At 68.4% G+C, this 49,169-nt stretch carries 50 protein-coding genes and 1 pseudogene (1 of these 51 only partly in view); 15 read left to right on the top strand and 36 right to left on the bottom strand.

From position 1 onward, the window contains the following. Positions 1-429 precede the first annotated feature (429 nt). From DFR69_RS32675 to DFR69_RS32665, 3 genes are read right to left on the bottom strand one after another with little or no spacing between them, the layout of a single operon-like run. Complete coding sequence (locus tag DFR69_RS32675) at positions 430-1,014, bottom strand: copper resistance CopC family protein (RefSeq protein ID WP_110041549.1); 585 nt, start codon at positions 1,012-1,014, stop codon at positions 430-432. After that, a complete protein-coding gene (locus tag DFR69_RS32670) occupies positions 1,007-1,381 on the bottom strand; it encodes an ArsR/SmtB family transcription factor (protein WP_110041548.1) in 375 nt (124 codons plus the stop codon). The genes DFR69_RS32675 and DFR69_RS32670 overlap by 8 nt, the downstream gene beginning before the upstream one ends. A 6-nt stretch (positions 1,382-1,387) precedes the next feature. Then, a complete protein-coding gene (locus tag DFR69_RS32665; RefSeq protein ID WP_425271612.1) occupies positions 1,388-2,596 on the bottom strand; it encodes an MFS transporter in 1,209 nt (402 codons plus the stop codon). Positions 2,597-3,131: 535 nt separating this feature from the next. On the opposite strand from DFR69_RS32665, the gene DFR69_RS32660 reads away from it, so the two are divergent. Continuing rightward, positions 3,132-3,398, top strand: a complete 267-nt coding sequence (locus tag DFR69_RS32660) for a hypothetical protein (RefSeq protein WP_110041546.1) — start codon at positions 3,132-3,134, stop codon at positions 3,396-3,398. Positions 3,399-4,174: 776 nt separating this feature from the next. Here the strand turns inward: DFR69_RS32660 and DFR69_RS34730 are convergent. The 11 genes from DFR69_RS34730 to DFR69_RS32610 form a co-directional block, all read right to left on the bottom strand. After that, entirely contained in the window at positions 4,175-4,327 is a 153-nt protein-coding gene (locus DFR69_RS34730; RefSeq protein WP_167456487.1) for a hypothetical protein, read from the bottom strand. Positions 4,328-4,331: 4 nt separating this feature from the next. Then, on the bottom strand, positions 4,332-5,786 hold the full coding sequence (locus tag DFR69_RS32655) for an NAD-dependent succinate-semialdehyde dehydrogenase (protein ID WP_110041545.1): 1,455 nt from the start codon (positions 5,784-5,786) through the stop codon (positions 4,332-4,334). Next, entirely contained in the window at positions 5,783-7,126 is a 1,344-nt protein-coding gene (gene gabT, locus DFR69_RS32650) for a 4-aminobutyrate--2-oxoglutarate transaminase (protein ID WP_110041544.1), read from the bottom strand. The genes DFR69_RS32655 and gabT overlap by 4 nt, the downstream gene beginning before the upstream one ends. A gap of 109 nt (positions 7,127-7,235) precedes the next feature. Beyond that, the gene (locus DFR69_RS32645) at positions 7,236-8,666 is read right to left on the bottom strand and encodes an aminobutyraldehyde dehydrogenase (RefSeq protein WP_110041543.1); all 1,431 of its coding nucleotides are present in this window, start codon (positions 8,664-8,666) and stop codon (positions 7,236-7,238) included. Between the two features lie 9 nt (positions 8,667-8,675). After that, positions 8,676-10,097: a flavin monoamine oxidase family protein gene (locus DFR69_RS32640; protein ID WP_110041542.1), complete on the bottom strand. Its 1,422-nt coding sequence runs from the start codon at positions 10,095-10,097 to the stop codon at positions 8,676-8,678. A gap of 29 nt (positions 10,098-10,126) precedes the next feature. Beyond that, positions 10,127-11,461, bottom strand: coding sequence for an NAD(P)/FAD-dependent oxidoreductase (locus DFR69_RS32635; RefSeq protein WP_110041541.1), 1,335 nt, complete (start codon positions 11,459-11,461; stop codon positions 10,127-10,129). Next, positions 11,458-12,429, bottom strand: coding sequence for an alpha/beta fold hydrolase (locus DFR69_RS32630; protein ID WP_110041540.1), 972 nt, complete (start codon positions 12,427-12,429; stop codon positions 11,458-11,460). Before DFR69_RS32630 ends, DFR69_RS32635 begins: the two co-directional genes overlap by 4 nt. Continuing rightward, a complete protein-coding gene (locus tag DFR69_RS32625; protein WP_110041539.1) occupies positions 12,422-13,981 on the bottom strand; it encodes a flavin-containing monooxygenase in 1,560 nt (519 codons plus the stop codon). The genes DFR69_RS32630 and DFR69_RS32625 overlap by 8 nt, the downstream gene beginning before the upstream one ends. 154 nt (positions 13,982-14,135) lie before the next feature. Next, positions 14,136-15,362 (bottom strand): PucR family transcriptional regulator, encoded by a 1,227-nt coding sequence (locus tag DFR69_RS32620; protein WP_244198577.1) that lies wholly within the window; start codon positions 15,360-15,362, stop codon positions 14,136-14,138. A 148-nt stretch (positions 15,363-15,510) separates the two neighbouring features. Next, the gene (locus DFR69_RS32615) at positions 15,511-16,668 is read right to left on the bottom strand and encodes a zinc-binding dehydrogenase (RefSeq protein ID WP_110041538.1); all 1,158 of its coding nucleotides are present in this window, start codon (positions 16,666-16,668) and stop codon (positions 15,511-15,513) included. Between the two features lie 25 nt (positions 16,669-16,693). Further along, positions 16,694-19,081, bottom strand: a complete 2,388-nt coding sequence (locus DFR69_RS32610) for an MMPL family transporter (protein WP_110041537.1) — start codon at positions 19,079-19,081, stop codon at positions 16,694-16,696. Positions 19,082-19,224: 143 nt separating this feature from the next. On the opposite strand from DFR69_RS32610, the gene DFR69_RS32605 reads away from it, so the two are divergent. Then, positions 19,225-19,833: a TetR/AcrR family transcriptional regulator gene (locus tag DFR69_RS32605; protein ID WP_167456486.1), complete on the top strand. Its 609-nt coding sequence runs from the start codon at positions 19,225-19,227 to the stop codon at positions 19,831-19,833. 228 nt (positions 19,834-20,061) lie between these two features. Continuing rightward, positions 20,062-20,766 (top strand): transporter, encoded by a 705-nt coding sequence (locus DFR69_RS32600; protein ID WP_110041535.1) that lies wholly within the window; start codon positions 20,062-20,064, stop codon positions 20,764-20,766. A 45-nt stretch (positions 20,767-20,811) separates the two neighbouring features. Here the strand turns inward: DFR69_RS32600 and DFR69_RS32595 are convergent, their stop codons facing one another. From DFR69_RS32595 to DFR69_RS32565, 7 genes are all read right to left on the bottom strand, one after another. After that, positions 20,812-21,318, bottom strand: coding sequence for a hypothetical protein (locus DFR69_RS32595; RefSeq protein WP_110041534.1), 507 nt, complete (start codon positions 21,316-21,318; stop codon positions 20,812-20,814). Then, positions 21,319-22,149 carry a type IV toxin-antitoxin system AbiEi family antitoxin gene (locus DFR69_RS32590; protein WP_186817357.1) on the bottom strand — a complete coding sequence of 277 codons (831 nt, stop codon included), beginning with the start codon at positions 22,147-22,149 and terminating at the stop codon, positions 21,319-21,321. Positions 22,150-22,365: 216 nt separating this feature from the next. After that, a complete protein-coding gene (locus DFR69_RS32585) occupies positions 22,366-22,710 on the bottom strand; it encodes a hypothetical protein (RefSeq protein WP_110041560.1) in 345 nt (114 codons plus the stop codon). A 32-nt stretch (positions 22,711-22,742) separates the two neighbouring features. Next, positions 22,743-25,052, bottom strand: coding sequence for a serine/threonine-protein kinase (locus DFR69_RS32580; RefSeq protein ID WP_110041559.1), 2,310 nt, complete (start codon positions 25,050-25,052; stop codon positions 22,743-22,745). A 214-nt stretch (positions 25,053-25,266) separates the two neighbouring features. Next, positions 25,267-25,911, bottom strand: a complete 645-nt coding sequence (locus DFR69_RS32575) for a hypothetical protein (protein ID WP_110041558.1) — start codon at positions 25,909-25,911, stop codon at positions 25,267-25,269. Positions 25,912-26,004: 93 nt separating this feature from the next. After that, a complete protein-coding gene (locus DFR69_RS32570) occupies positions 26,005-28,161 on the bottom strand; it encodes an elongation factor G-like protein EF-G2 (RefSeq protein ID WP_110041532.1) in 2,157 nt (718 codons plus the stop codon). Between the two features lie 96 nt (positions 28,162-28,257). Beyond that, positions 28,258-28,863, bottom strand: a complete 606-nt coding sequence (locus tag DFR69_RS32565; RefSeq protein ID WP_146229484.1) for a hypothetical protein — start codon at positions 28,861-28,863, stop codon at positions 28,258-28,260. A 339-nt stretch (positions 28,864-29,202) separates the two neighbouring features. Here DFR69_RS32565 and DFR69_RS32560 point away from each other — a divergent pair, with 339 nt between their 5' ends. The 6 genes and pseudogenes from DFR69_RS32560 to DFR69_RS35820 form a co-directional block, all read left to right on the top strand. Then, entirely contained in the window at positions 29,203-29,832 is a 630-nt protein-coding gene (locus DFR69_RS32560) for a DUF8020 domain-containing protein (RefSeq protein WP_110041530.1), read from the top strand. Between the two features lie 75 nt (positions 29,833-29,907). Beyond that, positions 29,908-30,669 carry a glutamine amidotransferase gene (locus DFR69_RS32555; protein ID WP_110041529.1) on the top strand — a complete coding sequence of 254 codons (762 nt, stop codon included), beginning with the start codon at positions 29,908-29,910 and terminating at the stop codon, positions 30,667-30,669. A 57-nt stretch (positions 30,670-30,726) separates the two neighbouring features. Next, positions 30,727-31,089, top strand: a complete 363-nt coding sequence (locus tag DFR69_RS32550; protein ID WP_110041528.1) for an ArsR/SmtB family transcription factor — start codon at positions 30,727-30,729, stop codon at positions 31,087-31,089. Continuing rightward, positions 31,086-32,165, top strand: a complete 1,080-nt coding sequence (arsB, locus tag DFR69_RS32545) for an ACR3 family arsenite efflux transporter (protein ID WP_110041527.1) — start codon at positions 31,086-31,088, stop codon at positions 32,163-32,165. The genes DFR69_RS32550 and arsB overlap by 4 nt, the downstream gene beginning before the upstream one ends. After that, on the top strand, positions 32,162-32,572 hold the full coding sequence (locus DFR69_RS32540; RefSeq protein ID WP_110041526.1) for an arsenate reductase ArsC: 411 nt from the start codon (positions 32,162-32,164) through the stop codon (positions 32,570-32,572). The genes arsB and DFR69_RS32540 overlap by 4 nt, the downstream gene beginning before the upstream one ends. Positions 32,573-32,640: 68 nt before the next feature. Beyond that, a pseudogene (locus DFR69_RS35820) lies at positions 32,641-32,733 on the top strand (transcriptional regulator); the annotation flags it as partial. Here the strand turns inward: DFR69_RS35820 and DFR69_RS34725 are convergent. Beyond that, a complete protein-coding gene (locus DFR69_RS34725; RefSeq protein ID WP_167456483.1) occupies positions 32,734-32,910 on the bottom strand; it encodes a hypothetical protein in 177 nt (58 codons plus the stop codon). 24 nt (positions 32,911-32,934) lie between these two features. Here DFR69_RS34725 and DFR69_RS32535 point away from each other — a divergent pair, with 24 nt between their 5' ends. Beyond that, positions 32,935-33,321 (top strand): low affinity iron permease family protein, encoded by a 387-nt coding sequence (locus DFR69_RS32535; protein ID WP_244198576.1) that lies wholly within the window; start codon positions 32,935-32,937, stop codon positions 33,319-33,321. Positions 33,322-33,325: 4 nt separating this feature from the next. On the opposite strand, the gene DFR69_RS32530 is transcribed toward DFR69_RS32535, so the two are convergent. From DFR69_RS32530 to DFR69_RS32515, 4 genes are all read right to left on the bottom strand, one after another. After that, on the bottom strand, positions 33,326-33,898 hold the full coding sequence (locus DFR69_RS32530) for a TetR/AcrR family transcriptional regulator (protein ID WP_110041525.1): 573 nt from the start codon (positions 33,896-33,898) through the stop codon (positions 33,326-33,328). 59 nt (positions 33,899-33,957) lie between these two features. After that, positions 33,958-34,488 (bottom strand): dihydrofolate reductase family protein, encoded by a 531-nt coding sequence (locus DFR69_RS32525; protein ID WP_110041524.1) that lies wholly within the window; start codon positions 34,486-34,488, stop codon positions 33,958-33,960. 112 nt (positions 34,489-34,600) lie between these two features. After that, positions 34,601-34,801: a hypothetical protein gene (locus tag DFR69_RS32520; protein WP_110041523.1), complete on the bottom strand. Its 201-nt coding sequence runs from the start codon at positions 34,799-34,801 to the stop codon at positions 34,601-34,603. Between the two features lie 175 nt (positions 34,802-34,976). Beyond that, positions 34,977-35,372: a hypothetical protein gene (locus DFR69_RS32515; protein ID WP_110041522.1), complete on the bottom strand. Its 396-nt coding sequence runs from the start codon at positions 35,370-35,372 to the stop codon at positions 34,977-34,979. 137 nt (positions 35,373-35,509) lie between these two features. Here DFR69_RS32515 and DFR69_RS32510 point away from each other — a divergent pair, with 137 nt between their 5' ends. Then, positions 35,510-35,947, top strand: coding sequence for an SRPBCC family protein (locus DFR69_RS32510; protein ID WP_110041521.1), 438 nt, complete (start codon positions 35,510-35,512; stop codon positions 35,945-35,947). Positions 35,948-35,955: 8 nt separating this feature from the next. Here the strand turns inward: DFR69_RS32510 and DFR69_RS32505 are convergent, their stop codons facing one another. The 6 genes from DFR69_RS32505 to DFR69_RS32480 all read right to left on the bottom strand — a co-directional run bounded on the left by DFR69_RS32505 (position 35,956) and on the right by DFR69_RS32480 (position 42,733). After that, the gene (locus DFR69_RS32505) at positions 35,956-36,270 is read right to left on the bottom strand and encodes a hypothetical protein (RefSeq protein ID WP_373867022.1); all 315 of its coding nucleotides are present in this window, start codon (positions 36,268-36,270) and stop codon (positions 35,956-35,958) included. Positions 36,271-36,362: 92 nt separating this feature from the next. Then, the gene (locus tag DFR69_RS32500; protein ID WP_110041520.1) at positions 36,363-37,850 is read right to left on the bottom strand and encodes an FAD-dependent oxidoreductase; all 1,488 of its coding nucleotides are present in this window, start codon (positions 37,848-37,850) and stop codon (positions 36,363-36,365) included. Positions 37,851-37,932: 82 nt separating this feature from the next. Further along, a complete protein-coding gene (katG, locus tag DFR69_RS32495; protein WP_110041519.1) occupies positions 37,933-40,164 on the bottom strand; it encodes a catalase/peroxidase HPI in 2,232 nt (743 codons plus the stop codon). Beyond that, entirely contained in the window at positions 40,161-40,610 is a 450-nt protein-coding gene (locus DFR69_RS32490; protein WP_110041518.1) for a Fur family transcriptional regulator, read from the bottom strand. Before DFR69_RS32490 ends, katG begins: the two co-directional genes overlap by 4 nt. 39 nt (positions 40,611-40,649) lie before the next feature. Beyond that, positions 40,650-42,002 (bottom strand): flavin monoamine oxidase family protein, encoded by a 1,353-nt coding sequence (locus DFR69_RS32485; protein WP_110041517.1) that lies wholly within the window; start codon positions 42,000-42,002, stop codon positions 40,650-40,652. Between the two features lie 92 nt (positions 42,003-42,094). After that, entirely contained in the window at positions 42,095-42,733 is a 639-nt protein-coding gene (locus DFR69_RS32480; RefSeq protein WP_110041516.1) for a TetR/AcrR family transcriptional regulator, read from the bottom strand. Between the two features lie 116 nt (positions 42,734-42,849). On the opposite strand from DFR69_RS32480, the gene DFR69_RS32475 reads away from it, so the two are divergent. Together DFR69_RS32475 and DFR69_RS32470 are read left to right on the top strand one after the other, a co-directional pair. Next, complete coding sequence (locus DFR69_RS32475) at positions 42,850-44,205, top strand: flavin monoamine oxidase family protein (RefSeq protein ID WP_110041515.1); 1,356 nt, start codon at positions 42,850-42,852, stop codon at positions 44,203-44,205. Positions 44,206-44,229: 24 nt separating this feature from the next. Then, entirely contained in the window at positions 44,230-44,934 is a 705-nt protein-coding gene (locus tag DFR69_RS32470; protein ID WP_110041514.1) for a flavodoxin family protein, read from the top strand. Positions 44,935-44,972: 38 nt separating this feature from the next. Here DFR69_RS32470 and DFR69_RS32465 read toward each other — a convergent pair whose 3' ends face one another. Then, the gene (locus tag DFR69_RS32465; RefSeq protein ID WP_244198575.1) at positions 44,973-45,293 is read right to left on the bottom strand and encodes a hypothetical protein; all 321 of its coding nucleotides are present in this window, start codon (positions 45,291-45,293) and stop codon (positions 44,973-44,975) included. Between the two features lie 37 nt (positions 45,294-45,330). On the opposite strand from DFR69_RS32465, the gene DFR69_RS32460 reads away from it, so the two are divergent. Further along, the gene (locus DFR69_RS32460; protein ID WP_110041555.1) at positions 45,331-45,738 is read left to right on the top strand and encodes a DUF1761 domain-containing protein; all 408 of its coding nucleotides are present in this window, start codon (positions 45,331-45,333) and stop codon (positions 45,736-45,738) included. A 58-nt stretch (positions 45,739-45,796) separates the two neighbouring features. Here the strand turns inward: DFR69_RS32460 and DFR69_RS32455 are convergent, their stop codons facing one another. Beyond that, positions 45,797-46,189 carry a nuclear transport factor 2 family protein gene (locus tag DFR69_RS32455; RefSeq protein ID WP_110041513.1) on the bottom strand — a complete coding sequence of 131 codons (393 nt, stop codon included), beginning with the start codon at positions 46,187-46,189 and terminating at the stop codon, positions 45,797-45,799. Positions 46,190-46,242: 53 nt separating this feature from the next. Further along, a complete protein-coding gene (locus DFR69_RS32450) occupies positions 46,243-47,184 on the bottom strand; it encodes an SDR family oxidoreductase (RefSeq protein ID WP_110041512.1) in 942 nt (313 codons plus the stop codon). A gap of 148 nt (positions 47,185-47,332) precedes the next feature. Between DFR69_RS32450 and DFR69_RS32445 the strand changes: the two genes are divergently transcribed. Next, positions 47,333-48,172, top strand: a complete 840-nt coding sequence (locus DFR69_RS32445; RefSeq protein WP_110041511.1) for a helix-turn-helix transcriptional regulator — start codon at positions 47,333-47,335, stop codon at positions 48,170-48,172. Positions 48,173-48,176: 4 nt separating this feature from the next. On the opposite strand, the gene DFR69_RS32440 is transcribed toward DFR69_RS32445, so the two are convergent. Further along, positions 48,177-49,169, bottom strand: partial view of a Glu/Leu/Phe/Val dehydrogenase dimerization domain-containing protein gene (locus DFR69_RS32440; RefSeq protein WP_208644084.1) — the 3' portion only. It continues 237 nt past the right edge of the window; the window shows 993 of its 1,230 coding nt (coding positions 238-1,230); the start codon falls outside the window, past its right edge; its stop codon occupies positions 48,177-48,179.

Below are 49,169 nucleotides of genomic sequence, written 5' to 3'. Positions count from 1 at the left end.
GGCGGTCGTGTCCAGCAAGGCGTCCCGCACGGCTTGACGATGCGCGGTGATGGTGTCGTTCCAGAGCTTGGGCACGATCGCAGTATTCCACGGGCCATCGCACGCGCGGTCCGTACCAGATGCCACCACTGACGGTGCGCGCAAGCACCTCCGCGACCCGGTGGTGTCTACGTCCGTACGTCAACCCCACGACGAAATCACCGACGCGCTCACCGTCCGCCTCACCCCTGCAACAAACTCCTTCGGTGGCGCCACCGCTGCTGGCCGCCATCGTCACCGGAGTGCTGATCACCACCATTCGCACCTCGATCGAAGGGGGACTCTCGACCTCGGACGAATCGGTCGATCAGACGCTCCGCATCCTCGCTACTGCCGCGATCGATGCAGGACTATGTCCTGCGCAGCAGTTGCGCCGGGGGCTCGGGCAGCTCAGCTCTTGCGACGGGTGGCACCGAGCACGACCGCCAGTCCACCGGCCAGCAGGACCACGATAGCCACGGCCCAGATCCACATCGGGAAGCCGTTGGGCTCGTCGCCCTCGGCGGCGGCGGGTTGCGTCGTCGCCGGTTCAGGCGTGCCACTGTTCGACGGAGTGGTCGAGGCGGCTTTGGTCAGGTCGAAGGTGTAGCTGCCCTGGATCGGGTGCCCGTCCTCGGAGACGACACGGAACCCGACCGTGTAAACCCCTGCCGGGCCCAGGCCGGTCAGATCAGTCGACAGAATCTTGCCCTGAGTCTTCGGTTCGCTACGTTCGTAGTGCTGACCGTCGGGCCCGACCACGGTCAACGCGGCGAAGGTCGACTGGATGGCCTCGTTGAAGGTCAAATTCACCTGGGCAGGCGCGGTGTCGATGCGTGCGCCGTCGGCAGGGTCGCTGCTCGCCAGCGCGGCGTGTGCCGCGGCCGGGCCGGCTGTCAGCGCCAGCGCGGCGAGGATGGCTGTGAACGCCGCCGCGGTTCGCGCCAGGATCCTCACCGCCGCCGAGGTGGGCAGCGGGCGGCTCGACTCATGCATGGGGTTGTTCTCCTGTCACCATGTGATCGGCAAGATTGAGACCTTCGCGAACCAGCCTGGCAAGGTGGCCGTCTCGGATGCGGTAGACGATATGGCGGCCCTCACGGCGGGTCTCGACCATGCCGGTGAAGCGCAGCTTCGCCAGATGCTGACTCACGGCGGTCCGCGAGGCCGCCGTGGCCTCGGTCAGCGCGCTGACATCCGCTTCTCCGCAGGCCAGAATCCACAGAATGTGCAAGCGGGTGGGATCGGCGAGCATCCGGAATGCCGAGGTCGCGGCTTCCAGACGCGGCGGATCTGGTTCGACAGCATGGACGAGACTCGGCACGACCGGCTGGCTGGCGTTCGAACCGAGCTCACCGATCATGCTGGTTCACCGACTTTCGACTGTCTGGGCCTGCGGAACTGCGGGCAAGGTCTTGGGCCACACTCGCGCAGCCGTGATCCCGGCAAGTGTAGCCAGCACTGCCAGCGCCACCGCTGCGGCGAATTGCCCCACCACCGCACCGACCCAGCCCGCGACGGGGTAGGTCAGCAGAAAACACGCGTGCGACAGCGAGAACTGGGCGGTGAACACCGCCGGACGCGTGGAAGCATTGGATTGCGCCCGCAGCAGCCGCGCCGCCGGGGTGTTGATCATCGACGCTCCTGCCCCGAGCAGCAGCCACGCCACCGCGAGCAGAACCCACCCGAAGGCCGGGGCGGGCTCGATGGCGGCGAGGACTGCCGCCATGGCCAGGCCGATGGGCAGCACGGTGCAGCCGGTCAGCATCAACCGACGGTCGGGCATCACGGCGAGCAGCCGGGGCATCGAGATCGCCACGACCATCGATCCGGCACCGTAGAAGCCCAGCGCGACAGCGACCGCGGACGGCGGGCCCGCGAGCAGCTCGCGGACATAGACCACCGTGTTGACCACAACCAGCGCCGTAGCGGCCCCAACAGCGAGGTTCATCGCCAGCAGGCCGCGCAGCACCGGATCGGCCGCCATGATCCGCGCGCCACCGGTGATACGCCGGGTCAGCGGCACCGACCGATCGACCGGCACTCGCCGCGGCAGCTGCGTACCGACGACCATCGCCGCCGACACGACGAAACCCGCCGTCGTACCCACGAAGAGCAAGTTGTAGCTGATCACCGTCAGCAACGCGGCAGCCAGAACTGGGCTCAGCAGCGACTCGAGATCATAGGCCAGCCGCGACAGCGACAGCCCGCGCGTGTAGTCCTCCTCGTCCTCCAGCACAGACGGGATCACGGCCTGGAAGGCGGGAGTAAACGTCGCCGACGCAGCCTGCAGAACGAAGATCAGCAGATAGATCTGCCACACTTCGCTCACGAACGGCAGCGCCAGGGCGACAACCGCGCGCACCACATCCGCCGAGACCAGCAGCACTCGCCGCGGGACCCGATCTGTCACTGCTGAAATCACCGGTGCCACACCGACATAGGCGACCATTTTGATGGCCAGCGCCGTTCCCAGCACCGCACCCGCGTCGGCACCGGCGATGTCGAAGGCCAGCAGGCCCAGCGCGACAGTCAGCAGTCCGGTACCGACCAGTGCGACGACCTGCGCGGTGAACAACCGGCGGAAACCTCGATGCCGCAGCACCTCCAACACAGCCGACCTCCTGGCTCACCTCGTCCGACACCGTCGAGGTTAATGCAATATGTGCGCAGGTGCGAACTTGACAACGGGAGGCTTATGGGCTGCGTCGCCAGACCGGACAACCGGCCACCTTCCCCCCGGCCCCATCGAGCAAGACGTGCTCGTCCGGTGATCGTGGGTAGCCGACGACTCCCTTGCTCGTATCGGCGTGGTTTGAGGCATCGACGCGGCAGGCATCGACGCTTTCGCCGAACGTCCGATGGTGGTCATGACCGGATGGACCACGGCCACCGCTGCGGTGGCGAACCCTCTGGATGCGGCACTTCGCGCGGCTCCTGGAAGCGGTGTTGACCTTGGCGACCGCACGCCCAGAGGTTCCCCTGAGCGGGTCCCGACGCGTCCGCTGCCGAAAGCAATTCATGCCGCACTATCCATCAGCACGGCACACGACGACCATAGGACTGTCACGACGGCTGCCCTACGATGGATGCAGGTCAACTAGGAGATCCCCGTGTGGCGTTCGGATGGTGTCGGAGCCGAAGAATTGCGCTGGCGCTGGGCCTTGGCCGGACTGGTTCTCGGTTGCATCGCGGTGGCAGTGACCGCGTTCTCGGCGCAGTACCCGGTCTCCATCACCGCCGCGGTCGTACTGACAGGGCTGGCAGTATCGCACCTAGACGAGTATCGACCGGCTGGAGCGAGGCTGGTCTCTCTCGGATTCGGCGCGCTGGTCCCGACCGCCGCCGCTGCGGCGATGCATGGCGTCGGCTCGCTCTGATATCGAATCTGCTGGCCGCACGCTACGCCGTAGGCAGCATCACAGCCCTGATCCGGCTGTCGCGGCCGACCGAGTGTGCATCGACCGTGGAATGCTCACCCGCGCGGTGTTCGGGCATGCCCGCCGACCAGGAAACTTGTGCCACGAGTGCCATACTGCCCAGATCACGACCCGGCAATGGTTCGGCCGGTGATCTGATGACCACTCACTGATCACCACATCGCCTCTCACCCCAGCGCTGAATCCGCTTCGACTACCAAGCAGCCAGCATGAAGTCCCAGCCCACCCGCGTTCCATCTTCGATGTGCCCCACCGAGGGCGTGAACCTGCGACCAGCGATGCCAGGAGGCCGCGACAGGACACCGCAGTACCGACTCAGCAGCTCGTATAGGATTGGTGCGCACCAGCTTCGCGATATGTATTCGATCGCTCTCGATCACACATTTCCGAAGCTTTGATCCGAAATCTGTATGCGAGTCCCCCCTCGCGCACAGATTCACGGTAGATTTGCCGCATTTGCGTGCCGTGTGTTCGAGCGCACTCGAACACACGGAGGTGACCTGGGAAATGCGCACCCACCTGCAAGAACTCCTGGCAGATCTGCCAGGATCGACCATCCCTGACCCGGCCGGACTGTGCACGGGGAACGATTGGGGACGACGGTGATCCCCCGCTGATTTCCCCCGCAGGCGCCACTGGAACAGCTGATTCGCGGTACACCGCCAACTACGCCGGGACCAGACAAGATCCCGGACGACGACCTGCTGTACGGCGTGTCAACGGTCGGCGACGCGGGCAGGGTCCTGGACCGATACGTGATGACCGCCCTGGGCTGGCTGCCTGGGACACGCCTCGAAATACGCCCATTCGACGACCTGCTGCTCGTCGGCGAAGCCGACGACGGTCCGGTCCACGTCACCGCTGACCACGGCCCTATTGCAGGGCAACGTATTTGGTCTCGAGGTACTCGTCGATGCCTTCGCTGCCGGCTTCCCGGCCGAGACCGGATTGTTTGATTCCGCCGAAAGGGGCGGCAACATCGGAGACGAGCCCGCGATTCACTCCGACCATCCCCGCTTCGACGGCATCCGACACGCGCAACGCACGGTGCTGGTCACAGGTGTAAATGTAGGCGGCCAAACCGTATTCGGTGTCGTTGGCGGCAGCGATGCCCTGGTCCTCGCCGTCGAAGCCGGTGATCGCGGCGACCGGCCCGAATACCTCCTCGCGCAGAACACGCGCGTCGGCGCTGACGTCGGCCAGCACGGTCGGGGTGTAGAAGTAGCCGTCGCCGTCGACGCAGGCGCCGCCGGTGGTGACCACCGCCCCCTTGGTGACGGCATCGGTCACCAGGTCGTCGACCGCACGACGCTGCTTGTCGGTGACCAATGGACCGACCTGCACGCCGTCGAAGTGGCCAGGGCCGATGGTGAGCCCACGCATGCGTTCGGTGAGCCGGGCAGTGAATTCGTCGCGGACCGCGTTGTCGACGTGGAAGCGGTTCGCGGCGGTACACGCCTGCCCGGTGTTGCGCATCTTGGCGGCCATCGCCCCCTCGACCGCGGCATCGAGATCAGCATCGGCGAACACAACGAACGGCGCATTGCCGCCGAGTTCCATCGAGGTGCGCAGCACCGAGGTGGCCGCGCGGGCGAGCAGATGTTTGCCCACCGCGGTGGATCCGGTGAAGGTGAGCTTGCGCAGGCGCGAGTCGGCCAGGATCGGGTCGGTCAGTTGTGCTGATCGCGAGGTCGGCAGGATCGACAGGACACCGGCTGGCAGACCGGCCTCGGCGAGAATCCGGCCGAGCAGCAGCATGGTCAACGGCGTTTCGGAGGCGGGTTTGACCACCATCGTGCAGCCGGCAGCGAGCGCGGGGCCGATCTTGCGGGTGCCCATGGCCAGGGGGAAGTTCCACGGCGTGATCGCCAAGGTCGGACCGACAGGCTGTTTGGTCACCAGGATTCGCCCGTTCCCCGATGGGGACGGCGTGTAGCGGCCGTTGATCCGCACGGCTTCCTCTGCGAACCAGCGCAGGAATTCACCGCCGTAGCCGACCTCGGCGTAGCTGTCGGGTAGGGGCTTGCCCATTTCCAGGGTCATCAGCAGTGCGAAGTCGTGTCGGCGTGCTGTCACCAGTTCCCATGCTCGGTACAAGATTTCCGCGCGTCGGCGTGGCGGCGTCGCCGCCCACGACGGTTGGGCGGTGGTCGCGATGGTCAGGGCCTGCGCGCCATCGGCTGGGTCGGCGTCGGCTACCTCGACCAGGACCTTTCCGGTGGCCGGGTTGTGGACCGGGAACCTCGAACCGCCGGCCGCCGGCACTTGGTGGCCGCCGATCCACAGGTCGGTCGGCAGCGCGGCCAAGAGGGCGTCGATGTCGGTCATCGGCGGCCTGCCGCTGCGTGCAGGACATCGTCGAGCACGGTGATGGCCTCGTCGAGCAGGTCGTCGCTGATCACCAGGGGTGGCAGCAGCCGGATCACGTTGGAGTGGGTGCCGCAGGTCAGCAGAACCACGCCTCGGGCGAGGGCTTCGGCGGCGATCCATGTGGTGAGGTCGGGGTCTGGGTCGGTGGTGCCTGGGTGGACGATCTCGATGGCCAGCATCGCGCCACGGCCGCGGACGTCGCCGATCACGCCGGTCCGATCGGCCGATTCCTGCAGCCGTGGCTTGATCGCGTGCTCGATGGCCCTGGCCCGGGCCGGCAGGTCGAGATCGTGCATCGTGTGCAAGGTGGCCAGCGCGGCGGCGCAGGACACCGGGTTGCCGCCGTAGGTGCCGCCGAGACCACCTGGGTGTACGGCATCCAGGAGTTCGGCGCGCCCGGTGATCGCGGCCAGGGGCATACCGCCTGCGATGCCCTTGGCCATGACGATGATGTCGGGCTCGATCTGCTCGTGCTCGCTGGCGAACCAGGCGCCGGTGCGTGCGAATCCGGTCTGCACCTCATCGGCGATGAACACGACACCGTGCTGTGTGGCCCAGTCGGCCAGCGCGGGAAGAAAACCCGGGGCCGGTGTGATGAAGCCGCCTTCGCCTTGGATCGGTTCGATGATGATCGCGGCCAGCGATTCGGCGCCGATCTGCTTGTCGATCTGGTCGATGGCGCGGCGTGCGGCGAGCTCGCCGGTGAGCCGATCGCGGTAGGGGTAGGAGGTCGGCATCCGGTAGACCTCGGGCGCGAACGGCCCGAACCGGGCCTTGTAGGGCATCGACTTCGCGGTCAGTGCCATGGTCAGGTTGGTGCGCCCGTGATAGGCGTGGTCGAAGGCGACGACCGCGGTCTTGCCGGTGGCAAGGCGCGCCACCTTGACGGCATTTTCTACGGCTTCGGCGCCGGAGTTGAACAGGACCGTGCGCTTGTCGTGTGCGCCCGGGGTCAAGGCCGCGAGTTGTTCGGCGACCTCGATGTATCCCTCGTAGGGGGTGACCATGAAGCAGGTGTGGGTGAAGCGACGGGCTTGCTCGGCCACGGCGGCGGCTACCTCTGGGTTGGCGGCGCCGACGGTGGTCACCGCGATCCCTGAGCCGAGATCGATGAAGGAGTTGCCGTCGACGTCGACGATCACCCCGCCATCGGCGTCGGCGGCATACACCGGTACCGCGGACCCGACCCCGGCCGCGACGGCTTGGCCGCGCCGGTGTGCCAGTACGGCTGAACGCGGCCCAGGCAACGCCGTAACAATAGAGCGCTGTTGCGCGAGACGATAGGCGATATCGGTCATCAGAGAACTCCAGGTGAATGGATCGGAGGGCGCCGCGGCGCTGCGCGTCCTCGGCAGGGCACTGGTTCGCGCGGGACGGTGCTGCGACGAGCGGGGAGGTCGTCGGGTGTCAGTGGAGAGTGCTCATCACATGCTTGATCCGGGTGTATTCCTCGACGCTGTAAGCGGAGAGGTCTTTGCCATATCCGGAGTATTTGAATCCCCCGTGTGGCATTTCGGCGACCAGCGGAATGTGACAGTTCACCCATACCGCGCCGAAGTCCAGTGCCCGGGTGAGTCGTTCGACGGTGCCGTGGTCGCGGGTCCACACGCTCGATGCCAGGCCGTAGTGCACGTCGTTGGCGTAGTCGATGGCCTGGGACTCGTCGGTGAAGGCTTGCACGGTCAACACCGGCCCGAAGGTCTCCTGCTGCACGATCTCGTCGTGCTGACGGATACCGGTGATGATGGTGGGTTCGAGGAAGTAGCCCAGTTCTCCTACGCGTTTGCCACCGGTGACGATCCGGGCGTGCGACGGCAGCGCGTCGAGTTTGTCGGTGACCGTGGTGAAGTGGTCGAAGTTGTTCAACGGTCCGTAGTAGGCATTCGAGTCCTCGGGCAGTCCCGGCCGCAGGGTCTCCGTCTTTTTCACCAGCGTCTCGACGAGCTCATCGTGGACGGAGTGGTGGACCAGGACCCGAGCTGCGGCGGTGCAGTCCTGTCCGGCGTTGAAGAAGGCCGCCTCGGCGATGCCGGCGGCCGCTTTGTCGAGGTCGGCGTCGGCGAATACCAGTGCTGGTGCGTTGCCGCCGAGTTCGAGGTGTACGCGTTTGACCTGCTCTGCCGCCGCGGCCGCGACGGCGATCCCGGCCCGCACCGATCCGGTGATCGAAACCAGGCCGAGAGCGGGTTGCGATACCAGTGCCGCGCCGGTGCTGCTGTCACCGAGCACCACGTTGAACACCCCGTCCGGCAGGATGCCTTTGCTCAGTCGCGCCAAGACCAGGGTGCTCTCGGGCGTGGTGTCGCTGGGCTTGAGGACTACAGTGTTACCGGCGGCCAGGGCAGGTCCGATCTTCCAGATCGCCATCATGAACGGGTAGTTCCACGGCGTCACCTGCCCGACGACCCCGATCGGTTCCCGACGCACGTAGGAGGTGAATCCCTCCATGTACTCTCCGGCGGCCTTTCCCTCGAGCAATCTGGCCGCGCCGGCGAAGAAGCGCAGCTGGTCGGCGGCCACCGCCACCTCCTCGGTCGCAATGACCGCCCGCGGCTGACCGGTGTTGCGGCACTGCGTTTCAACGATGTCGTCGGTGTGGGCCTCGATCGCGTCGGCCAGTTTCAACAGCACCGTCTGCCGGAAGGCCGGGGTGGTCTTACCCCAGGTGACAAAGGCTCGTGACGCGGCGGCGACCGCCGCCTCGACATCCTCGCGAGTCGAGATCGGTGCTCGGCCCACCACGCGCTCGTCGACCGGATTGACAAGGTCCAGGGCCTCGGTGGACACCGAGGCGACGAACTGGCCATCGATGTAGTTGCGCAACAGCGCGATCGACATGATTCCCTCTCAGTGTTGTGCGGTGGTGACGGGGATGGCGGGCGAGGCCGGGGTGTTCTGCGACAGTGCGCGGCCGGCGTCTTCGGCTGCTCGCTGTCCCGCGCTCACCGCGCCGTCGATATAGCCCTGATTGACGGTGGCGGTCTCTGTACCGGCCCAGTGGATGCGCCCGACCGGTCGGCGGTCGGCGTCGGTGTACTGGGTGATCACGCCGGGGGGACGGGAACTGACGCACCCGCTGATCCACGGTTCGTGCGTCCAGTCCTTTTCCAGATAGGCCCGTGGATGGGCGGCCTCGGGACCGAAAAGAGTCTCGAGGTCCGCCAGGAACATCGCGCGGCGCACGTCGGGGTTGTCGAGGATCTCATCGCTCCAGTGCAGGCCGTATCCGGATCCGGCGGTGCCGAGGAAGGTCAGCAGGATTCCGACACTGCCGTCGGGCGGGGAGTTGTCGACGACGTAGTTGGCGACCCGAAGATCGGTGATCGCCTGCCCGTTGAACCCCTTGTCGCGCCAGAAGGGTCGATCGTAGACGGCGAACAGTTTGCTTTCGGTGCCGTTGCACCAGCGGCGCTGGAGCATAGCTCGGCGGGTGGGCAGGTCCGGCGCGAAGCGGATGCGGTTGGCGTCGGAGGGCGCCATGGCGACGATCACCTGGTCGGCTCGAACGTCGACACGGGCGGAGGACACCAGCACTCCGGTGTCGTCCTGGGTGATCCGCGAGACCGGCGAATCGAGAACGACCTTCTCGGACAACGCGTCGGCCATGCGCAGCGAGATCAGCTGGGTGCCGCCGACCACTCGGGATTCCTGAGCACCACCGGTGACATTGACCAGGTGATCGATCCCGCCACAGCCGGCGATACGGGCCAGCTGCACCAGCAGCGAAGTACTGTGCAGATCTTCCCCGTCGGTCACGGTGAAGCCCAGCTTGAACAGCAGCCGGACTTCCTTGGTGAAGGAGTTCGCATCGATCCACCGGCCGAAAGTGATGCTGTCCCAGTGGCGGGCCTCGGGCGCTTTCCACGGCGCGTCGAGCGGGACGGTTTTCGCCATTCGCTCCAAGCGCAGCTGAAGCTGGGCGTAGTCGGCCAGCACCATCGGCGCGAGCGGCGGAACCGTGCCCTCGTACAGCTTCTTCTTTCCCTTGCGCAGGTAGATCGACTTGCCGTCGACGAAGGTCTTGAAGGTGTCGAGGCCGAGTTCGTCCAGCAGCGCCAACACGTGGTCTTGGCCGGGTCCGACCCACTGCCCGCCGCCCTCGGTGATCACGCCGGGGGCGACATCGAGGTTGACGGTGCGACCGCCGACCCGGTCGCTCGCTTCCAGCACGACGACGGAATGTCCGGCTTGGTCGAGTCGGCGGGCTGCGGTGAGACCCGATACTCCGGCACCGATGACGACGACGTCGGCGTTCAGTTGCTCGCTCATGATGACTCCTTTGTCTCGGCGGATAACCGTCAGCGGTTGCGGCGGTCGAGGTAGTCGGCGAATCGATCGAGCCGCCACGCCGCGCGGACTGCCGTCGAGCTGGCCGCGGGCGAGGGAGCGAACCTGGGACGGGGGCGCCAGACGGCCTCGAGGTCGTCAGCGGCCTTGTCACCGCAGAGCCGGTCGGCGAGCATGCTTCCCAGGTAGGGCCCCTGTGCCAACCCGTGGCCGTTGCAAGCGACGGCGTAGTAGACGTTCCGGTCGGCTTCGCCGACGACCGGGAGCCACGATGTGGTTATCCCGATCCACCCGCCCCAGGCACGCTGCGGCGCCACATCGTGCAGCGTCGGGAAACGGATGCGGAATCCGCGTACCAGATCAGCGACCACAGTGGGGTTCGGGGTGCGGGCCCCGAGCGCGCCACGAGCGGTTTCGGCTTGGCGGATACCGAAGATGATCGTGTTGCGCGAGGTGAGCCGGAAGCTCTCCAGGCACAGGTGGTGGGTCGAGATACCGACCCGGCTCGTCCAGCCGGTCGCGCGCAGTCGTTCGGGGTCGATCGGTTCGGTCTCGACAAGGCTGACCCACAGCGGCGCGACCAAGTTCCGTGGCGTGATGGCCAGGTCCCTGGAGTGCGCGTTGTTCGCGATCACCACACGCTTGGCACGCACGGTTCCACTCGCGGTGGTCACCGTCACGCCGGTGCTCGTCGGCTGAATCGATCCGACCGGGCTGTGTTCGAAGACTCGGGCCGAGGAGCTCATCAGCGCGCTCCGCAGGCCGCGCGCGTACTTGCCGGGGTTGATGATTCCGCCACGGCGTTCGTAGATTCCGCCGAGAAACGCGGCCGGTAGCCCGAATTCGCGGCCGTCGACGAACTCGGCATCGGCTCCCGCGTTGGTGAGGATCCGCGCGTTCCAGCGGGACCGCTCGAGCTGTCCCCTGGTGACCGCGGCGATCACGTTGCCGGTTCGTTCGTAGTCGCAGTCGATTCCGAGCCCGTCGATCAGCCCGTCGGAGTAGGTGACCGATCGGTCGGCGAATCCGACGGCCCGGCGTAGGCGCCGGGGATGCATCGCGGCATGCATCTGGGCGTCACCGGCGAGGGTGTTGGTCAGGTATCCGGCATTGCGGGACGCCGCGCCCCAGCCGCAGAATTCCGATTCCAGCAGGGCGACGTCGACGCCGCGCTCGGCGAGGCGCAATGCGGTCCCCATGCCGAGGTACCCGCCGCCGACCACCACGACGTCGGCGGTGATCTCGCCCTCCACGGCCGGGGCGATGTCGGTCGGGCGTTCGATCCAGCCACTGAACGAGGAATACTCGATCCCGTCAGCGGCAAGAGTTTCGGTGGTCTCGGTCATCGGGTTCCTCCCGGTCGTCTTGTGGGTGTGCGGCCACGACCACGCTGTGTCGGCTGCTGGGTGGCGCGGTGCTTGTCGACATGCGCGGCGATGTGCTCGACGATCACGTCGGCCAGCGAGTCCGGAATGTGATGGCCCATTCCCGCGATGACGAGGTGGCGGGAACCGGGAATGGCAGCCGCGGTAGCCTCGCCCCCGGACGGGTCTACGAGGGGGTCTCGATCGCCGTTCACGACGAGCGTGGGCACCTGGATCGTGTTCAGCGCGGCGGTGCGGTCACCGGATGCCAGGATGGCTTGGAGCTGACGTTGCATCCCCGCGTGGCCGTCGCCGGCTGTTCTGTCCCATTGGGTGGCTGCGTGCTCGGCCTCGGCGATCTCGTCGATGGGATACCCAACACCCGCCAGGTTGGCGGTCAGACGCAGGTGTGCCTTGATCGCCTGGGGTTTCGTCCGCGGCGACTGAGTGGCAAGGATGACGGTCGTCCGCAGCGATGCCCGTCCGACCTCGGGGTTGCCCGTTGTCGAGTAGATCGAGGTCAATGACGCAGCGCGCGTGGGGAATTCCGCCGCGATCGTCTGCGCGATCATGCCGCCCATCGAACGCCCGACCAGATGAACGGGACCGACACCGAGGTGGTCGATCAGGTACGCACAGTCGGTGGCGCAGTCGGTGAGGGTGTAGGCATCCGAGCGCGGGCGTGCCGAGGCCAGGCGCAGGACCCCCGGGGCACGGGTGGAGACGAAAGTCGACCGACCGCTGTCCCGGTTGTCCATCCGGACGACGACGAAACCGCGCGAGACGAGCCCTGCCACGAAGTGCTCCGACCACATGGTCAGGTCTTCACCTAGGCCACCGATCAGCAGGATCGCGGGCCGGCCGGGCCTGCCGTCGACGCGATAGCAGACCCGGATACCGCTGGGCAGGCGGGTGAATTGGTCCTGGGCGGGCGCTGTCGGCTCAGACATGGCCCGCTTCCTTCGCTGCCCTGGCCAGCCGGCCGGGTGTGGCGGTGCCGCCGGCGAAGGGCCGGTCCGTGGTGGCGCTGAAGTGCAGGCTCTCGTCGAACAGCGCGCCCCGCAGCAGTTTGGCGTCTTCGGGATAGGACAGGCCCATCCGCCATGGCAGTTCGGTGCCCTGTCGCGGCACGGTGTGCTGCGAGCGCAGCACGTACCCGGCATCGATGTCGAGCACCGGCCTGGTTCGCATGCCGGGCTCGGCCACCGCGACCACGGTGTCATAGCCGAAGCTGTCCATGTGCGCGAGCAGGTCGCAGAAGTAGCGGCACATGAGGCCGATCTTCAGCGTCCACGACGAGGTCGTGTACCCGACCGCGATCGCCCAGTTGGGTATGCCGGAGAGCAGCATTCCGCGGTAGGCGACCGATTCGGCGAGGTCGACCGGTGTGCCGTCGACAGACAGGTCCATGCCCCCGAACAGCTGCATGTTCAGACCGGTCGCCGTAACGATGACGTCGGCGGGCAGCTCCCGACCGGATTCGAGCAGAATGCCGGTTCGGGTGAAGCGCACGACCTTGTCGGTGACGACCGAGGCGTCGCCGTTGCGGATCGACGCGAAGAAGTCGCCATCAGGTGCCATGCACAGCCGCTGGTCCCAGGGATCGTAGGGCGGATTGAAATGGGTGTCGACGTCGAAACCCTTCGGCAGCAGGCGCTTGTTGACGCGGCGGATCAGCGCACGCCCCGCCTTGGGGAACATGCGCAGGCCCTTCACGACCCCCCGATCGAGCCAGATGTTCTTGAACCGGGTCAGCGCGTATCCGCGCTTCTCCCCGAACAGCTTGGTCAGTGTCAGCGCCAGCGAGTCCACCCGGGGCAGCGACATCACGTACGTCGGGGTGCGCTGGAGCATGGTCACGTGCTCGGCCGCGCCAGGGCCTGCGGCCATCGCCGGAACGAGCGTGATCGCGGTGGCGCCGCTACCGATCACCACCACTTTCTTGCCCGCGTAGTCGTAGCCCTCCGGCCAGTGCTGGGGATGGAGAATGTCGCCGCCGAAGTCGTCACGGCCCTCGAAGTGCGGGGTGAAGCCTTCGTCGTAGCGGTAGTAGCCGGTCGCGGCGAAGACCCAGTTCGCCTTGATCTGCTGGTGGGTGACCGAGTCGCCGCCGTTGTCGATCCGGACCTGCAGTGTCCAGGCCGCGTCGGCGGTGGACCAGTCGGCCGAGGTCACTCGGTGCCGGAAGCGGATCAGCTTTTCGAGGTCGTTCTCCTGCACGGTTTCGCGCAGGTAGTCGCGGATGAGTGGGGCGTCCGCGATCGCGGCCCTGTCCTTCCACGGCTTGAATTCGTAGCCGAAGGTGTGCAGATCCGAATCGGATCGAATACCGGGGTAGCGGAACAGATCCCACGTGCCACCGATATTGTCGCGACTTTCCAGCACGACGACGCGCTTGTTCGGGAATGCTCTCGTGACGTAGCGGGCGGCGCCGATTCCCGAGATTCCGGCACCGATGATCACGATGTCGAACTCTTCGTTGACGATCGTCGACGTGTTCATCACATTCACCCCGTTTTCCGTTGGTTAGGCGTTAACCCACCTTCCCCTCGGAGCTATGTCACCAACTACAACGCCGTGCCCCCACCTGAGCCTTCGACAGGTGCACGGTGCACCAGTCGGTATGTGCAGGTCGGTCCACGCTGGATCCAACCGGTCAGCGATCGTCGCGCAGCTGCAGGTACATCAGTGCGGCAACCACACTGGTGGCATCATCGACCAGTGGTTTCGGCAACAGCCGGTCAACGCGGGACAGTCGGCGCTCGATGGTGTTGCGGTGGGTGAACAGGCGCTCGGCGGTGCTGGTGGCGTTGAAGCGTTCTTGCACGTAGGTCAGCGCTGTCTCGCGCAGCACGGTGTCGGCGGTCGCGAATTCGCCGAGGGTGTCGGTGACGAACTGTTCGGCTTGGGCCATGTCGGCGGACAGCGCCGCGACGAGCTGGATGTCTTCGTAGCGTACGACCCGGCGGGCCGAACCAAGCCGCGCCAGGACTCGCTGCGCGGTGGCCGCATCCAGGTGAGTGCGGCGAAAACCCTCGATATCACGTCCGGGCCGGCCCAACGCCACCCGTACACCGGACAATCCCGCCAGCTCCGGCTGCAACGTGGACGTCGGTGGGACCTGATCGGCCGGAATCCACAACCAGAGCGCATTTGTGCTCGCCACCAACGTCAAACGCCGTCCGGCGCCGCAGGCCCGCATCACATGCTCGGCCGCTGCCTCCAGCACCTCGGAGCGTTCGGTGGAATCCACCCAGACAATGGCTGCTAGATGGGTTCCGGTGAGGGCATAGCCAAGGCGCGCCTCGGCGCGCGCACGGCTGATCGGTGCGCCTTCGATCAGCAGCTGCGCAGTGGCGTGCCGTTCGGCGTTGGCGCTGCGGGCGAGGTCGGTGCGTTCGGCTTCGATGTATTCGGCCAGAGCGGTCATCGAGTCATCGACGAAGGTGTTGATCGAATACGCCGACACCTGCAAGGTCTCACGGAGCAGTTCGTGATCGCTGGTCGCGGCGAAACACTCGTCGGTCCACCGTCGCCACGAGATCCGCTGGCCGGCGCGCCACGATCCCAGGTCGTTGGTGTCCAGCCCTCGCCGCACGAGGTCACGGGCGAAGCTCAGGGTCTCGGGATCTTCACAGGGTGGAACGCGGCGACCGGGACTCTGGATGGTCGCGGTGAGCCAGTGGATGAGATACGCCTTGTTCATGCGCCGGTCCCCGGCGGCGAGTACCGGGTCCTCGACGACGAACGGGTATCGGGTTCTGAGCTGCGAGGCGGAGAAGACTTCGTCGACGAGTTCCTCGGTGGTGGGCAGGATTCGTTCGGCAACGCCGCGCATCAGCGCACACACCCGCTCGCTCGGCATGGGCCACAGTTCCTCCATGGGTGCACTGTTCACCATCGGTGGCTCGATTGCACCCGACTCTCCGAGAACCGCCACGACGGCCTCAGCTCCCCCGCTGTGGCGATCGCTCGATCCCAGAATTCACGCGAGCCGTGACGCGTCCAGCGGATGGTGCTGTTGTAGTCCCTCAGCTTTCGATGGTGTCCCGGCCGGGGAGCAGGAGTTGGCGCAGAGCGTGGCCGGCGGCCAGGTCTGCGAGGGCGTCGACGGCTTCCGACAACGGCCGACGGGCGGAGATCATCGAGGCCAGATCGAGGCGGCCTGCCATCATCTCGTCCACCAGTTCCGGGATGTCGCGGTGCGGGATGGACGACCCGTAGTTGCAGCCGAGGATGCGCTGGTCGGCTTCGGCGAGCGCGAGTGGATCGAAGGTCGCGGATTCGCCTTGCGCGGGAAGGCCGACGATCACCGCCGCGCCGCCGAGCCCGAGTGCGGCGATGGCCTGCTCGGTGGTGCGGATCTTGCCGATCGCGTCGAACACGTAGTCATACCCCTCGGGCACGGCCGAACGGAGCGCGGCGACCACGTCGGGCACCGCGGCGGCATCGACGGTCTCGGTAGCTCCTAGTGTGACGGCCAGTTCGAGTTTGTCGGTCACGACGTCGACCGCGACGATGCGGGTTGCTCCCGCGAGTCTCGCGCCCTGGATACACGCCAAACCGACTCCGCCGCACCCGATCACGGCGACGGTGGACTCCGGCCGGACCGCCGCGGTGTTGCGGACCGCACCGACACCGGTCGCGATGGCGCAGCCGATGATCGCGACGTCCTCGAGTGGGGCGTCGTCGCGAATCTTGATCGCGCCGGACGCCGGGACCACTACTTCCTCGGCGAACGACGACACTCCGAGATAGTGGTGGATGGGGCCGGTGGCGTCCGACAAGCGGGTCGTGCCGTCGTAGAGCACCCCGCCGGGTGCGACGACAGTGGCCACAAAGGCGCACTGCGCGGGTCGTCCGGCGTGGCAGGTGCGGCAGTGCCCGCAGCCGGGCACCCACGAGAGCACGACGTGGTCGCCGACCTCGAGGTCATCGACCCCATCACCGACCGCGGTCACGATCCCTGATCCTTCGTGCCCCAGGACAACCGGCTGCGGCACCTGCCATGCGCCAGAGGTGACGTGTAGGTCGGAGTGACAGACCCCGGCCGCGACGACCCGGACCTGCACTTCGCCGGGCCCCGGGGGCGTCAGATCGACGTCCCTGAGCGTGATCTTGCCGTCGTCGTCCAGGACGACGGCGCGGATGAGAGTCGGCTTAGAGTTGGTGGTGTCGTGAGCAGGCATGTGGTGGTTCCCGATTCGTTGAGTGTCAGCGGCCTGAGGTCGGATGTTGTGGTTCACCAGGGAGTTCCGTCTCCGACGCGGGTTGCCGGGGTACCCGCGGTTCGCGGCCGCTGGCGTAAAGCCACTCTGCCTGCCGCGGCGTGCGGCCACCACGGCGTGGTGCCCACGGAGGCACCTGAGACTGGTGCACGTTGCACACCTCGGTCGCCGGTTCCGGTTGTCCGATCGCGACCCGGTGTCGGCCTGGCTGCCGCAGAGCGGCCTCACTTCGGCTGGGATTCGGCGCAGCTGGTTCGGGCAGGGTTTCGCCTTCGATATCGACGTGGGGCATGAGGCGTTCGAGGGGAGCGGGTAGCCACCACGCGTGGCGGCCGAGCAGGGCCATGACTGCCGGGATGAGAGTCATGCGGACGACGAGTGCGTCGAACAGCACGCCGACGCCCATGGCGAAGCCGATCGGCCCGATCATCGTGTTGTGGCTGAACAGGAATCCGGCGAAGACCGCGATCATGATCACCGCCGCGGCGGTGATGACGCGGGCGCTGCCGGCGTATCCGATACGCACTGCCTCCAGCGCCGTGTTCTTGCCGCTGACGTAGGTCTCCCGCATTCGGGACATGAGGAATACCTGGTAGTCCATCGCCAGGCCGAACAGCACACCGATGAGCAGGACGGGCAGGAAGGCCAGGAGCGGGGCGGGCTGGTGCACGTTCAGCATCGAGCCGAGCCAGCCCCATTGATAGACCGCGGTTGTCGCGCCGAGCGCGACCGCCAGCGACAGCAGAAATCCCAACGCCGCGGTCAGCGGAACCAACACCGACCGGAACGCCAGCATCAGAAGAGCCAGCGCCAACCCGACCACCACGAGCAAGAAGGGCAGCAATGCATCGGAAAGCTTGCGGGCCACGTCGATACCGATCACGGTCTCACCTGTCAGGTGCAGAGCCGTTCCCTGCTCGGTGTGTAGGGCCCCTGCTGTTTCCCGGATAGCGCGCACCAGGTCAGCGGTGTGTTCGGAAGCGGGTGCGGTCGTGGGGACGACGACGAACTGTGCCGTGTCGCCGGTGCGGTTGATCTCCGGCGGCAGGACCATCGCGACCCCGGGCAACGCGGTGATCCGCTGCACGGCGGCCTCGGTTTGGGCGTGGATCCGACCCTTCTCTCCCTCGACGACGGCAACGAACGGCCCGTTCAGCCCAGGGGTATAGGCCGTGGCGAGCACATCGTAGGACGTGCGTGACACCGTTCCCGTGGGGTCTTGGCCCGCATTCGGTAACCCGAGCCGCAAGTCGGCAACCGGCAGCGCGAGCACAACCAGCGCGGCGATTCCGGCGACGAGGGTGGCGATCGGATGGGCGGTGACCATCCGGCCCCAACGGTTGGGCCGCTGCGCGCCCTCGATCGCGCGCAGGCCGCGCCCGCGGGGGATCAGCCGGTCACCGGCGAATCCGAGCAGCGCAGGCAGCAAGGTGATCGCCAGCGCCACCACGACGCTGACGCAGGCCGCCGCTGCCAGGCCCATTCCGGTCAGGAACGGAATTCCGGCGATCGACAATCCACACAGCGCGATGAGCACCGTCGCACCGGCGAAGACGACTGCGCTGCCAGCGGTACCGATCGACCGAGCTGCCGACTCGCGCACCGCCATGCCGTCGGCGAGCTGCTGACGGTGGCGGGAGACGATGAACAGCGTGTAGTCGATACCGACCGCAAGGCCCAGCATCAACGACAACGCCAGCGTCGCCGAAGAAGCGTCGAACAAGGTCGAGAACGCCACGACCCCACCGGTACCGACAGCGACACCGACCAGTCCGACCAGGATCGGCAGCCCCGCGGCCAGCAACGACCCGAATGTCACGAGCAACACGCCGATCGCGATGGCGACCCCGACCGCTTCGGCCGGACCGATGAACGAAGCCTCCGAATAGTACGGACCGCCGGTGAGCAAGGGCCGTAAACCCATCGCTTGAAACGTCGTATGCACCTTGTCGACTGCCGCCTTCGCTGCCGGATCCACCGGTCGGGAGAAGCTGACGTCGGTGAAGGTGACATCACCGCGCTCAGCGACCATCGCCGAGGCCGGGGTGACCGACTCGATACCCCGCACCCCGCTCAGCGTCGACAACTCGGCGTCGATCCGCTCCAACGGCAGTCCTTGCCCCGCGGGTGCCCGCACGACAAGGCGTGCCGCGGCCTCGCCGGGCGTAGTCGGCGCGCCCTTGCCGAAGTTGTCGATCAGTACTTGCTGGGCGCGATCGGATTCAGTACCCGGAATCTCGAACTTGTCGGAAACCTTGGCGCCGAGCGTCAGCCCGACGGTGGCAACGACGACAGCGACCAGCGACCAGGCCGCGACTACCCACCAACGGTTACGGAAACACCCATCGCCAAGGCGATAGAGAACACGAGCCATGCCTGCCCCTCGAGATTAGTTAACCTACATACGTCCGATTGCCTACATCTGTAGGATTTCCTACATATGTAGGATAGAAGGATGGGGTGGGGGTCGGTCAACGTGTCGCGCAGCACAGGGATCAGGGATGGGAAGGTGAACAGGTGAACCGAGAGCAGACAGCCCCGCGCAAACCCGCACCCGATGACGCGCGCGTCTTGCGCAGCCGCGGGTTGCTGCAAGACGCGATCCTGAAACTCGGTACCGAGGGCCCGGTGGACGGCATCTCGATCTCCGATATCACCCAACGCGCAGGGGTGAGCCGGAGCACCTTCTACGACCACTACACCGACAAGGAGACACTGCTCGCCGACGCGATCGAACGACAGGCGCTCGACGCCGGCGTCTCCCTGCGGGCCGGCGGCCTCGACGAAGGTCTACCCGACCAGCCACCGCCGTTCCTGGTCGACTACCTCCAGCACATCTACGACCACGCCCAGCTCTATCGCAATGTGCTCGGAGCGCACGGCTCAGCCGCAGTCCACGCTCGACTGGGCCAAAGCTTCGCCATCATCCTCGTCGAAGGGATCGGCCTCCTCGACGAGCACACAACGACTCCCGCCCCGACTCCCGCCCCGGTTCCCGCCGCGGTCGACGCCGCCGCACTCGCCGGGGCAATGCTCGCCGTCATCGCCTACTGGCTCGATCAACTGCCGCACACACCGACGCCTGATGTCGCGGGCTGGATCTGGGAGATCATCACACGCGAGTGAACCGCGGTAGCACCACGACGAGACGTTCCGGTCGACGTTTCAGCGCGGGAGTTCGCAGCTGCCGACCTGCAGTCGCCGCTCGTACGTCAATTCGATGCCGGGGATTCGTGGTGCAGTGTGTTGCACCCGTCGCGACATGTGGTTGCACGTCGGCGTAGCTGGAGTCCCTGCACGTCCGCCACCGTGGAAGCCGCACGAGATCACGGTCACACTCAAGGAGGCGCGGCGATGCGCGAGGCACTCTTCGCGGCGGCAGACATCTGGATGCTCGCCATCGGACTCATCTGCGGCGTGAAGTTCATTCGGGGACATCACAACTATTTGATCGGCCTCGAATGGATCATCATGGGCATATCGGGAATCAATTTCCTGATCTACGGGCTGACGATGGCCGGTCCCGACTCCCCGATGTTCCACATCGCCTTCTTCCTTGACGCGTTCTCGCGCTCGATCGGGTTCACGCTGATCCTGGTCCTCGGATTGCTCGTCGTCACCCACGGGTACAAGCCCACGGCTGTGGTCGAAGTGGGCGCCTTCGCCCTCGCCGCCATTCTCGGGTTCTTTCTCTCGGAGTACGCCCAGGAGATCGGCACGCCTGGAAAGGTGTTCTTCCTGATCACCGCGCTCGCGACCTCCGCCTTCCTGTGCTACTTCGCGTGGCGGCTCTGGCAGATCGATGAGCGCGCCCACGCCGCGGCGGTGGCCGCCGCTACCGCTTTGAACGTGGCCGTGGCGTCGATCTACGACTTCTGGCGGATCCCCGGCGACGACACGAACCACACCCTCTTCTACACCCTCGCGCTGTTCACCTGGGGGCTGGCGATGCTCGTCGTCTACCGGTCGTACACCGCGTTCGCTGCCCACAACGCGCGGGTCGGCACAGGCATCGATCCCGTCGTCGCGTCACCTGTCCGAGGAGCTGAAGTCGCATGAGCGCCAGTGCCTGGGCGGCAGTGAACCACCGAGACCTCGAGCGCATCAGGCCGCTCTGACACACCCGAAGGTCGGACACACCGATCGGAGTGACCAGGCATTTCCAGTTGCCCCTGTATTGCGTGTCCTGCCGGGGCATGGCCCGTTGTCGAAACCTCGCCCGTTCAGGACGGCAGTGGTGCCGGGAACACCCACGGGGACAAGGATGTCGACGGCGAGCGCGTTCGCCTTGCCGTCGTAGTCACGTTGGTAGTTGTTGCCGGTTCGGTCGGTGTAGGCGCGTCCGAGCAGTTGGTCGTGAAAGTGCTGGCTGGCTGCGATTTCGGCGCTGACCCCGGTGTCCGCGTCGGTGGTGCCGCGCAGGCGCGCTGCACTTGTCGGGTAGACGTGGATGAGCAGTTGCACCATGTGCGCGCCGATGATGCGCCATTCCGGATCCGGATGGTCGAGTTCGGCTCCGGCGGCCGCCAGGTCGGCCAGTGCCAGGTAGCTCAGATCATCGGCGTTGGTCGTCGCGGCAATGGCGACGACGATCGGTGACTTGTCGACCATCTACGTCACACGACGCCGGTCGATGGTGGCTCGGACATGTTGGGCGGCTTCGACGGCCGTGGGGTCGGTACTCGTCTGCAGCAGGTCCCACCAGATGATCGCCGGGTCTGCGATCAGGTGTGGGGTACGGGAAGGTGGTTGGCGGTCGGCAAAGTAGCGCGCTGCGGGCAACAGCGATCGGTCGTCGGGTACGACCACGGTCATGGTGGCATCGGCAGCATCGGTGAGTGAGAAACCGAATTCGGTGAAGTCCACGACGTCGCCGGTGTACAGCCGCACGGTCGAGGGTCGCATCCACGGAGAGTACTGGTCGGCGGCAAGGTCGCCGGAGAGAACCGACCACACGTCGAGCTGTGTGAGCAAGCGGCGGGCAGTGTCGTATTGGTCGGCGGGATCGTCGAGCCCGTACCAGTGCTGTTCGAGACCACGGGGACCTGGATAGTCGGCGTTCCAGTCGTCGAGCAGATCGCCGGTTCCGGTCCAGCCGTGGCGGGTCCGGGTGGTGTGGTTCAGCGTTTTCGTCGTCACGGAGACTGCTTGCTGGGTGGCACCGGTGGCACGGACGAGATCTTGTTGAGTCATCGGGCTTTCGCACGTCGACAACAGCCGCTGCACGGCGAGTCGTTGCCAGGGCACCCGGCGGCCGTATCGTGGCCGGTCGACACCGGGGCCCTCGTCGAGGAGCTCACGACCATTGATGACGACTTGCGGCGGCGCGGTTGTCACCAGATCGAAGGCGCCCTTCCGCGCCGCCTCGACAACGGAGCGGGTAGCGACGTCGGTGCGGTAGAGCATGAACGACTCGGTGCGCTCGAGCTGGCGCCTGGACACATCGGACATGGTCATTCTGGCGGGAACAAGCGTGACCTTGATGGGCCTGGGATGGCCGTCCGGCGTCGATCGGCCAGTCCCGCGTCCAGTGTGTCGCGGACTGCGGCCAGCTCAGCGAGTTTCGCGTCGACCTCGGCCGGCTTCTGTGCCGCGCGGACCTGTAGACCGGAATCGGCGCGTCGGCGTCGAGCGCCGAGCCGCGTGGCGGTCCGGGTGTCATCGCCGGGCTCTGATCGCGGCGTCGACTCGGGCGGCGAACGCGTCGAGTACCTCGATGTAGGCGGCGGGGACGCCGACCTCCATCAGCAGGCCGGTGTCGGTGGCCGGGAAGTCGAAAGTGAAGAAGGAGCAGCAGCTCGACTCCCGCGCGGCGAGATCCCGGGCGACGGCTTCGGCGCCGACGTCGAGGACCAGCTCCAGCCGCGTCGGATCGGTCCGGTTCGCCCGGTGTACCGACTCGGCGAAGAACCGGTCGAACTCGAGGACCCGGATCGGTTGTTCGATGGTGGGCAGCGTGCAGGCGTCCGGCACCCAGTGCCCCTGATCTGGTGGGGTTGCCATGAATCCACGGTAGGCCGAGAACGGGCCTTGCCTCACACGACCCGTCGGTTGCCCACATACATCCGCCCGGCGTAGGCCGCGACCGGGCTGTTGCCGAAATCGAGCGACCACACCGGCTGCGCGGTCGTCGTTCCTGTCGGGAGGACCGTGATCGCGCCCTGGCCACCGCGCGCGACGTGGACCAGCCTCGATCCATCGGTGGCCCAGGGGACCTGATTCTCGGGCAGTACCACGCCTTCCGCGGTGTAGGCGTCGAACGCGGCGTAGGCGACCCGGTATCTCGACGAGGGATCCTCGGAGCCGGTTTCTCGCACGACGGTCCAGCGAAGAACGATCTTGGTGCCGATCCCGGTGGCAGCCACCCCATGGCCGTAACTCGCCTCCTTCGGAACCTGTCTGGACCACAGCATCGCGCCGGTGGCGGGATCGAAGGCAGCGAGCATGTCCGCACGCATCATCACCGGCAGCGCCGCGGCGGTGTCGGGTTCGGCGTAGCGTTCGCCGTTGCCGTCCCGCGCCGGGTCATCGCCAGCGGCGGCGTAGGGCCGGCTGGCGACGATCCGCCAACCGGGTTCGGCGCCTGCCCTTTTCGTGCCGTCGACGGTGTAGAAATCCCCGTGGACGGCGAATCCGCCGGGGAACGCCGACCATGCCGGAGCCCACACCGTATGCGGATCAACAGCATCCGGAGTCAGCTGATACACCACCTTGCCGGTGACGATCGCGCGCAGTTCGAAGTGCGCCTTCGAGAACGGGTCGCCCGAGACGGGATTCCTCTGCAGCGACAGCACCTCGGAACCACGGACCAGACCAGCAGCCACCCCGTCCTCTCGCCAGATCACCGTGCCCGCGACGTCGGTCACGATGACCGAACCCGTCGCCGCGTCGTCCCGTTCCGGCAGGAAGGTCGCGAATACCTCACCCACCGTGACGATTTCGGCGGCCGCGGGCAACCTTCCGGAGATCACCCCGGCTCGGGTGTCGATGACGACCGTCGCGTACGAGTCCGGGTCCGCACGGCCGTTTTCCGCGGCATTGCCCGGATACTCCGTTCGGCACGCCGCGTACCGGCCCGATGCCGTGAACAAGCACTCGCCCGGGGTGAGGGGCCCCACCTCGACGCGGTGCCGGACCGTCCCGTTCTCCGCGTCGAGGACACTCACCGTCCCCGAGCCTGCATACAACACCACCTCGTCCGTACCGCCGACCGGCTGCCCCGAGGCCGACGGCTGACGCCAGCGCTCGCCGGACGGTTTCACACTCAGATCCGGGCTCTGCGCTGTCACCGACACTCTCGGCAGCGCCAGGGCGGCGTCGGTCGGGCCGACCTCGTCCGCACCCCGGAGACGCATGCCGACAATCGTCACGACCGCGACCAGGAACAGCACCGCCGCGCCGATACCCCACCCCATGGCGCGCGAGGGCATCCGCCTGCCCTGGACCGCCCGCGACGGATCCGGTGCGGCAGGCGGCGCGCTCGGCGCTCGCGCCACCCACGTCGACTGATCCCTGGAGGTGCGCAGGCGCAATGCCGCGTCCAGTTCCTCGGCGAACTGGGACGAGGACGGATACCGGTCCGCGGGCACTTTCGCCAGCGCACGGGCGATCACCCGGTCCACCTCGGGACTCGCCTCCGGGCGGGTGGCGCGCACGCTCGGCGGCGCGGCGGTGGAATGGCGCAGGATCACCTGACCCGGATTGTCGTCGGCGAAGGGCGCAGATCCGGTCAACAGGTGAAAGACACTGCAGGCCAACGAGTATTGATCGCTACGGCCGTCGACCGGTTGCCCACTCAGTTGTTCGGGCGAGGCATAGTTGATCGTGCCGATCAGCATGCCCGTCCCCGTCAGGTTCGAGACATCGGCGAGTTGGCGTGCGATGCCGAAGTCGGTCAGGAGGATGTCGTCGGCACGGCTCAGCAGAATGTTGGCGGGCTTCACATCGCGGTGTACCAGCCCCTGCGCGTTGGCACGGTCGAGGGCACCGGCGACCGCGCGCGCGACCCGGGCGACCTCCGGCGCGCTCAGTGGTCCGTGCGTGCGCAGCCGTTGCGCCAGGTCCACACCCTCGACCAGTTCCATGGCGATCCACAGCCGACCCTGATCCTCGCCGCGATCGTGCACCTTCACGATCGCCGGATGCGACAGTCCCGCGGCCAGATCGGCCTCCCGCTCGAACCGCGCGCGATACTCCGGATCCGCGGAGAACTGCGCCGCCAACACTTTCACCGCGTCGGAACGCGGCAACCGCGGATGGCGGGCGACATAGACCTCACCCATTCCCCCCGCGCCGAGCAACCGCTCGATCACATAGCCCGCGATTGCCTCTCCTGGACGCAACATGAATCCCTCCTCGGCCGAGGAGACTACCGAGTGTCGCTTCGCCACGCAGGTGGCCGATCGCCTTCGACCCGCCCGGCACTCAGGGCAGGACTTGGGGAATCAGTTCGGGGTTCGAGTGGCCGACGATGCCGCCGATGATGATGGCGCCGACGGCCGCGTGAGGAAGCACGCCGAGAAGGAGGCAATCGGGTCGAGCGAGTCGGGCGCCGGCTTCCTAGGCGGTTCTTGTCCACTCCCCCACCGGATTTCCGCGGGTGGCGCGCGTGCCGGTAGGGAGATCCAGCACGTGCCGAAGGGTCGGATCCTCGTCGACAGCGTGCCAGAGATGGCCGAACTTGCCGTCGGGGCCGGCGGCGGAGGAACCGGTCAGCTGCCACACACCGTCGTCGCCGTGCGTGACACGCAGGATCGGTTCGTCCTGCTCGAAAACCTGTGCAGTCTGCACACATCGGGTGCCGACGACCCAGTGCCGCAGCCACCAGGCGCGCGGATCGCGGTCCATCACCTGATCGACCACCCACCACACGAACGGCAGATCCTCGTGCGCTCTGGCTTCGTCGGCGGTCAGGTCCGGGCCGCCTTCCGGTACCTGCTCGAAAGGATCGTCCACGAGTGCGTACGCGTGCGAGCCCTGATGAGGGAAGACCACGGCATGGAAGGTGGCGCCGCCGGGATTCCCCGCGCCGATGCCGATGGTGATCCGGCCGGCGTGCGGATCGGAGCCGGTGATCCAGCCCAGCGCGTAGGACGCCAGTTCGCCTTGCGGGCCGACGAATTCACCGAACGCCCGCCGATCCATGCCGCTCGCGTCCGCTGTCGGGGCCTCGAGCATCCGGCCGGGAAGTACCTGCGCATTCACGAACGGATCGTAGCCAGCACCGCTCCCCGGCGACACCACCAGCCGGGCCGCCAGGCACGACGGCGGGCGCTCCGAGGCGCGCGTCTCGCGAATTCAGGCAGGTACTTCGGCGCCGTCCTTGCGGGCCCGGGCGGCGACGGCGGGCGGCATGGGTTCGTGGCGGAGGTAGGCGCGGGCGAAGGAACCCGAGCCGTGGGTCAGTGAGCGCAGGTCGATGACGTACCTGCTCAATTCGAGTTCGGGGACCTCGGCGCGGATGTGGGTGCGGCCCCGCTCGGCCGGTTCGGTGCCGAGGATGCGGCCGCGCCGGGTGGACAGGTCGCCGAGGACGGCGCCCAGCTGGTCGTCGGGGACCGTGACCCGCACGGCGGCAACCGGCTCGAGCAGCAGGGTGCCCGCGGCGTCGGCCGCGTCGCGCAGGGCGAGGGCGCCCGCGGTCTGGAACGCGGCGTCGGAGGAATCGACCGAGTGCGCCTTGCCGTCCACCAGGGTCACCCGCACGTCCACCAGCGGACAGCCCGGAGTGACACCGCGCGCGGCCTGTGTTCGCGCGCCCTTCTCCACCGAGCCGATGAACTGACGCGGCACCACGCCGCCGACCACGCGGTCGACGAATTCGAAGCCCTCACCCTGCGGCAGCGGTTCGGCCTCGAGGTGGCACACCGCGTACTGCCCGTGTCCGCCGGACTGTTTCACCAGCCTGCCGTGTCCCTCGGCGGGCGCGGCGAGCGTCTCCCGCAGCGCCACCCGATACGGTTCCACGTCCACCCGCACCCCGAACCGGCCGCGTAATCGCTCCAGCGCGACCTCGCGGTGGGCCTCCCCCAGACACCAGAGCACCAGCTGGTGGGTGTGTTCGTTGTTCTCCAGCCGCAGGGTCGGATCCTCGGCGACGAGCCGGGTCAGGCTCTGCGAGAGCTTGTCCTCGTCGGCCTTCCCCTGTGCCCGGATGGCCACGGGCAGGAGCGGTTCCGGCAGCTTCCACGGCTCGATCAGCAGGGGTTGGCCGATGCCGGAGAGGGTGTCGCCGGTTTCCGCGTGGCCGAGCTTGCTGACGAACGCGATGTCCCCGGCGACGGCCTCGGTCAGGGTCCGCTGCTGCTTGCCCAGCGGCGCGCTGACCCCGCCGACCCGATCGTCGGCATCGTGCCCGGCGCCGCAGACGTGGACGGTGTCGTCGCTGTGCAGGGTGCCGGAGAACACCCGCACCAGCGAGATCCGGCCCACGTACGGGTCGGACGAGGTGCGGATGACCTCCGCGGCGAGGTCGGCGGCCGGATCACAGCGCAGCGCGGTGGGGGCGGCGCCGTCGCCGGCGGAGACGGCCGACATCGGGTGTTCGATCGGGGTCGGGAATCCGGCGGTGATCAGTTCCAGCAGTTCGAGCGTGCCGAGGCCCTGCTCCGCGTCCTCGGCCGCGGGCGCCGCGAACAGCACCGGGTGGAAGCCGCCGCGCGCGACGGCCCGCTCCAGATCCGCGACCAGGGTGTCGAGTTCGACGTTCTCGCCGTCGAGGTAGCGGTCCATCAGCGTCTCGTCTTCGCTCCCGGCGATGATCGCCTCGATCAACCGGTCGCGGGCGGGGTCGATCTCCGCGAGCTGATCCGCGTCGGGGTCGGTGCGTTCGCGCTGCCCGCCGCGATAGTCGGCCACCCGTCGCTCGAGCAGTTCGAGCAGTCCGGTCGCGGGGCGGTGACCGTCGGGGCTCTTCGGCCCGTAGACCGGCAGGTGCAGCGGCAGGACGGTGTCGCTCGCGCCGTCGGTCAGCAGCGCCTGGCAGGTCTGGATCAGGTCGGCGTACTCCGCCCGCGCGGTGTCCAGGTGGGTCAGCACGATCGCCCGCGGCATCCCCACCCGCGCGCATTCGGCCCACAGTTCCCGGGTCGCGCCCGCCACGCCCTCCACCCCGTCGGCCGCCGACACCAGGAACAGCGCCGCGTCCGCGGCCCGCAACCCGGCCCGCAGCTCGCCGACGAAGTCCGGGCAGCCCGGCGTATCGATCAGATTGATCTTCACCCCGCCCCACAGCACCGGGACCACCGAGACCTGCACGGACCGGTGCTGGCGCCGTTCGACCTCGTCGTAGTCCGACAGCGACGTCCCGTCCTCGACCCGGCCCGCCCGGTTCACCGTGCCGGTCGCCAGCGCCAGCGCCTCGACCAGTGTCGTCTTGCCCGCACCACTGCTACCGATCAGCGCGACGTTCCGGATGCTCTCCGGTCGCTGCGCTCCGTTCGTCCGGTCCACCATGTCGCACGCTCCCTCGGGTCGGGATCCGGCTCCTTCGAGCTTCCCACCGAGACGAGGGCACGTCCACGGTTCTCGGCCGATCGATACCGCACCGGTTCAGCGCGTGCTGACGCAGACCACGTAGCGGCGCTGGGCGTAGACGACACCGCGATCGCCGGCCGTGCAGACGTTGACGTCGGTGGTGTCGTGCCGGATCTCGAGCACCCGGACCCGGCCGGGCAGGTCGGCGCCGCAGTCGACGTGTCTGCCCGCGCCGCCGGACAGGTCGATACAGTCGCCGACGGTCCAGTCGATGTCGAGGCAGAGGGTTTGCTGGACGCCGCCCGGCAACGTCCGGGGATGGACATGGTCGACATCGCCCGGGCAGTGCCCACCCGCCGCCGCCAATTCCGCCACTTTGTAGCGTGAATTGACGTTTCCACAGGCAGCCTGCTGAATACCGTCGGGGGTCGCGCCCAATTCCACGCAATCGCCGACGCCGAATTCGACCCAGGGGATCCGATCAGCGGATTTGCCCAATGTGGAGGCGACTCCGCCGGAAACCTCGTTCATAGTTCCCAGCGGCTGGGTCGGCGAAACCTCCGTGGGCAAAGTTTCTGCGACAGAGGCGTTGTCGGGCGCGGACCGCTCGTCGGCTCCGAACCCGACGACGACGGAAAGCGCGAGGTAGAACGTGCCAGCGAGGGCGAAGACCGCCCCCATCGACACACCGGCAAGGGCCACGTTTCGTCGACGCGTCATCTGCGTTGTCCCACACTTCTCATCCGGTGGACGTCCCCGACCGACATCCCACTCGCGTGACAGTTCTTACACGGACGAACCGGACAATGTCGAATTGTGAACGCGCACCTTTTTTAACCGGAATCCGGTCCGGTTAAACAGAATGAAAAACTGGTCCGGCGCCCAGCTGCACACGGTTCCCCTTTTCGCGAAAGGAATGCTAGGGTCTGCCCGATCTCTCTGGCGGACAACATGGTTCGTGCCCCTCGCCAACCCTCGTTCGACCGCGCAGTTTTTCCTGATGCGTAAAGGAATTCCCTGATGAAGCTCGGTTACTCCCCCGTTGCCGCCCTGCTCGTCGGCGCCGTCCTCGCGATCACCGCGGGCGCCGCCACCGCGCAGCCGGAGACGCCGGCCCCGCGGGCGAGCACGTCCGGGATCGACCGGTCCGTGCGCTACGAGGCGACCCTGACCGAGTTCTCCCGCGTCCTGACCACCACTGTCGCAGGCGGCACCTTCACCACCACCGAGGACGACACCGCGGTGACCCTCACCGCCGATTCCGGCGAGGTCATCACCCGCATCCCGCTCGCCTACACGATCTCGGGCACCGAGGTCCGGGTCGCGCAGACGATCTCCGACAACGGCCACCACCTCGTGCTCGCCCCGCAGGCGAGCGCCACCGAGATCGACGAGATCGCCTCGGACATCGGCGAATTGCAGACCATCAGTCCCATGTCCCAGCTGACGAACGAGATCAACCGCAACATCGTCGGCGTCGTCGCGGGCGGCGTGCTCGGCGGTCTCATCGGCACCGTTCTCGGCTTCGGCTTCCTCAGCATCATCACCGGCCCCGTCGGCCTGGTACTGGGCGCGATCGCCGGCGGCTACGCCATGGGCGGCCAGCCCTTCCTCGACGCCGTCACCGCCGCCGTCAGCGGACGGCCCTGACCCCGCCGGTCCTGATCGGCGACACCGTAGGCCGCGTGGCGCGCAAGGGTTCCGCCCGCGGCTACGGTGTCTGACATGACCGACGCGAGCGCGCGCGACCACGGCGGCAGGCCGTTCCTGCTGCTGGCGACACGTGCCGAGGACGAGGCCGCCGACCAGGAGTACCGCGCGTTCCTGCGCTACGGCGGGCTGGATTCGCACCGGCTGCACCGGCACCGCCTGGAACGCGACCCCCTAGACGATCTCGACCTCGACGACTACGCCGGGATCATCCTGGGCGGCAGTCCGTTCACCATCTCCGATCCACCCGAGGCGAAGTCGCCGGCGCAGCAACGGGTCGAAGCCGAGCTGCGCGAGCTGGTCGCGGTGGTGGTGCGCCAGGACTTCCCGTTCCTCGGCGCCTGTTTCGGCATCGGGGTCATCGGCTCGCTGATCGGCGCGGTCATCGACCGCACCCATCCCGAACCGGTGGGTCCCACCACCATCACCCTGACCGAGTCGGGCCGGGTCGACCCGCTGCTGTGCGTGCTGCCGCCCGAGTTCGACGCCTTCGTCGGGCACAAGGAGGCGGCCACCGAGCTCCCACCGGAGGCCGAACGGCTCGCCTTCTCGTCCGGCTGCCCGATCCAGGCGTTCCGGGTGGGCGCCAACGTGTATGCGACGCAGTTCCATCCGGAGCTGGACGCCCACGGTATGAGCACCCGGATCGACGCCTACAAGCACCACGGCTACTTCGACCCCGGGGAAGCCGAGACGCTCAAAGAGGTCGCCCGGTCGGGGAACGTCGTGCATCCCGGCGCGCTGGTGCGCCGGTTCGTCCAGCTGTACGAGGACTGACTCAGGTTCACCAGGTGTTTGCTTGCCCTTTGATTCGATATCCGTCAATATCGAGACATGTCTAAGTCGGAGCTGAACCTGACACCCGTGGCGGCCTGCGCCGCCGAGCCGATCGTCCGCGATCCCCTGACCGTCGACGAGGCCGTCGAACTGGCCGCGGTGTTCAAGGCGCTGGCGGATCCGGTGCGGCTGCGGCTGCTGTCGTTGGTCGCGAGCCGCGCCGGGGGCGAGGCGTGCGTATGCGATATCTCCGACGGCGTCGAGGTGAGCCAGCCGACGATCTCTCATCACCTCAAGGTGCTGCGCGAGGCCGGGCTGCTCACGAGCGAGCGGCGCGCGTCCTGGGTCTACTACCGCGTCGTGCCCGACGCGTTCGCCAAGATCTCCGGCGTGCTGAGCACCGAGAGTGTGCACGCGTGAACTCCACGACCACCACCGAGCACGCGCCCGTCGTCGGCAAGCTGTCCACGCTCGACCGGTTCCTGCCGCTGTGGATCGGCGCGGCCATGCTCGCCGGAATCCTGGTGGGGCGCATGATCCCCGGCCTCGGCGACGCGCTCGGCGCGGTGGAGATCGACGGCGTCTCGCTGCCGATCGCGATCGGCCTGCTGATCATGATGTACCCGGTGCTCGCGAAGGTGCGCTACGACCGCCTCGACACCGTCACCGGCGATCGCAAGCTGATGGCCGCCTCGCTCGCGCTGAACTGGATCATCGGCCCCGCGCTGATGTTCGCGCTGGCCTGGATCTTCCTGCCCGACCTGCCGGAGTACCGGACCGGCCTGATCATCGTCGGGCTGGCGCGCTGCATCGCGATGGTCATCATCTGGAACGACCTGGCCTGCGGTGACCGCGAGGCCGCCGCCGTGCTGGTGGCGCTGAACTCGGTCTTCCAGGTCCTCATGTTCGCCGTGCTCGGCTGGTTCTATCTCTCGGTGCTGCCGGGATGGCTCGGGCTCGAACAGGCCCGGATCGACACCTCGCCGTGGCAGATCGCCGCGTCGGTGCTGATCTTCCTCGGCATTCCGCTCGTCGCCGGGTATCTCACGCGTCGCTTCGGCGAGCGGGCCAAGGGCCGCGAGTGGTACGAGTCCCGTTTCCTGCCCAGGATCGGTCCGTGGGCCCTGTACGGATTGCTGTTCACGATCGTGATCCTGTTCGCCCTGCAGGGTGAGCAGATCACCGCGCGACCATGGGACGTGGCCCGGATCGCGCTGCCGCTGCTGGTGTACTTCGCCCTGATGTGGGGCGGCGGCTACCTGCTCGGCGCGCTGCTCGGCCTCGGGTACGCCCGCACCACCACACTGGCCTTCACCGCGGCGGGCAACAACTTCGAGCTCGCGATCGCCGTGGCGATCGCCACCTACGGCGCCGGCTCCGGTGAGGCGCTGGCCGGTGTCGTCGGGCCACTCATCGAGGTCCCCGTCCTGGTCGGCCTCGTCTACGTCTCCCTCGCCCTACGCCACCGCTTCACCGAAAGGCCCTGCCTCCCATGACGACCAAGCCCAGCGTGCTCTTCGTCTGTGTCCACAACGCCGGGCGCTCGCAGATGGCGCAGGGGTTCCTGAGCCATCTGGCCGGCGACGCGATCGAGGTGCGCTCGGCGGGGAGCGCGCCCGGTGCCGGGCTGAATCCCGCTGCGGTCGAAGCGATGGCCGAACTCGGCATCGATATCACCGCGCAGTCGCCGAAGATCCTCACTCCCGACGCGGTCGAGACCTCGACGGTCGTGGTCACCATGGGGTGCGGTGACGCATGCCCGTACTTCCCCGGAGTGGACTACCGCGACTGGCAGCTCGAGGACCCCGCGGGCAAGGGTGTGGAATCGGTGCGGCCGATCCGCGACGAGATCAGGAAGCGGATCGAGGATCTGATCACCGAACTTGTCCCCCACAATCCATGATTTTCTGAGTTGTCGGACACGACCCGCACCCAAATCCTGCTCCGCCTGCGCGCGGGCCCGGGATCCCGCGTATCGGCCACGCGCTCGACGACCTGCTCGGCCTGGTGCCGGCCGTCGACCCGGCCTGCTGCCCGGACGCCGCCACCGAGGTCTGCTGCTGATCAGTCGCTGCTCTCGCGGTCTTCCAGGCCCGTGGCGTCGGCCAGTTCTTCGCGCTCGTCGGTGAGGCCCTGGTAGTCGGCGGCGAGTTCGCCCATGATGCTGTGCAGACCTTCGGCGATGGCGTTGAGCTTCTGCTGCAACGCCTCGTCGAAACGGACGAGCCGCCGATTCACCACGGCGCGAACGGGTAAGCGCGTGCTGTGATCGCCGCGCACGCTCGCCGTCTCGCCTCGGCGATACCGGATGCCGCCACGCACTGGGCGGGGGCGCGGTGGACCTGGATCGGCGTGCTCGTCCTCGCGCTCGGCGCGCTCGCGACCGGTGTCTCGACCGGGTTCCCGGTCTGGTGGCAGACCACCGTCTACACGAGCGCAGGGCTCACCAGCGTGGTGATGCTGTTTCTGCTGCAGCACACCACCAATCGCGCCAACCACGCGATCCTGATCAAGCTCGACGAACTCGTCCGCGCCACCACCGGCGCGCGCACCGAATTCCTCGACCTCGAGGACCACCAGGTGCACGAACAGGAAGCCCTGCACGATCGCCTGATCCCCGCCGACGACGATCCCGAGGACCGGTCGGGGTGAGGGGTTACGCGGCGTCTACGGGAGTCGTGTAGGCGAGGGTGATCTCGCGGAACAGTGCCACGCGGCGAGCGCGCACGCCGGGGACATCGGGTTCCATCAGGACCTGGACGGTGGTGCCGTCGTGAACGGCGACGAGGGCCTGGCCGTACGCGGCGGCGTCGGGAATCGTGCGGCCTGCGCGGTGCAGCAGGGGCGTCAAGATGGGGAGCAGGGTGTCGCTGATCGCCTGTTCGCGGGCGACCATCACCGAGCGCAGTTCGGGATTGCGCAGGGCGTGAGCGGTGAATTCGGCGGTGATCCCGTACCAGCGGGCGTCCATCGGGACCGCGCGCTCGAAACGTTCGACGATCTCGTCGAGATCGTCGATGCCGCCGACCTCCAACGTCTCCAGCACCTCGCGCAGATCGGCGATCAGCTGCGCGGAGCGCTGTTCCCACATCGCGAGGAACAGCTCTTCCAGCGAGGTGAAATTCGAGTAGAACGCGCCGCGGGTGAATCCGGCACGCTCACAGACCTGTTCGACGGTCGAGCGACCGAAACCCACCTCGGCGAAGACATCGAAGGCGGCCTCGAGCATCCGCGCCCTGGTCTGTACGCGGCGGCGGGTGACCCGTCGCGGCGCGGGGGCGGGAACTGTCACTGCGGGACGTAGGTCAGCTTGACGACGTCGTCACCGATGCGGTCGACGGTGCGCAGGCGCAGCGGCGGGCGCGGGCCCGCGAAGTACGGGTCGCCGCCGCCGAGCACGACGGGGTGGAGGTAGACGCGGTATTCGTCGATGAGGCCGAGGTCGGTGACGCTGCGGGCCAGGTTCGGGCCCGCGATCTCGATCTCCCCCTCGTGCTCGGCCTTCAGCGCGCGGATCGCGCCCTCGAGGTCGGCGCCGAGGAGGGTCGCGTTGGGGCCGACGGTGGTCAGTGTGCGCGAGACGACCCATTTGCGCTGGTCGCGCCATGCCTGCGCGAACTCGCGCTCGTCCGCGTCCCAGGCGGGGTCGTCGTCGTCCCAGTAGCGCATGATCTCGTACATCCGGCGCCCGTACACGCTGCCGACCTGCTGCCGGGCCTCTTCGATGAAGTGCCGGAAGAGAGTGGGATCGGGCGCGAACTTGTCGTGATCGACGTAGCCGTCGAGGGACTGGTTCATTCCGAACACGAGCTCAGCCATACCCGGGGTCCTTTCTCGTGGGACCGATTGTATTGACTCGCGTCACGGAAGGCAGCGGCCCCGGACACGGGTCGGGCCCGGCACATCGTGCCGGGCCCGACTGCGGAGCTGGTCAGCGTCCGCCGTGGCTGTGCTGGCCGCCTTCGCGCTTGGCCTCGGTGGGCTGCGCCTGGGCGCCCTTGCGGCCCGCGGCCTGCGGATCGGCGGCGTTGCGCTCGCCGAAGCTGCCGCTGCTGGCCTGGCCACCGCGGGCGGCCTGCTCCTGCGTGTCGTTTCGGTTGCCGAACTGTCCAGGGTTGTTCGGATCAGGCATGTCGCCCTCCTCGTTGTCGTCTGGCTTTCTGGCACGTGGTCGTCGTAGCGGCCACACGATGGCACTACCCGGCATCCGGCGGCCAAACCGGGATCACTGCAGATTTTTCGCGGACCCGACGCGCAATTGCTCGGTGGCACTGCGCCTTTCGCCTGCTCACACCGGTTGATCGCGCTCAGTCGGGCGGCTCGGGATGACGGATCTCCGACGGCATCGAGCCGCCTGCCACGTCGGCCGAGATGCCGAGATCTTCCTCGTAGCCGGGCGCGGGCGGCGTCGGCACTCCCTCGGTGTCGATGTCGGCCGGGGCCGAGCCGGGGGCCTGCGGCGCGGAGCCGGGGACCACATCGGGTTCCTCCTCGGCCAGCCGTTCGTCCAGCGGGCGGGGCTGGGACTCCTCGCGGGGCGTCATTCCGTAGCTGGTGGCTCCGGTCCAGTGCTCGGGCGGGTCCATCGCGCCCTCGAGCGGGTCCTGGCGCAACTGGTCCTCGTCGGTCTCCTCGCTGCGGTCCAGGGTCGTCGTCTCGTCGTCGACGCCGTCGCCTTCGATGTGCTCCTGGGGTGCGGTCATCGCCTGCTCCTTCCCTCTCGGTGCTTCACGTGGTGCGCTACCCCGGATACCGGGGGCCAAACGACCCCGGATTCGAGGTGATCGGAGGGGGTATGCCCGCGTTGCACGCCAGCGACTTTCCGCCGAGAGGAGACGACATGGTCCAGGTGACGAGCAAGATCCGCGCGTCGGCAGACGATGTCTTCGCGGTGATCGCCGACGGGTGGTCCTACGCGGGCTGGGTGGTCGGCGCCTCCCATATCCGCGAGGTGGACGACACCTGGCCCGCCGTCGGCGCGCGCATCCATCACAGCGTCGGGCCGTGGCCGCTGACCATTCAGGACACGACCGAGGTGCGCGCCGTCGATCCGCCGTGGAGCATCGAGCTGCACGCGCGCCTGTGGCCGCTCGGCACGGCCGTCGTCCGGCTCGAACTGCGCGCGACCGGGCCCGCCTCGTGCCAGGTCCTCATGAGTGAGGAGGCGGTCGGCGGGCCGGGGCGGCTGATCCCGCACGCCGCCCAGTCGCTGCTGCTGACACCTCGGAACAAGGAGTCGCTGGCGCGGTTGGCGGATCTCGCGATCGGCCGGGGGTGACCGGTGGCCTAGTCGCCGGTCAGCCGTTGGCGCAACAGCACCTTGCCCTGCTCGGCGCCCTTGTGGCTCTCGTGCCGGGCCTTGCGGAAGAACTCGGCGACCTCGCTGTCGCCCGCGCGGTCCGCGTCGGCGGCGAACTGCTCCATCCGCAGCGCGTTGCTCAGACAGGTCTCGACGAAACGGAGCAGGTCGTGATCCCGGTCCTTGCCCGCGATCGCGGTCGAGAGCTCCCCGCGCAGGCGCTGGGCCGTGGCCTCGTCACCGGCATCGTCTGCGGTCGTGATGTCCTGCCGCCACTGCGCGATGATGTCCCGCGAAACCATGAATCCTCCTTCGACGATGCGGTAACCGAAGCATGCGACCGTCCGGCGGTCACAGGGTGGCGATACCTCGTGGCCGTGGTCCGAAACAGCGCCTAGAGTTCGCGGGGCGACAGCGGCGCCGTCGCCGGGCCCTCGAGGACGCTGCCGTCCGGGGCGAAACGGGAGCCGTGCAAGGGGCAGTCCCAGGTCTTCTCGGCGTCGTTCCAGTTCACGATGCCCCACAGGTGGGGACACACCGGCGAGACGGCATCGGTGCGGCCGTCGACGGTGCAGACGGCGGTCGGGTGCAACCCGTGCCGTTCGACCCGGCCCTCGCCTTCGCGCGGCGGGAGACTCGGGCCGCCCTCGACCGCGTGCAGCCAGCCGGACGAAAGATGCCATGCCACCGTGGCATTCGCCTCCGCGCCGGCGCGCAGGGTGCCCACCACACCGGGGCGCCAGGTGTCGTAGACCCGCGCCCATTCCGGCGGCGTGCCGGTGATGCGGCCGACCAGCGTGAGGGCGGCGGCCACCCCGTTGGTCATCCCCCACTTCGCGAACCCGGTCGCGCACCGCACCCGGTCGCCGCCGGGACCCACCGGTCCCACGTACGGCAGTTCGCCGATCGGGTGATAGTCCTGCGCGGACCAGCGGTCGAGCAGTTCGGCGCCGGGGAACCAGCGGTTCGCCCAGTTCAGCAGGTCCGCGACGTGCCTGGCCTCGCCGTCGGCCCGGCCGACCACGTGGCCGCTGCCGCCGACCAGCAGCACCCGGCCGGTCTCGGTCGGCGCCCAGCGCAGCGACCTCGTCGGTGAACCAGCGCTGAGGAACATCTCCTCCGGCACCTGGCCCGGCACGTCGAACGCGGCGAGATAGGACCGTTCGGGGACCAGCCGGGCGGCCAGTCCGCGCCGATCGAAGACGGGCGATCCGGTCGCGACGATCGCGTTCGAGGCCGTCACCTGCCCGTTGTCGGTCGTCACCACGACCCGTTCGCCCTCGTGCCGAAGCCGGTGCGCGCGAGTCGATTCGAAGATCTGCGCGCCGTTTGCCTCGACGTCGGCCGCCATCGCTGCGAGCACCGCGACCGGGTCGACCTGGGCCTGCTCCGGCAGCCGCACGCCGCCGTATGCGGGGAAGGGCACGTCCAGTTCGTCGACCAGCTGGGTGGGCAGGCCCACCGCCCGTGTGGCCTCGAATTCGGCACGGACGGCGGCGGATTCGCGCGGTTGCTGCGCGTAGGTGATGGCGGGGACGCGCTGGGCCGAGATCTCGTGGGCGGCACAGAATTCCAGCAGCCAGTCGAACCCGGCGCGATTGGCCGCCACATAGCGCGACAGGGCCCTGGTGCCGTGCCGGTTCGCGATGGCCTGGGCGCGGGTGCCCTGCAACAGGGAGATCTTCGCGCTCGACGCCCCGGTGGTGACGGCACCGACCCGGCGGGCCTCGAGCACGGCGACCGCCCTGCCCCGCTCGGCCAGCAGCAGGGCGCTGGTCAGGCCGACGAGTCCGGCGCCGATGACGACGGTGTCGACCTCGATGTCGTCGCTCAGCGGCAGGCGGGTGGGCAGCACGGCATCGGTCGACCAGAAAGATGTCATGTGCGGCGCATACCCGGCCACGGCGATCCAAACGGACACACGGCAGCCCCGGCCGGTGTAGGGCCGGGGCTGCCGTCGTGGTTCAGCGCAGGTCGAACCGGTCGTTGTCGAGGACCTTGACCCACGCGGCGACGAAGTCGTTCACGAACTTCTCCCCCGCGTCGCGCTGGCCGTAGACCTCGGCGACGGCGCGCAGCACCGAATGCGAGCCGAAGACCAGGTCGTTGGCCGTGGCGGTCCAGCGCTTCGCGCCGGTGCTTCGGTCGGTGCCCTCGTAGACGTTCTCCGCCGACTCCGACGGCTTCCACTCGGTGTTCTGGTCGAGCAGATTGACGAAGAAGTCGTTGGTCAGCACGCCGGGCCGGTCGGTGAACACACCGTGCGCGGTCCCGCCGTAGTTGGCGCCGAGCGCACGCAACCCGCCGACCAGCACCGTCAGCTGCGGCGCCGTCACGTCGAGCATGTAGGCGCGGTCGAGCAGCAGCCGCTCGAGCGGAGCCTTCTCCCCCGGGCGCACGTAGTTGCGGAAGCCGTCGGCGCGCGGTTCGAGCACGGCGAAGGATTCCACGTCGGTGTTCTCCTGGGTGGCGTCGGTGCGACCGGGCGCGAACGGCACGGTGACCTTGTAGCCGGCGTCGGCCGCCGCCTTCTCCACCGCCGCCGAACCGGCGAGCACGATCAGGTCGGCCAGCGAGATCTTCTTGCCGCCTGCGGCCGAGGCGTTGAAGTCCTGCTGGATCCGCTCGAGCACGGGCAGCACCTGCGCCAGCTCGGCGGGCTCGTTGACCTCCCACCCGCGCTGTGGTTCGAGCCGGATCCTGGCGCCGTTGGCGCCACCGCGCTTGTCGGTGCTGCGGAAGCTGGCCGCGGCCGCCCACGCGGTCTTGACCAGCTGCGGCACGGTCAGCCCGGAGTCGAGGACGGTGGTCTTGAGCCCGGCGACGTCCTGCTCGTCGACGAGCGGGTGATCCACGGCCGGAACCGGGTCCTGCCACAGCTGCGGCTCGGGCACCCACGGGCCGAGGTAGCGGCTGACCGGGCCCATGTCGCGGTGCAGCAGCTTGTACCAGGCCTTGGCGAACGCCTCGGCGAGCTCCTCGGGGTGATCGAGCCAGCGGCTGGTGATCTCGCGGTAGATCGGGTCCTCGCGCAGCGAGAGGTCGGTGGTCAGCATCGTCGGGGTGCGACCGGGTCCGCCGAACGGGTCGGGGATGAGACCTTCGCCCGCGCCGTCCTTCGGCTTCCACTGCCAGGCGCCCGCGGGGCTCTTGGTGAGCTCCCACTCGAACCCGTACAGGTTCTGCAGGAAGCCGTTGCTCCACCGGGTCGGCGTGGCGGTCCAGACCACTTCCAGGCCGCTGGTGATGGCGTCTTTGCCCTTGCCCTCGCCGTAAGTGCTCTTCCAGCCGAGACCCTGCTGCTCGAGCGGGGCGGCCTCGGGCTCGGGGCCGACCGCGGCGGCGTCACCGGCGCCGTGGGTCTTGCCGAAGCTGTGTCCGCCGACGATCAGCGCGGCGGTCTCCTCGTCGTTCATGGCCATCCGGCCGAACGTCTCGCGGATGTCGCGTGCGGCGGCCACCGGGTCGGGCCTGCCGTTGGGGCCCTCCGGGTTCACGTAGATCAGGCCCATCTGCACCGCGCCGAGCGGGCCGGCCAGCTCGCGGTCGCCGCTGTAGCGCTCGTCGCCGAGCCAGGTGTCCTCCGGACCCCAGAAGACTTCCTCGGGCTCCCAGATGTCGGGGCGGCCGAAGCCGAAGCCGAAGGTCTGGAAGCCCATCGACTCCAGGGCGACGTTGCCGGCGAAGACCAGCAGGTCGGCCCACGAGATCGCGTTGCCGTACTTCTGCTTCACCGGCCACAGCAGCCTGCGGGCCTTGTCGAGATTGGCGTTGTCGGGCCAGCTGTTGAGCGGGGCGAAGCGCTGCGAGCCCTGCCCGCCGCCGCCGCGCCCGTCGGCGATGCGGTAGGTGCCCGCGGCGTGCCAGCTCATCCGGATGAACAGGCCGCCGTAGTTGCCGTAGTCGGCGGGCCACCAGTCCTGCGAATCGGTCAGGACCGCGGCCACGTCCGCTTTGAGCGCCTCGACGTCGAGCTTGGCGAATTCCTTCGCGTAGTCGAAGTCCTCGCCCAGCGGATTGGACTTGGACGAGTGCGCGTGCAGCACCGAGACATCGATCTGCTCGGGCCACCAGTCCTTGTTCGAGTGGGGGCGGCGGTCGGTGTCGGGCGTCGGCGAGGGGATCGCCGGGTTCTCGCTCTCGCTGGTGCTGCGCGTGTCGGTGTCAGGAGTGGGTGGGCGGCTATCGGAGGTCACGATATTCCTTCCTGGACGGGATGTTCGGGCTGCGAACAGTCGGGGCACAGGCCCCAGTAGATGACCTCGGCTTCATCGATCACGAAGCCATGGTCGTCGGAAGCGGTCAGACAGGGCGCCGGGCCGACCTGGCAGTCGACATCGGCGATCACCCCGCACGCGCGGCAGATGACATGGTGGTGGTTGTCGCCGACCCGCGATTCGTAGCGGGCCACGTGTCCCTTGGGCTGGATGCACCGCAGCAGTCCGGCCGCGGTGAGTGCCCGGAGCGAGTCGTAGACGGCCTGGTGCGAGACCACGGACAGGCGCGAACGCACGGCGCGGATGATGGAATCGGTGTCGGCGTGCGGACGCTCGTGCACAGCGCTCAGCACCGCGATCCGCGGCGCGGTCACGCGCAGCGACACGCTTCGCAGCAGCTGCTGGAACTCCGTGTCCGTGGGCACGCTCGCAGTGTTCTCCGCTTTCTGGAATCAGTCAAGCATTTACCGGTCAGTGGAATTCGGGACCAGGAACGCGGCGACTTCGCGGGCCGCGCGTTCCCCCGACTCGATGGCGCCCTCGACGTAGCCCGCGTGTTCGGCCGCGGTCTCGGTACCCGCCCAGTGCACGCGACCCATGGGCGCGGCGGGCATCGGGAAATAGCCCGTCTCGTCGCCGAGGCGCGGCAGCGCGGAGTAGCCGCCGCCGACGTACGGGTCCCGGTGCCAGGACTTCTCGTGCCAGCCGCGCGGTGCGAGCACACCCGGCCCGAGATGCTCGGCGACCGGCCCGAGGACAGCGGCTCGGCGCGCGTGGTCGTCGAGATCGTCGAGCGCGCGAGCCTCCCGCCCACCGACGAGCATGCACAGGTGGCCGGGGCCCTCCGGTGGCGAGGTGTCGAACACCGCGGTGCCCGGCTCGGAGAGCAGCACCGACTCGGCCTCGCCACGCGCGCGCCAGAACGGGCGGTCGTAGACGGCCACCGCCTTGTACACCGATCCCATACAGGTGTTGTCCTGCAATCGAATTCGCGAGGCGGGTGCGGCGGGGCGATGTTCGATCGTGGCGGCCTTCGGCGGTGCGACGGTGACGATCACCCGCTCGGCTCGGTAGTCGCCCCAGGCGGTACGGACCGTGACGCCGGTGTCGTCGCGATGCAGGGCGGTGACGGGGGTGCCGAGGACGACCCGGTCCCCCAGGTCGGCGGCGAGTCGCTCGGCGGCCGTCCCGAGCCCCTCGACGACGAGGTTCTCCTGCGCCCCGCCCGCGGTGGCGAGCATGGCGGCGAGTCCGCCCTGGTAGCGGATCGCCGCCAGGAGCGCGTGCATCGCATAGTTGTCGAGGTCGGCGGTGGTCGACTCCGAGACGAACACTTCGAGCAGCCGGCGCGCCCGTCGGCTGGGTAGGCGACGCAGCCACGAGCCCACGCTGCCTGCGGTCAGCGATCGCGGGGCGCCGACACGGGCGAGGATCTCGCAGAGCAGCAGCGCCGCGGTCGCCACCGCGACGGCGGGCCGGCGACCCACTGGCGTGGCGCCGTCGACGATCGCCGGGCGCGCCGGCGTGCGCATCGGGAACACAGTGAGACCGAGTTCCGCCGCCAGCGCCTCGGCCCGGTGGTGCCCGCGCCCGATCCACTGTCCGCCGAGGTCGACCCGCGAGCCGAGGACGGTGGTCTCGGCCAGCGTCCGCCCGCCGGGGCGTTCGGCCGCTTCGAGGACGACGACCTCGATGCCATGCCCCCGCAGTTCCCGCGCGGCGACGAGCCCGGCGACCCCGGCGCCCACCACGATCACGGGAACGGTGCGCGGTGGCGGCCCGCCGGCGGCGGGGTCGTTCACTGTCTGCTCGGTCATGTCGTCTCATTCCGATGGTGACCAAATAAAGTCATACGACTGTACGAATCACGATAGAGCGAAGGTGACCGGAAGGCAACGATCGATGCGCACTAGCCTGCGGCAGCCGACCTTCTCGATCCGCGCGCCACCCGCTGCGGATCCGCGAAGAGCACCAGCATGTCGACGGCGTTGTCGAGGTCGCGACGGGCGCGCGCGGCGTCCGGATTGGCCACATGCTGCAGGATCAGCCCGTCGACCTGGGCGAGTACCAGCCGGCCGAGCGTGTCGAAGCCGACGGCGCAGCGCTCGCCCGCGGCCTGGGCGGCCTGTTCACAGAATTCGGTGACCACCGCGCAGTAGCGGTCGTACTGCAGCCGGGCCAGATGCGCGGCGGTCTCGCTGCGCAGCGAGTACGCCATCAACTCGTACTGCATGATCTGCAGGCCGATCCGATGGGCCACCAGCTTCTCCCAGAAGCTGGTCACCCCGTGCCGCAGCGCGTGCTCGACGCCCCGGTCCAGCTCCAGGCCCTCGCGCAGGGTCCCGGAGATCTCCTCGACGACCGTCGCGATGACCGCGCGCAGCAGCTGATCCTTGCTCGGGAAGACGTACTGCAGGGTGCCAAGCGGCACGCCGGCCTCGGCGGCGACCGCCCGCAGCGTCGCGGCGGGCACCCCGACGTCGCTGAGCACCTTGATCGCGGCGGCGATGATCTGCTCCTCGCGCTCGCTCGCTTTGACGTAAACCACGGGTCGCTCCTCGTCTGACTGATGCGCGAACGTCCGGACAACTCTTGCACAGACCGCTGCCGTGACCTATATTACAGTCATACAACCGACTGACTTTTCTGAGCGAAGGATCGAGCATGACCGATGTCGACGTAGTCGTGGTGGGCGCGGGGCTGGCGGGCCTGACCGCGGCCAGGCAGCTCCGGTCCGCGGGCCGCACCGTGCGGGTGCTCGAGGCCAGGAACCGGGTCGCCGGCCGCAACCTGGGCGGCGCTCTCGCCAACGGCGTGCCGGTGGAACTGGGCGGACAGTGGATCGGCACGACCCAGACCGAGATCCTCGCCCTCGTGGCGGAACTCGGCCTGACGACGTTCCCCACCTACGACACCGGCGACGCGGTGACGCTGTACCGCGGCACCCGCACTCGCTACGGCGACGCGAGCTTCGGCCTGTCCGAGACCGCGGCCGTGGAAGTGGGCCGGCTGCAGGCCGAGCTCGAGGCGCTCGCCGAGACCGTGTCGCTGTCGACGCCGTGGACCTCACCCGCGGCGGCCGAGCTCGACCGCCGCACCGTCGACGAGTGGCTGCGCGCGAACACCGGTGACGCGGAGGTCCTGGCCTTCTGGGACGCGGTGGTGCCCGCGCTGTTCTCCGCCCAACCCGCGGAGCTGTCGCTGCTGCACTTCCTGTTCTACGTCAAGTCCGCGGGCATGCTCGACATCCTCGTCGGAGTCACCGGCGGCGCCCAGGAGCTGCGCGTGGTCGGCGGCACGCACCAGATCTCCGAGCGGCTCGCGGCGGAGCTCGGCGACGAGATCGTGGCCCTGGACGCGCCGGTGCACGCGATCGCCCAGGACACCCACGGCGTCCGGGTGACCTGCGCGAGCGGCGTGATCACGGCCGAGCGGGTGATCGTGGCGATCCCGCCCGCCCTGGCCGGGCGGCTGCGCTACGACCCGGCGCTGCCCGCGTCCCGCGACGGCCTCACCCAGCAGATGCCGATGGGGTCGGTGATCAAGATCCAGGTCGCGTACCCGACGCCGTTCTGGCGGGCGGCGGGACTCAGTGGCTTCGCGTTCAATCTCGACGGCGCCCTGAGCGTGACCATGGACAACTCCCCACCCGACGGCTCGTGCGGCGTGCTCGTCGGATTCTTCGAGGGCGCGCACGCGCGGAACGCGGGCACCTGGAGCGTCGAGAAGCGCAGGGCCGCCGCCGTCTCGGAGCTCACCGAACTGTTCGGCCCCGCCGCCGCCGAACCGATCGACTACGTCGAGCGGGACTGGATGGCGGAGGAGTACACGCGCGGCTGTTACGGCGGCCGTCTCGGCGCCGGTGTCTGGACCCAGTACGGCGCCGCCCTGTCGGAACCGGTCGGGCGGATCCACTGGGCGGGTGCGGAGACCGCGGCGATCTGGAACGGCTACATGGACGGCGCCGTACGCTCCGGCCACCGCGCCGCGACCGAGGTCCTCACCTGCCTGGATTCGTGAGCGAGTCGGCGGACACTGGAGGGCATGACTCGATTCGACGATCTGAGCGCGCTGTTCATCAACTGCACGCTCAAGCGCTCCCCCGAGCCGAGCAATACGCAGGGGCTCATCGACGTGAGCGCCGGCATCATGGCCAGGAACGGGGTGCGGGTGTCGCACCTGCGGGCCGTCGACCATGACATCGCGACCGGGGTGTGGCCCGACATGACCGAGCACGGCTGGGCCACCGACGAGTGGCCCGCGCTGCAGGAGCAGGTGATGGCGGCCGACATCCTGGTGCTCGCGGGCCCGATCTGGTTGGGCGACAACAGTTCTGTCACCAAGCGGGTGATCGAGCGCCTCTACGGCAACTCCTCGATCCTCAACGAGCACGGCCAGTACGCCTATTACGGGCGGGTCGGCGGCTGCCTGATCACCGGCAACGAGGACGGCGTCAAGCACTGCGCCATGAACATCCTCTACAGCCTGCAGCACCTGGGCTACACCATCCCGCCGCAGGCCGACGCGGGCTGGATCGGGGAGGCCGGCCCGGGGCCGTCCTACCTCGACCCCGGCTCGGGTGGCCCCGAGAACGACTTCACCAACCGCAACACCACCTTCATGACGTGGAACCTGATGCACCTGGCCCGCGCACTGAAGGACAACGACGGCATTCCCGCGCACGGGAACCAGCGCTCCGAATGGGACGCGGGCTGCCGCTTCGATTTCGAGAATCCCGAGTACCGCTAGGCGTTGCCGGCCATGACGTTGTCAACGGCGTCGTCCGACTATGAGTCTCTCGGACCCAATGTCGTGGAGACGGCCTCTCCGACGAACGCCCGCCGAAGTGCATCGGAATCTCCGCGAAGTTCCCCTGCATCGAGCGCCTGATCGACGGTGAGGGCACCGGCGACAAGACTGACAACCGTGTCGGCCTCGGCCACCAAGACGGTCTCCGGTTGATGATCGTCGCCGATGCCCGCACTCGGGCCGTCCTCGTCGATGCGGAGAACGATGAGCAGGCCCTCCACCTCGAAGCCGGCCTCCACCGGCGGCGCTGCCGTCCTCCCGCGGAGGATGGCGGGCAGGGCGAGGGTCAGCCGTCGCAAGGGACTGTTCGTGGCCCACTGTCAGGGAGGTATGGGCATGGAGATCAGCTGGATCGGTGTGCTTCTCGCGTTCGTCGCGGGGATGGTCGTCGCGATGGCCTGGTACTCGAAGGGAGCCATCGCGGACGCGTGGGAAGGGCTCACGGGCATCACGCCGGAGAAGAGCAGACCTGTCCGAACGCGGAACCTGATCCTGCTCGCCGTGTCCAACGCCGCGACCACCGTCGGACTGGCGTTCGCCGTCGGGCTCGCGTCGGCAGCCACCGGCAACGAATCCGTGTGGATGGCCGTGGCGGTCGGGTTCGGCGCCTGGCTGACCCTGTCCGCATCGACCCTCCTCCAGCACAACTCGTTCGAGCAGAAGCCCCTGAAGTTGACGACCATCAACACCGGCTATCAGCTGGCACTGTTCCTGGCGATCACGCTGGTGTTGGGACTGTTCTAGGCATGCCGATCCATGAGGGGGCGGACCAGGCCGTACACGCCCCTCCTACAGCTAGGACTCACCCGGGCCGCGCCGCGGTGATCTGGGTGAGCAGGCACCGCCAGCGGCCGGCGGCGTGGGTGAACACGTCGGTGGTCCATTCGTCGGCGTCGATGCGGGTGCCCAGGTAGTGGGCGGTGTTGGTGGCGCGGGTGGTCAGTAGGGCGAGGTCGCCGTGGTAGCGGACGCGGACCTCGCCGACGCGGCGCATCGCCGAGTGGGTGAGCTCGCCCGAGCGCACGAGCGCGAGAAACCGCTCGGCCGTGGCGATCCCGTTCTCGGAGACCATGACCCACTCCTCGGCCATGAACGCGCCGATGCGGTCGGCGTCGTTGGCGACGATGGCCGCCATCCACTCGTCCAGGGTCGCCACGAGGTCACGATCGGTCAGCTGGTCAGGCGTGGTAGTCATGAATCGACGCTACGACCGGAATCTTGCGCCGGTCTTGGACGATTGGAACGGCGTCAGGCGTTGATGCGCAGGTCGGTGAGCTCTTCGGAGAGCTGCCAGATGCGGCGGGCCGCTTCGGGGTCGCGCAGGCGGCGGTAGAGCTTCTGCTCGGCGGGCGGGCCGCCGAGGTGGCCGAGTCCGCGGGGACCGTAGAAGCGTCCGGATTCGGCCGCGGGCGAGGTGGCGGCGTAGAGCGCGGGCAGCTTCGCCGACTCGACCGTGCCGACGACCAGGCCGCGCGCGGACAACCACCGGATGAGCTTCACCCCGGTGGTGTCCTCGGCGCGCCCGACCTCCGGCCGGGCGGCGAGCAGGTTCGTCGGCGCGACGCCGGGATGGGCCAGATTGCTGGTGATGCCCCAGCCGTCGGTGTCGCTGCGCCGGGCGAGTTCGAGCCCGAACAGGCCGAGGGCGATCTTGGATTGGCTGTAGGCGCGCATGCCGTCGTAGGAGCGTTCCCAGTTCGGGTCGTCCCAGTTGATCCCGTTCTGGTTCGCCGCGACACTGATCTGTGAGGTGACGCGGGCCCGCCCGGCGCGCAGCAGCGGCAGCAGGTGACCGACGAGGGCGAAGTGGCCGAGATGATTCGTCCCGAACTGCAGTTCGTGGCCGTCGGCGGTGACCTGCCGTTGCGGCGGGGTCATCACCCCGGCGTTGTTGATCAACAGGTGGATCGGGCGATCCTCGGTTAGCAGGCTCGCCCCGAGCGCCGCGACCGACGCCAGCGACGACAGGTCCAGCTCCCGCAGCGAGACGCGCGCGCCGGGAGTCGACCGCAGGATCTCCGCGCGGGCCGCCTCCCCCTTGCGCTGGTTGCGTACGGGCAGAACGACCTCGGCTCCCGCGGCCGCCAAGCGCGCCGCGATGCCGACGCCCATGCCGTCGCTGGCGCCGGTGACGACGGCGCGGTTGCCGGTGAGGTCGGGGACGGTGATGTCGAGTGGCCGACGTGGCATGTCGCTTCTCCTTGGTCGCCTCGGCGTGCTTGGCTCGCCTTCGACGATCGTCGCTCCGGGAAGCGCGATCCAGGGACTACCTGTCCGTGGATAGGTCCTGGTCCAGAAGGTAGAACCGAACCCGAGCCGCGAAAGGGGTGGTACGCCGATGATCGATCGGGCCGGACTGGCCGAATTCCTCAAGCGGCGCCGGGAATCACTACAGCCCGAGGACGTCGGGCTGCCGCGCGGACAGCGCCGCCGCACCAGCGGGTTGCGCCGGGAGGAGGTCGCGGTCCTGTGTCACATGTCGACGGACTACTACGCGCGCATCGAACAGGAACGCGGTCCGCAGCCCTCCGAACAGATGACGGCCGCCATCGCCCAGGGCCTGCACCTGTCGCTCGACGAACGCGACCATCTGTTCCGCCTGGCCGGTCACACCCCGCCCGCGCGCGGCGCGAGCGGCGAGCACATCAGCCCCGGCCTGCTGCGGATCTTCGACCGGCTACAGGACACCCCCGCCGAGATCGTCACCGAACTCGGGGAGACGCTGCGCCAGACACCGCTGGGCGTCGCCCTCACCGGCGAGACCACCCGATACAGCGGACCCGCGCGCAGCATCGGCTACCGCTGGTTCACCGACCCCGGCGAGCGCGACCGCTACGACCCGGCGGACCACCCGTTCCTGTCGCGGATGTTCGTCGCCGGACTCCGCGAGGTCTCCACCCGCCGCGGGCCCGGCTCCCGCGCCGCGCACTACGCCGACCTGCTGCTCGCCGAGTCCGCGGAGTTCCGGACCCTGTGGCACACCCACGAAGTGGGCGTGCGGCCCCACGAGGTCAAGCGGTTCCGGCATCCCGAAGTCGGCGCGCTGGAGCTGAACTGCCAGACGCTGCTCGATCCCGTCGAGGCCCATCTGCTGCTGGTCTACACGGCCACGCCCGGCAGTGCCGACGCCGAGAAGCTTCGGCTGCTCTCGGTGGTCGGAACGGATGTCTTCGGCTGATCCGTCAGGGGATGACGACGGGACCGCTCGGCGTGGAAGGGGTTTCGGTCCAGCGCCGGGCGGTCTCGCGCGGGGTGACGTGCTGGTCGGTCCAGGCGGCCAGCAACTCCGCGACCTTGGCGTGCATGATCACGCGCAGGCGGTCGAACGAGGTCGCCGGGGTGTCGTCCACCTCGCCGAGCAGCAGCCACCAGGCCCAGGCGACGGCGCCCGCGTTCGCCACGAAATCCGGCAGCACGGCGACGCCGCGGGCGGCGAGCATGGCCTCGGCCTCCGGGGTGGTCGCGGCGTTGGCCGCCTCGACCACGATGCGGGCGCGCACGTCGTAGGAGTTGTCCGGGGTGAGCGCGTACGAGATGGCCGCGGGGACGAGGATGTCCACGTCGGCGGAGACGATCGCGGCGCGCGGCAGCTGGTCGATGCCCGCGGGCAGCCGGGAGCGGTCGATCTCGCCGTAGGCGTCACGCAGCGCGAGCAGCGCGGGGATGTCGAGCCCCTCGGCGCGGTGCAGGGTGCCCGCGGCGTCGGCGATGGTGGTGACGGTCATCCCGGCCTCGTGCAGGTAGTAGGCGGCCGACCCGCCCATCGTGCCGATCCCCTGGATCGCGACGGTGGTCGCGGCGGGCGCGCGGCCCCACGAGACGGCCGCGGCGAGGCAGGCGTGCGCCACTCCGTAGCCGCCGATGACGTCGCCGAGCAGGAACCCGCCTTCGACCGCGGCGTTCAGCCCGTCGCGCACCCTGCGCAGCGTCGCCGCGGGATCGGCCGAGCGGCGGATCGCGGCGTGATAGCTCTGGCCGAGGCCGAGCTTGTCGAACACCGCGTCGATGAGGTGCTGCGGAACGCCGAGGTCCTCCGCGGTGACCCAGTGCGTGTCGAGCCACGGCCGCATCGCCTCGCAATAGCGCTCGAGCACCTCGACCGCGCGCGGATCCTTGGGGTCGAAGTCGATGCCGCCCTTGGCGCCGCCGACCGGGAGGTCGAAGGTGGCGGTCTT

Source organism: Nocardia neocaledoniensis, assembly GCF_003182135.1.
GTDB lineage: Bacteria > Actinomycetota > Actinomycetes > Mycobacteriales > Mycobacteriaceae > Nocardia > Nocardia neocaledoniensis.
The sequence above is the reverse complement of the archived record's forward strand: the minus strand, read 5'-3'. Positions and strand labels throughout refer to the sequence as shown.

Coding starts and splice junctions, on each gene's coding strand:
- DFR69_RS32675 (WP_110041549.1), bottom strand. CDS start 1,014: ATGCATGAGTCGAGCCGCCCGCTGCCCACCTCGGCGGCGGTGAGGATC.
- DFR69_RS32670 (WP_110041548.1), bottom strand. CDS start 1,381: ATGATCGGTGAGCTCGGTTCGAACGCCAGCCAGCCGGTCGTGCCGAGT.
- DFR69_RS32655 (WP_110041545.1), bottom strand. CDS start 5,786: ATGACCGACATCGACGCCCTCTTGGCCGCGCTGCCGACCGACCTGTGG.
- gabT (WP_110041544.1), bottom strand. CDS start 7,126: ATGACCGATATCGCCTATCGTCTCGCGCAACAGCGCTCTATTGTTACG.
- DFR69_RS32645 (WP_110041543.1), bottom strand. CDS start 8,666: ATGTCGATCGCGCTGTTGCGCAACTACATCGATGGCCAGTTCGTCGCC.
- DFR69_RS32640 (WP_110041542.1), bottom strand. CDS start 10,097: ATGAGCGAGCAACTGAACGCCGACGTCGTCGTCATCGGTGCCGGAGTA.
- DFR69_RS32635 (WP_110041541.1), bottom strand. CDS start 11,461: ATGACCGAGACCACCGAAACTCTTGCCGCTGACGGGATCGAGTATTCC.
- DFR69_RS32630 (WP_110041540.1), bottom strand. CDS start 12,429: ATGTCTGAGCCGACAGCGCCCGCCCAGGACCAATTCACCCGCCTGCCC.
- DFR69_RS32625 (WP_110041539.1), bottom strand. CDS start 13,981: ATGAACACGTCGACGATCGTCAACGAAGAGTTCGACATCGTGATCATC.
- DFR69_RS32620 (WP_244198577.1), bottom strand. CDS start 15,362: ATGGAGGAACTGTGGCCCATGCCGAGCGAGCGGGTGTGTGCGCTGATG.
- DFR69_RS32615 (WP_110041538.1), bottom strand. CDS start 16,668: ATGCCTGCTCACGACACCACCAACTCTAAGCCGACTCTCATCCGCGCC.
- DFR69_RS32610 (WP_110041537.1), bottom strand. CDS start 19,081: ATGGCTCGTGTTCTCTATCGCCTTGGCGATGGGTGTTTCCGTAACCGT.
- DFR69_RS32600 (WP_110041535.1), top strand. CDS start 20,062: ATGCGCGAGGCACTCTTCGCGGCGGCAGACATCTGGATGCTCGCCATC.
- DFR69_RS32595 (WP_110041534.1), bottom strand. CDS start 21,318: ATGGTCGACAAGTCACCGATCGTCGTCGCCATTGCCGCGACGACCAAC.
- DFR69_RS32585 (WP_110041560.1), bottom strand. CDS start 22,710: ATGGCAACCCCACCAGATCAGGGGCACTGGGTGCCGGACGCCTGCACG.
- DFR69_RS32580 (WP_110041559.1), bottom strand. CDS start 25,052: ATGTTGCGTCCAGGAGAGGCAATCGCGGGCTATGTGATCGAGCGGTTG.
- DFR69_RS32570 (WP_110041532.1), bottom strand. CDS start 28,161: ATGGTGGACCGGACGAACGGAGCGCAGCGACCGGAGAGCATCCGGAAC.
- DFR69_RS32565 (WP_146229484.1), bottom strand. CDS start 28,863: ATGGGGGCGGTCTTCGCCCTCGCTGGCACGTTCTACCTCGCGCTTTCC.
- DFR69_RS32560 (WP_110041530.1), top strand. CDS start 29,203: ATGAAGCTCGGTTACTCCCCCGTTGCCGCCCTGCTCGTCGGCGCCGTC.
- DFR69_RS32555 (WP_110041529.1), top strand. CDS start 29,908: ATGACCGACGCGAGCGCGCGCGACCACGGCGGCAGGCCGTTCCTGCTG.
- DFR69_RS32550 (WP_110041528.1), top strand. CDS start 30,727: ATGTCTAAGTCGGAGCTGAACCTGACACCCGTGGCGGCCTGCGCCGCC.
- DFR69_RS32540 (WP_110041526.1), top strand. CDS start 32,162: ATGACGACCAAGCCCAGCGTGCTCTTCGTCTGTGTCCACAACGCCGGG.
- DFR69_RS32530 (WP_110041525.1), bottom strand. CDS start 33,898: ATGCTCGAGGCCGCCTTCGATGTCTTCGCCGAGGTGGGTTTCGGTCGC.
- DFR69_RS32525 (WP_110041524.1), bottom strand. CDS start 34,488: ATGGCTGAGCTCGTGTTCGGAATGAACCAGTCCCTCGACGGCTACGTC.
- DFR69_RS32520 (WP_110041523.1), bottom strand. CDS start 34,801: ATGCCTGATCCGAACAACCCTGGACAGTTCGGCAACCGAAACGACACG.
- DFR69_RS32515 (WP_110041522.1), bottom strand. CDS start 35,372: ATGACCGCACCCCAGGAGCACATCGAAGGCGACGGCGTCGACGACGAG.
- DFR69_RS32510 (WP_110041521.1), top strand. CDS start 35,510: ATGGTCCAGGTGACGAGCAAGATCCGCGCGTCGGCAGACGATGTCTTC.
- DFR69_RS32505 (WP_373867022.1), bottom strand. CDS start 36,270: ATGGTTTCGCGGGACATCATCGCGCAGTGGCGGCAGGACATCACGACC.
- DFR69_RS32500 (WP_110041520.1), bottom strand. CDS start 37,850: ATGACATCTTTCTGGTCGACCGATGCCGTGCTGCCCACCCGCCTGCCG.
- DFR69_RS32485 (WP_110041517.1), bottom strand. CDS start 42,002: ATGACCGAGCAGACAGTGAACGACCCCGCCGCCGGCGGGCCGCCACCG.
- DFR69_RS32475 (WP_110041515.1), top strand. CDS start 42,850: ATGACCGATGTCGACGTAGTCGTGGTGGGCGCGGGGCTGGCGGGCCTG.
- DFR69_RS32470 (WP_110041514.1), top strand. CDS start 44,230: ATGACTCGATTCGACGATCTGAGCGCGCTGTTCATCAACTGCACGCTC.
- DFR69_RS32460 (WP_110041555.1), top strand. CDS start 45,331: ATGGAGATCAGCTGGATCGGTGTGCTTCTCGCGTTCGTCGCGGGGATG.
- DFR69_RS32455 (WP_110041513.1), bottom strand. CDS start 46,189: ATGACTACCACGCCTGACCAGCTGACCGATCGTGACCTCGTGGCGACC.
- DFR69_RS32450 (WP_110041512.1), bottom strand. CDS start 47,184: ATGCCACGTCGGCCACTCGACATCACCGTCCCCGACCTCACCGGCAAC.
- DFR69_RS32445 (WP_110041511.1), top strand. CDS start 47,333: ATGATCGATCGGGCCGGACTGGCCGAATTCCTCAAGCGGCGCCGGGAA.